General features: G+C 69.6%; 47 protein-coding genes, 1 tRNA gene and 1 pseudogene (1 of these 49 only partly in view). 13 read left to right on the top strand and 36 right to left on the bottom strand.

Features of this window, described 5'->3' with window-relative positions; genetic code table 11:
- Nucleotides 1–114: 114 nt before the first annotated feature.
- The 5 genes and pseudogenes from AKH00_RS18350 to AKH00_RS16490 form a co-directional block, all read right to left on the bottom strand.
- Nucleotides 115–852: a ComEC/Rec2 family competence protein gene (locus AKH00_RS18350; protein WP_235556816.1), complete on the bottom strand. Its 738-nt coding sequence runs from the start codon at nt 850–852 to the stop codon at nt 115–117.
- Nucleotides 853–1,005: 153 nt separating this feature from the next.
- Nucleotides 1,006–1,965 (bottom strand): annotated as a pseudogene (locus tag AKH00_RS18345) (ComEC/Rec2 family competence protein); the annotation flags it as partial.
- A 434-nt stretch (nt 1,966–2,399) separates the two neighbouring features.
- Nucleotides 2,400–3,023: a helix-hairpin-helix domain-containing protein gene (locus AKH00_RS16500; protein ID WP_050723860.1), complete on the bottom strand. Its 624-nt coding sequence runs from the start codon at nt 3,021–3,023 to the stop codon at nt 2,400–2,402.
- A gap of 130 nt (nt 3,024–3,153) precedes the next feature.
- The gene (gene leuS, locus AKH00_RS16495) at nt 3,154–5,727 is read right to left on the bottom strand and encodes a leucine--tRNA ligase (RefSeq protein WP_050723875.1); all 2,574 of its coding nucleotides are present in this window, start codon (nt 5,725–5,727) and stop codon (nt 3,154–3,156) included.
- A 33-nt stretch (nt 5,728–5,760) separates the two neighbouring features.
- Nucleotides 5,761–7,086 carry an anthranilate synthase component I family protein gene (locus AKH00_RS16490; protein WP_050723859.1) on the bottom strand — a complete coding sequence of 442 codons (1,326 nt, stop codon included), beginning with the start codon at nt 7,084–7,086 and terminating at the stop codon, nt 5,761–5,763.
- A gap of 41 nt (nt 7,087–7,127) precedes the next feature.
- Between AKH00_RS16490 and AKH00_RS16485 the strand changes: the two genes are divergently transcribed.
- The 3 genes from AKH00_RS16485 to AKH00_RS16475 are packed head-to-tail and all read left to right on the top strand — an operon-like array spanning nt 7,128 to nt 9,697.
- Nucleotides 7,128–7,805 carry a DedA family protein gene (locus tag AKH00_RS16485; RefSeq protein WP_050723858.1) on the top strand — a complete coding sequence of 226 codons (678 nt, stop codon included), beginning with the start codon at nt 7,128–7,130 and terminating at the stop codon, nt 7,803–7,805.
- A gap of 4 nt (nt 7,806–7,809) precedes the next feature.
- On the top strand, nt 7,810–8,835 hold the full coding sequence (locus AKH00_RS16480) for an App1 family protein (RefSeq protein ID WP_050723857.1): 1,026 nt from the start codon (nt 7,810–7,812) through the stop codon (nt 8,833–8,835).
- Between the two features lies 1 nt (nt 8,836).
- Complete coding sequence (locus AKH00_RS16475; protein ID WP_050723856.1) at nt 8,837–9,697, top strand: hypothetical protein; 861 nt, start codon at nt 8,837–8,839, stop codon at nt 9,695–9,697.
- Nucleotides 9,698–9,704: 7 nt separating this feature from the next.
- Here the strand turns inward: AKH00_RS16475 and AKH00_RS16470 are convergent, their stop codons facing one another.
- From AKH00_RS16470 to AKH00_RS16450, 5 genes are read right to left on the bottom strand one after another with little or no spacing between them, the layout of a single operon-like run.
- Nucleotides 9,705–10,898 (bottom strand): glycoside hydrolase family 3 N-terminal domain-containing protein, encoded by a 1,194-nt coding sequence (locus AKH00_RS16470; protein WP_050723855.1) that lies wholly within the window; start codon nt 10,896–10,898, stop codon nt 9,705–9,707.
- Between the two features lie 4 nt (nt 10,899–10,902).
- Nucleotides 10,903–11,559 (bottom strand): SDR family oxidoreductase, encoded by a 657-nt coding sequence (locus tag AKH00_RS16465; protein ID WP_050723854.1) that lies wholly within the window; start codon nt 11,557–11,559, stop codon nt 10,903–10,905.
- Nucleotides 11,560–11,603: 44 nt separating this feature from the next.
- Complete coding sequence (locus AKH00_RS16460; RefSeq protein ID WP_050723853.1) at nt 11,604–12,134, bottom strand: hypothetical protein; 531 nt, start codon at nt 12,132–12,134, stop codon at nt 11,604–11,606.
- Nucleotides 12,131–12,925 (bottom strand): hypothetical protein, encoded by a 795-nt coding sequence (locus AKH00_RS16455; protein ID WP_050723852.1) that lies wholly within the window; start codon nt 12,923–12,925, stop codon nt 12,131–12,133. Before AKH00_RS16455 ends, AKH00_RS16460 begins: the two co-directional genes overlap by 4 nt.
- A gap of 56 nt (nt 12,926–12,981) precedes the next feature.
- On the bottom strand, nt 12,982–14,046 hold the full coding sequence (locus tag AKH00_RS16450; RefSeq protein ID WP_050723851.1) for a flavin-containing monooxygenase: 1,065 nt from the start codon (nt 14,044–14,046) through the stop codon (nt 12,982–12,984).
- A gap of 134 nt (nt 14,047–14,180) precedes the next feature.
- Between AKH00_RS16450 and AKH00_RS16445 the strand changes: the two genes are divergently transcribed.
- Nucleotides 14,181–14,253, top strand: a tRNA-Ala gene (locus AKH00_RS16445).
- 69 nt (nt 14,254–14,322) lie between these two features.
- Here AKH00_RS16445 and AKH00_RS16440 read toward each other — a convergent pair.
- A complete protein-coding gene (locus tag AKH00_RS16440; RefSeq protein WP_050723850.1) occupies nt 14,323–15,321 on the bottom strand; it encodes a GTP-binding protein in 999 nt (332 codons plus the stop codon).
- A gap of 69 nt (nt 15,322–15,390) precedes the next feature.
- Here AKH00_RS16440 and ykgO point away from each other — a divergent pair, with 69 nt between their 5' ends.
- Nucleotides 15,391–15,513: a type B 50S ribosomal protein L36 gene (ykgO, locus tag AKH00_RS16435; RefSeq protein ID WP_050723849.1), complete on the top strand. Its 123-nt coding sequence runs from the start codon at nt 15,391–15,393 to the stop codon at nt 15,511–15,513.
- Nucleotides 15,514–15,610: 97 nt separating this feature from the next.
- Here the strand turns inward: ykgO and AKH00_RS16430 are convergent, their stop codons facing one another.
- On the bottom strand, nt 15,611–16,252 hold the full coding sequence (locus tag AKH00_RS16430; protein ID WP_050723848.1) for an HAD family hydrolase: 642 nt from the start codon (nt 16,250–16,252) through the stop codon (nt 15,611–15,613).
- Complete coding sequence (locus AKH00_RS16425) at nt 16,249–16,995, bottom strand: GntR family transcriptional regulator (protein WP_050723847.1); 747 nt, start codon at nt 16,993–16,995, stop codon at nt 16,249–16,251. The genes AKH00_RS16430 and AKH00_RS16425 overlap by 4 nt, the downstream gene beginning before the upstream one ends.
- A gap of 88 nt (nt 16,996–17,083) precedes the next feature.
- Between AKH00_RS16425 and AKH00_RS16420 the strand changes: the two genes are divergently transcribed.
- The 5 genes from AKH00_RS16420 (at nt 17,084) to AKH00_RS18200 (ending at nt 22,686) form a co-directional block, all read left to right on the top strand.
- Nucleotides 17,084–18,571: an APC family permease gene (locus AKH00_RS16420; protein ID WP_050723846.1), complete on the top strand. Its 1,488-nt coding sequence runs from the start codon at nt 17,084–17,086 to the stop codon at nt 18,569–18,571.
- A 37-nt stretch (nt 18,572–18,608) separates the two neighbouring features.
- Nucleotides 18,609–19,763: an NAD(P)/FAD-dependent oxidoreductase gene (locus AKH00_RS16415; protein WP_050723845.1), complete on the top strand. Its 1,155-nt coding sequence runs from the start codon at nt 18,609–18,611 to the stop codon at nt 19,761–19,763.
- On the top strand, nt 19,760–21,175 hold the full coding sequence (locus AKH00_RS16410; RefSeq protein WP_050723844.1) for an FGGY family carbohydrate kinase: 1,416 nt from the start codon (nt 19,760–19,762) through the stop codon (nt 21,173–21,175). Before AKH00_RS16415 ends, AKH00_RS16410 begins: the two co-directional genes overlap by 4 nt.
- Before the next feature lie 115 nt (nt 21,176–21,290).
- A complete protein-coding gene (locus AKH00_RS16405; RefSeq protein ID WP_050723843.1) occupies nt 21,291–22,430 on the top strand; it encodes an AI-2E family transporter in 1,140 nt (379 codons plus the stop codon).
- A 91-nt stretch (nt 22,431–22,521) separates the two neighbouring features.
- Nucleotides 22,522–22,686: a hypothetical protein gene (locus AKH00_RS18200; protein WP_200903882.1), complete on the top strand. Its 165-nt coding sequence runs from the start codon at nt 22,522–22,524 to the stop codon at nt 22,684–22,686.
- On the opposite strand, the gene AKH00_RS16400 is transcribed toward AKH00_RS18200, so the two are convergent.
- Genes AKH00_RS16400 through AKH00_RS16370 form a run of 7 tightly spaced genes read right to left on the bottom strand, consistent with a single transcriptional unit; the run spans nt 22,687 to nt 30,565 of the window.
- Nucleotides 22,687–23,709, bottom strand: a complete 1,023-nt coding sequence (locus AKH00_RS16400) for an Lrp/AsnC family transcriptional regulator (protein ID WP_050723874.1) — start codon at nt 23,707–23,709, stop codon at nt 22,687–22,689.
- A complete protein-coding gene (locus AKH00_RS16395; protein WP_050723842.1) occupies nt 23,706–24,605 on the bottom strand; it encodes an alpha/beta fold hydrolase in 900 nt (299 codons plus the stop codon). Before AKH00_RS16395 ends, AKH00_RS16400 begins: the two co-directional genes overlap by 4 nt.
- A 42-nt stretch (nt 24,606–24,647) precedes the next feature.
- Nucleotides 24,648–25,826 carry a M24 family metallopeptidase gene (locus AKH00_RS16390; RefSeq protein ID WP_050723841.1) on the bottom strand — a complete coding sequence of 393 codons (1,179 nt, stop codon included), beginning with the start codon at nt 25,824–25,826 and terminating at the stop codon, nt 24,648–24,650.
- 14 nt (nt 25,827–25,840) lie between these two features.
- The gene (locus AKH00_RS16385) at nt 25,841–26,743 is read right to left on the bottom strand and encodes an ABC transporter permease (RefSeq protein WP_050723840.1); all 903 of its coding nucleotides are present in this window, start codon (nt 26,741–26,743) and stop codon (nt 25,841–25,843) included.
- Nucleotides 26,740–27,702: an ABC transporter permease gene (locus AKH00_RS16380; protein ID WP_050723839.1), complete on the bottom strand. Its 963-nt coding sequence runs from the start codon at nt 27,700–27,702 to the stop codon at nt 26,740–26,742. The genes AKH00_RS16385 and AKH00_RS16380 overlap by 4 nt, the downstream gene beginning before the upstream one ends.
- 35 nt (nt 27,703–27,737) lie before the next feature.
- Nucleotides 27,738–29,357, bottom strand: coding sequence for an ABC transporter substrate-binding protein (locus AKH00_RS16375; protein ID WP_050723838.1), 1,620 nt, complete (start codon nt 29,355–29,357; stop codon nt 27,738–27,740).
- Entirely contained in the window at nt 29,357–30,565 is a 1,209-nt protein-coding gene (locus AKH00_RS16370) for a dipeptidase (RefSeq protein WP_050723837.1), read from the bottom strand. The genes AKH00_RS16375 and AKH00_RS16370 overlap by 1 nt, the downstream gene beginning before the upstream one ends.
- 166 nt (nt 30,566–30,731) lie before the next feature.
- On the opposite strand from AKH00_RS16370, the gene AKH00_RS16365 reads away from it, so the two are divergent.
- Nucleotides 30,732–32,387, top strand: coding sequence for a dipeptide ABC transporter ATP-binding protein (locus AKH00_RS16365; protein WP_050723836.1), 1,656 nt, complete (start codon nt 30,732–30,734; stop codon nt 32,385–32,387).
- A 12-nt stretch (nt 32,388–32,399) separates the two neighbouring features.
- On the opposite strand, the gene AKH00_RS16360 is transcribed toward AKH00_RS16365, so the two are convergent.
- From AKH00_RS16360 to rplU, 11 genes are all read right to left on the bottom strand, one after another.
- The gene (locus AKH00_RS16360; RefSeq protein WP_050723835.1) at nt 32,400–32,684 is read right to left on the bottom strand and encodes a hypothetical protein; all 285 of its coding nucleotides are present in this window, start codon (nt 32,682–32,684) and stop codon (nt 32,400–32,402) included.
- A gap of 101 nt (nt 32,685–32,785) precedes the next feature.
- Nucleotides 32,786–33,475, bottom strand: coding sequence for an SDR family oxidoreductase (locus AKH00_RS16355; RefSeq protein WP_050723834.1), 690 nt, complete (start codon nt 33,473–33,475; stop codon nt 32,786–32,788).
- Nucleotide 33,476: 1 nt separating this feature from the next.
- A complete protein-coding gene (gene rsfS / locus AKH00_RS16350) occupies nt 33,477–33,857 on the bottom strand; it encodes a ribosome silencing factor (protein WP_050723833.1) in 381 nt (126 codons plus the stop codon).
- Nucleotides 33,857–35,128, bottom strand: coding sequence for a hypothetical protein (locus tag AKH00_RS16345; protein WP_050723832.1), 1,272 nt, complete (start codon nt 35,126–35,128; stop codon nt 33,857–33,859). Before AKH00_RS16345 ends, rsfS begins: the two co-directional genes overlap by 1 nt.
- Nucleotides 35,125–35,727, bottom strand: coding sequence for a nicotinate-nucleotide adenylyltransferase (gene nadD / locus AKH00_RS16340; protein ID WP_050723831.1), 603 nt, complete (start codon nt 35,725–35,727; stop codon nt 35,125–35,127). Before nadD ends, AKH00_RS16345 begins: the two co-directional genes overlap by 4 nt.
- A 6-nt stretch (nt 35,728–35,733) precedes the next feature.
- The gene (locus tag AKH00_RS16335) at nt 35,734–35,958 is read right to left on the bottom strand and encodes a hypothetical protein (protein WP_050723830.1); all 225 of its coding nucleotides are present in this window, start codon (nt 35,956–35,958) and stop codon (nt 35,734–35,736) included.
- Nucleotides 35,959–36,023: 65 nt separating this feature from the next.
- The gene (locus tag AKH00_RS16330; RefSeq protein WP_050723829.1) at nt 36,024–37,277 is read right to left on the bottom strand and encodes a glutamate-5-semialdehyde dehydrogenase; all 1,254 of its coding nucleotides are present in this window, start codon (nt 37,275–37,277) and stop codon (nt 36,024–36,026) included.
- A gap of 9 nt (nt 37,278–37,286) precedes the next feature.
- On the bottom strand, nt 37,287–38,072 hold the full coding sequence (proB, locus tag AKH00_RS16325) for a glutamate 5-kinase (RefSeq protein WP_050723828.1): 786 nt from the start codon (nt 38,070–38,072) through the stop codon (nt 37,287–37,289).
- On the bottom strand, nt 38,069–39,571 hold the full coding sequence (gene obgE / locus AKH00_RS16320) for a GTPase ObgE (protein WP_050723827.1): 1,503 nt from the start codon (nt 39,569–39,571) through the stop codon (nt 38,069–38,071). The genes proB and obgE overlap by 4 nt, the downstream gene beginning before the upstream one ends.
- Nucleotides 39,572–39,646: 75 nt before the next feature.
- Nucleotides 39,647–39,904 carry a 50S ribosomal protein L27 gene (rpmA, locus tag AKH00_RS16315; protein WP_017202370.1) on the bottom strand — a complete coding sequence of 86 codons (258 nt, stop codon included), beginning with the start codon at nt 39,902–39,904 and terminating at the stop codon, nt 39,647–39,649.
- An 18-nt stretch (nt 39,905–39,922) separates the two neighbouring features.
- Nucleotides 39,923–40,231: a 50S ribosomal protein L21 gene (gene rplU / locus AKH00_RS16310; protein ID WP_050723826.1), complete on the bottom strand. Its 309-nt coding sequence runs from the start codon at nt 40,229–40,231 to the stop codon at nt 39,923–39,925.
- Nucleotides 40,232–40,443: 212 nt separating this feature from the next.
- Between rplU and AKH00_RS16305 the strand changes: the two genes are divergently transcribed.
- Nucleotides 40,444–40,713, top strand: coding sequence for a DUF4031 domain-containing protein (locus AKH00_RS16305; protein WP_050723825.1), 270 nt, complete (start codon nt 40,444–40,446; stop codon nt 40,711–40,713).
- Here AKH00_RS16305 and AKH00_RS16300 read toward each other — a convergent pair.
- Nucleotides 40,675–43,197, bottom strand: a complete 2,523-nt coding sequence (locus AKH00_RS16300; protein WP_050723824.1) for an Rne/Rng family ribonuclease — start codon at nt 43,195–43,197, stop codon at nt 40,675–40,677. The genes AKH00_RS16305 and AKH00_RS16300 overlap by 39 nt on opposite strands.
- Before the next feature lie 293 nt (nt 43,198–43,490).
- Here AKH00_RS16300 and AKH00_RS16295 point away from each other — a divergent pair, with 293 nt between their 5' ends.
- Nucleotides 43,491–44,102 carry a vitamin K epoxide reductase family protein gene (locus tag AKH00_RS16295; RefSeq protein WP_050723823.1) on the top strand — a complete coding sequence of 204 codons (612 nt, stop codon included), beginning with the start codon at nt 43,491–43,493 and terminating at the stop codon, nt 44,100–44,102.
- Nucleotides 44,103–44,189: 87 nt separating this feature from the next.
- Here the strand turns inward: AKH00_RS16295 and ndk are convergent, their stop codons facing one another.
- The 4 genes in view from ndk to ileS are tightly spaced (at most 1 nt apart) and all read right to left on the bottom strand, a layout consistent with a single transcriptional unit that may run on beyond the window.
- On the bottom strand, nt 44,190–44,606 hold the full coding sequence (ndk, locus tag AKH00_RS16290) for a nucleoside-diphosphate kinase (RefSeq protein WP_050723822.1): 417 nt from the start codon (nt 44,604–44,606) through the stop codon (nt 44,190–44,192).
- Nucleotide 44,607: 1 nt separating this feature from the next.
- A complete protein-coding gene (locus tag AKH00_RS16285; RefSeq protein WP_235556813.1) occupies nt 44,608–45,039 on the bottom strand; it encodes a DUF4233 domain-containing protein in 432 nt (143 codons plus the stop codon).
- Nucleotides 45,036–46,388 carry a bifunctional folylpolyglutamate synthase/dihydrofolate synthase gene (locus AKH00_RS16280; RefSeq protein WP_050723820.1) on the bottom strand — a complete coding sequence of 451 codons (1,353 nt, stop codon included), beginning with the start codon at nt 46,386–46,388 and terminating at the stop codon, nt 45,036–45,038. Before AKH00_RS16280 ends, AKH00_RS16285 begins: the two co-directional genes overlap by 4 nt.
- Nucleotides 46,385–46,581, bottom strand: partial view of an isoleucine--tRNA ligase gene (gene ileS, locus AKH00_RS16275; RefSeq protein ID WP_050723819.1) — the end only. The gene runs 3,166 nt beyond the window's last position; only the last 197 of its 3,363 coding nucleotides appear in the window; its start codon lies beyond the right edge, outside the window — the gene reads right to left on this strand; it ends in the stop codon at nt 46,385–46,387. The genes AKH00_RS16280 and ileS overlap by 4 nt, the downstream gene beginning before the upstream one ends.

Raw genomic sequence — 46,581 nt, 5'->3', positions numbered from 1 at the left:
TCGAGGCGCTGAACGGCCTCCAGAAGGGGGAGAAGATGCGGATTCGACATGCCCCCAGTCTAGAACAAATCTTCGAAACTCGAACGGAATGCCAGCACAGAGCAGCGTCCGATATCAGGGCGATGCACGCTCGGTCCAGACCTCCAACTTCCCCTCCCTCTCTCCGACGAGCACCCGACCTTGCTGATCGGTACGCAACGCTGCCGTCCCGGCTGCAGCGAGCATGGCCAGCGCATCCGCCCGAGGGTGTCCGTAGTCGTTGTCCGCGCCGACCCCGATGAGACCCACCGCCGCCGTGATTCGGGCGTACAGCTCCGGATCCTGATCGCCACTGCCGTGATGCGAGACCTTGACGACCGGGTACGCACCATCGACCCGCCCCGACCGCAGCAGCACGGCCTGAGGCTCCGCCGACAGGTCTCCGAGGAACAGCGAGCGGGGAACCCCGCCGCTCTCGAACTCGACGACCACGCTGAGGTCGTTTCCCGGCGCGAAGGCGCGCTCGTCCCGCGCCGGCCACAGCACTCGCCACTCGGCCTCGCCGAGTGTCCCGCGTACGCCCACCGCGCCCTCCTCGATCTTCGCCCCACCGTCCGCCAACCGCGCGAGGATCTCCTGATCGGCCGACTCTCCCGGCGGCCCATGCAGGACGACGTCGACTCGGCCCTGCACCGCGTCGACCCCGCCCACGTGATCGAGGTCGAAATGGGTGAGCACGAGCAGGTCGATACGGTCGACGCCCAAGGCTCTCAGGCACGAGTCGAGCGGCGCGGGGTCCGGTCCGGTGTCGATCAACGCGATGCGCTGTGTCGAGCGCACCACCACGGCATCCCCCTGCCCGATGTCGCACATCGCGATCGCCCATCCGGACGGCGTCGTCATGGTCGACAGCGGCCCCGAGAGCACGAGGTGCGCCGCCCCGAGAGCGAGCGTCACGGACAGCACGGACGCCGCGGCCGCACGGACGATCGGAAACCGCCGCAGGCCCCCGGCGAGGACGACCGCGACCGCCGCGCTCACCACGGCGACGACGGCGGCCGTCAGCAGACCGGGCGGCACGAGCACCTCGGCGAAGGGAAGGCTCGCCGCCACCTCGGCCGTCGTAGCGATCCAGGCCGCGGGGAGCCAGGCGGATGCCGCCAGAAGATCGGCGAGCGGCGGCACGGGTGCGGCGAGACACGCGAGGAGACCGATCACGGTCGCGATCGGGGCGGCAGGCGCCGCGAGCAGGTTGGCGGCCACGCCCACGAGGGACTGCTGCTCGGCGAAGAGAGCGAGGATCGGCCCGCAGGCCGACTGCGCCGCGACCGGCACGGCCAGAGCGAGGGCCAGAGGTTGCGGCATCCATCGAGCCAGTCCTCGTGCGAGCAGCGGCGCGAGGAGGATGAGAGCGCCCGAGGCCACGACCGAGAGGGCGAAGCCCGGTGTCGCGGCCAGCCACGGGTCCGCGATGAGGATGCCGGTCGCGCTGAGCGCGAGCATCCCCGCACCCGCGCTGGGACGGCCGAGAAGGATCGTGAGCATCGCGACCCCTGCCATCACTCCCGCACGGATCACGCTCGGCTCGGGCGTGACGAGTACGACGAAGCCCCCGAGAGCCAGCGCGGCGAGCACGACTCGAATCCATCGGCTCGCCCCTCACAGCGCGGCGAGCCAGAACACGGCGCCGACGACGATCGCGCAGTTCGCCCCGCTCACCGCGGTGAGGTGGCTGAGACCACTGGTGCGCATCGCATCGTTCAGTTCCGTCGGTACGGCGCGGGTGTCGCCCACGGCGAGCCCGGGCAGCAGCGCCGACCCCGGCGAGGGCAGACGGAGCGAACGCTCGACGAACGCGAGGCGCAGGCCCGCCGCGACCGAGAACACCCCGGAGGCGGGACGCTCGACCGAGGCCGCACTCGCGAACACGATCAGCGCCGACCGCTCTCCCGCGTTCGTCGCCTCAGCCTCCCCTGTGACGCGCATCGACGCCCCGAGATCGAACCCCTCTCCGGGCTCGATGCCGATCCGCGCCGGCGCGGACGCCGCACGCACCTCTCCTGGTGGGCCGATCGCCGTCAGGGCCACCTCCACCCAGAGCCGACCGTCCTGACCGATCGATGCCGACGAGGTGATCTCGGCGGTCGCCTCGACGACCCGCCCACTCCAGGACGCGGCGTCCTCGCGTCCCGGACCCGCGAAAGCCGCGCTGACCGACACTGCGGCGCCGGCCGCGCAGAGCACGAGCAGCACGCCCCACACCGCAGCGCTCGAGGGTCGGCGCGTGAGCGCCCATCCGCAGATGCCCGCCCCCACGATCCCCCCGCCGACGCATCCCCACGCCACCCCCGGAGCGAAGACGCAGATCAGCGCGGCCACCCACGCGCCTCCAGCGATCGGCAGCAGCCGCAGGTCCCGCGTCACACGCGGACCCCGTCGCGGATGCCGGCCAGCAGCTTCTCTCCGATCCCCGGCACCCCGAGGAGATCGTCGACGGCGCGGAAGCCACCGTTCTCCTCCCGCCAGTCGAGAATGCGCTGAGCGAGCGCAGGACCGATGCGCGGAAGCGCCTCGAGGGCGGCCTGGTCAGCCGTGTTGAGGTCGACGAGTCCGTCGTCCACCGTCGCCGCACCTTCTGTCGCGGCACCCGCCGCGCCGATCACCGGCACGACCACCTGCTCGCCGTCGGTCAGGACCCGGGCGAGGTTCACGGCCGCGAGATCGGCGTCGTCGCGCGTGCCACCCGCCGCCCCGACGGCGTCCACGAGACGGGCGTCGGGCGTGAGGACGTACAGCCCGGGACTCTCGACCGCCCCGAGGACGTGCACGTAGAGCTGCCCGGAGCCCTCGACCGTTGCCCCTTGGGTCGACAGCGGGATCGACTCGACCGGTGCCGCCTGCCCGCGCAGAAGACCGAGGCCGACCGCACAGGACAGCACGATCAGCGCCACCACGACGGCGGCGCCGATGCTCAGCCGCAGGCGGCGCGGTGCGTGGGCGGGTGCGTGCGCGGGTACGGGTGGAGAGGCGTCGTCATCCGGCATCCCGCCACGTTAGGAGGGTCTCCGGACGACACCCGCGCCGCGCTCCCCCAGCCGCCATGAGCGGTGCAGAACCCGCGACTCCGGGGCGACTGTGCAGGGGCAGTCGCGCGACCGCCCCTGCACGTCTCGACTACTTGACGACGATGCTGACGATCTTCGGCGCGCGCACGACGACCTTGACGATCTCGCGGTCGCCGATCGATCGGATGACGCGCTCATCGGCGCGGGCCAGGGCCTCGAGCTCCGCTTCGCCGATGCGCGCCGGCACCTCGAGCTGCGCCCGCACCTTGCCGCCCACCTGCACGACCGCGGTGACGGAGTCCTCGACGAGCAGCACCGGGTCGGCCGAACGCCAGGTCACGAGTCCGACCGAGGGCTCGTGACCGAGCACCTCCCACATCTCCTCCGCGGTGTGCGGAGCGATCAGGTCGAGCATGACGGCGACCGTCTCGATGGCCTCACGAACCGCGGGGTCGCCCGTCCCGCCGGCTCCGTCGATCGTCTTGCGGGTCACGTTGACGAGCTCCATCAGGCGCGCGACCAGCACGTTGAACTTCGTCTGCTCGACCAGCCCGGGCGCCTCCGCCAGCAGCTTGTGCGTGGCGCGGCGCAGTGCCGCGTCTCCTCCGTCGAACACCACGTCGACATCGCTCGTGACCTCGTGCGCGATGCGCAGAGCACGCGACAGGAACTTCTGGGCACCGGTGGTCGACACGTCCGCCCAGTCCTTGTCGTCCTCGACCGGACCGGCGAACGCCAGCCCCACGCGCAGCGCGTCGGCGCCGTGCGCGTCGAGCTCCTCCTGGAACAGCACCAGATTGCCCTTGCTCTTCGACATCTTCTGTCCGTCGAGCAGGACCATGCCCTGGTTGATGAGGTTCGAGAACGGCTCGGTGAAGTCGATCAGCCCCATGTCGAACAGGACTTTGGTGATGAACCGCGCGTACAGCAGGTGCAGGATCGCATGCTCGACGCCGCCGATGTACGAGTCCACCGGCGCCCAGCGAGCGGCCTCGGCCGGATCGAACGCCATGGTGTCGCTGTTCGGCGTCAGGAAGCGCAGGAAGTACCACGAGCTGTCGACGAAGGTGTCCATCGTGTCGGGATCGCGCAGCACGGGCTCTCCGGAGCCGGGGTCGACGGTGCGCACCCAGCTCTCGGCACCGCCCAGCGGCGACGTGCCCTTGGGCTTGAGGTCGAGGCCTTCGACGCTCGGCAGCCTCACCGGCAGCTTGTCCTCGGTGACGGGAATGATCGATCCGTCCTCGGCGTGCAGCATCGGGATCGGCGTGCCCCAGAACCGCTGGCGGGAGATCAGCCAGTCGCGCAGGCGGTAGTTCTTCGCGGCGCGACCCGTGCCGGACGCCTGCAGCTGCTCGATCGCACGGGCGATCGCGTTGCGCTTGGACAGTCCGTTCAGCGGACCCGAGTTGATCATGCGCCCGTCTCCCGTGAGGGCGATGCCGGTGGATGCCGGGTTCTGCTCGTCGAGCGCGGCCTCGATGTCGATCGGCACGCCGTCCTCATCGACCTCGATCACGGGCATCGCGCCGGTGATCGGCGCGGTCGTGTCCACGACGACCTTGACCGGCAGGTCAAAGGCCCGGGCGAAGTCGAGGTCGCGCTGGTCATGCGCGGGCACGGCCATGACCGCGCCGTGACCGTAGTCGGCGAGCACGTAGTCGGCGGCCCAGATCGGCAGCTTCTCGCCGTTGACCGGGTTGATCGCGTAGCGCTCCAGGAACACGCCCGTCTTCGGACGGTCGGTCGACTGGCGATCGATGTCGGTGGTCTTCTGCACATCGGCCAGATACGCGGCGAAGCGCTCGCGCACGGCATCCGGAGCGTCGGCGGCGATCTCGGCGGCGAGGTCGCCGTCCGGCGCGACGACGAAGAACGTGGCTCCGTGCAAAGTGTCAGGACGCGTGGAGAACACGGTCACGGGCTCGTCCCGGCCCTCGATGCGGAAGTCCACGTCGGCGCCGACCGAGCGGCCGATCCAGTTGCGCTGCATCTGCAGCACCTTGTGCGGCCAGCGGCCCTCGAGCTGGTTCAGGTCGTCGAGCAGGCGGTCTGCGTAGTCCGTGATGCGGAAGTACCACTGAGTCAGCTTCTTCTTCACGACCTCGGCGCCGCAGCGGTCGCAGCGCCCGTCGACGACCTGCTCGTTCGCGAGCACGGTCTGGTCGTTGGGGCACCAGTTGACCGGGCTCTTCTTGCGGTAGGCCAGGCCGCGCTCGTACAGCTTGAGGAACAGCCACTGGTTCCAGTGGTAGTACTCGGGGTCGGACGTGTGCAACACGCGGCTCCAGTCGAAGGAGACGCCGTACTGCTCGAAGCCGACCTTCTGCTGCGCGATGTTCTGATAGGTCCACTCGCGCGGGTCGGCACCCTGGCGGATCGCCGCGTTCTCGGCGGGCAGTCCGAACGAGTCCCACCCGATGGGGTTGAGGACGTTGTGACCGCGGTGCCGCCAGAAGCGCGCCACGATGTCGGAGTACAGGTAGTTCTCCGCGTGCCCCATGTGCAGATCGCCGGAGGGATACGGGAACATCGCGAGCACGTAGCGCCGCGGCCGCTTGTCCTCGTCGCCGCCCGTGAGGAACGTGCCGTTCTCCGCCCAGTACTTCTGCCACTTGGCCTGGATGGCGTGCGTCGAGGAGGTCTCCTCGTCGACGGGAGAGGTGGACAGGTTCTCAGACAACGAACGCACGACCAATCTGGAGGGAAAAGGGGATCAGTTCAGGATATCGGAAGCCCAGGCCACAGGCGTGTCCGCGCCCAGGGCGGCGAGGGGTGCACGGGCCTTGGTGGCGACTTCCGCGACCTCGGATGCCGCGACCGAGCGCCAGGTGATCCCGCCCCCGGCACCGACCACGGCCCGTGCGTCGTCGACGAGGATGCTGCGGATGACCATCGCGAGGTCGAGTTGGCCCTGGTCGCCGATGAACCCGAAGCATCCCGCGTAGACACCTCGAGGACCGCCTTCGAGCTCGTGCAGACGGGTCATGGCCGAGAGCTTGGGAGCGCCGGTCATGCTGCCGGCGGGGAATGTCGCCGCGAACACCGCTCCGACGTCCGCCCCCGCCGACAGTTCGCCGCTGACCGTGCTGACCAGCTGGTGCACAGCGGGGTACGTCTCGACCGCCCAGAGCGCCTCGACGCGGATCGACCCGGGTTCGCACACGCGGGAGAGGTCGTTGCGCATCAGATCGACGATCATGACGTTCTCGGCGCGCTCCTTCTCGTCGCTCGCCAGCTCGGACGCGAGCGCGGCATCCTGAGCGGGGTCTCCGCCGCGCGGGCGTGTGCCCTTGATGGGGCGCGTGCGGATGATCCCGCCCTCGGCGTGCAGGAACTGCTCGGGGCTGGCGCTGAGCAGCGAGCGGCCGCCGATGCGCACGAAGCCGCCGTGATGAGCGGGCGTGGCAGTGCGGAGTCGCCGGTAGACCGTGACCGCGTCGTGCTCGCCCGGAACCGTGAAGCGCGTCGTGAGGCAGAGCTGGTACGCGATGCCCGCGCGGATCAGCTCGCGACAGCGCTCGATGAGGTCCCGGTACTCCGACGGCGTGTGCCGGGCCTCCGCGACCACCGCCTCGGGAACGCGTGGCGGTGTCCCCGGCGTCCGCGCGTCGACCACGATAGCTCCCCAGGCGGCGAGGTCGTCCGCGGACGCGAGCACCCACGCTGCTCCAGTCGCATGCTCCACCGCGAGCAGACGCGTGACCCGCAGCCACGCTCCGCCGGGCGAGTCCGGCGGTTCATGAGTCGTCGACACGGGAGCGCCTGCCGCACGCGCCCCGCTCTCGTAGTCCTGCCACCCGACCCATCCCCCGCGGAACGGCGGGGTCGTTTCCACGGGCGCATCCGTGCCCGCCGAGTCCAGCCGGGTATCTGCGGGGAACGCCGCGCGCTCCCCCGTGCCCACGTAGCTCCATCCGTCGACGGGCCGTGCTCCGGCATCCAGCCAGAAGACGTCCGGCGCGACCCGTTCGAGGGCGAGGAACACCGCTTCGGGATCGACACCGACCGGGAGGCGGCGGCTGCGGAGACGCTCTGGCACGTTCTCAGCCTAGGCGGCGGGCACTCCCGTAGTCTCGGAGAGTGGACGACCTCCTGCTGTGGCTGTTCGACGTGATCCAGTCGATCGACCCGGTCACGCGCACGCTCATCGCGGGCGTCGCGGTCATGCTCGAGACCAGCGTCCTGATCGGTCTGATCGTCCCCGGGGACACCGTCGTGATCATCGCGTCCATGGGGGTCGCGAATCCGATCGAGGGCATCGCGATGGTGGTCGCCGTCGTGGTGGGTGCCCTGATCGGCGAGAGCATCGGTTTCTGGCTCGGTCGATGGCTCGGCCCGCGCATCCGCCGCTCCTGGGTGGGTCGCCGCGTCGGCGAGACCAACTGGGTGCGCGCGGAGAACTACCTCGCCAGGCGCGGCGGCATCGCTATCTTCCTGTCGCGCTTCCTTCCGGTGCTCCACTCGCTCGTGCCGCTCACGGTCGGAATGAGCCACTACTCGTATCGCCGCTTCCTCGCCTGGACAGCCCCGGCCTGCCTGCTCTGGGCGACCGCGTACGTGAGCATCACCTCGCTCGCAGCCGGGAGCTTCCGCGAACTCGTCGACCGCGTGCACTACGCGGGGTACATCTTCGTCGGCGTGATCGCGCTCTTCCTGCTGCTCGTCTTCCTCGGCAAGAAACTCCTCACGCGACTGGAGTCCCGGCATATCGATGCCCCCGAGGCCGACGCGCAGAGCGGTGCGGACGTGAAAGACTGAAGCAATGGCTTCTGCACCCCTGGCGCCCCGGATCCACTGGTTCGCGCGCCTCGAGCACCGCTTCCACGTGTGGCGGGAGGGCCGCGCGCGCCGTCGCGGACGCGTCGCCACGATCCTGCCCTTCCCCGGATACGGCGGGCCCGGCTGGGTGCGGGTCCTCGGACGCGTCCTGATCGTCCCTCCGCAGCGGAGTACGAAGGACGGCGAGCCCGCGAGCGTGCGCGGCTGGCGGAGCTTCGTCGGCATCCCCGTCAGCTTCGCGAAGGTCACGGTGCAGATCGGGGACTCGGTGCATCACGTGGTCGCCGATCGCGGCGGCGTCGTGGATGCCGTGATCCACACCGACCTCGAATCCGGCTGGCAGACCTTCAGGTTCTCCGTCGAAGGACAGGAGCCGGTCGAGGCGACCGCGTTCGTCGTCTCCGAGTCCACGCGCTTCGGCGTGCTGTCCGACGTGGACGACACCGTCATGGTCACGGCGCTCCCCCGCCCGTTCATCGCGGCCTGGAACTCGTTCGTGGTCGACGAGCACGCTCGCCTGCCCGTACCCGGCATGGCGGTCCTGCTCGATCAGCTCCTGCGCCAGCACCCCGGCGCGCCGATGATCTATCTCTCCACCGGCGCGTGGAACGTGGCCCCCACTCTGCGACGCTTCCTCGGTCGGCACCTGTTCCCCGCCGGATCCATGCTGCTCACCGACTGGGGTCCCACGCACGACCGCTGGTTCCGCAGCGGTCGTGAGCACAAGCTCACCAATCTGCGCCGACTGGCCACCGAGTTCCCGCACGTCAAGTGGCTGCTGATCGGTGACGACGGCCAGCACGACGAGGCGATCTACTCGGAGTTCATGGAGGAGCATCCGGATTCGGTCGCCGGGGTCGCGATCCGCCGACTGCTCCCCGCCGAAGCCGTGCTCGCCGGCGGCCGCGCCGGACGCGAGCCGCACTCCGTCGACGTCGCCCCCTGGGTGAGCGCCGAGGACGGGGCGGGCCTCCGCGATCTGCTCGGCGAAGCCGGCATCCTCGACTGACATGTCCCTCACGCGGTCCGAGTGGCGGGAGCGAGAGCAGGCGCATCAGGAGCGCGCTGACTCCCTCACCGCTGCGCACCGCGACCGCGCGCGCCGCGGCGAGAAGCACCCCGTGTGGGACTTCCTCTTCACCTACTACTCCTACAAGCCGTCCCGGTTGCGGCGGTGGCACCCCGGTGCCGGCATCGAGCTGGAGGATGCGGTCGAGCGGCGCGCCTGGCGCTGGTACTCCCCCGGAACGACCGACGGCGGCGCGGTCCCCGACGCCCAGGTGTTCGCCGATGAGAAGCCCGAGCTCGCGGCCCTCGTCGAGCGGATGCTGCGACGCACCGCCTCCCGCCCCGGACAGTTCGGCTGCTTCGGCCTGCACGAGTGGGCCATGGTGTACCGAGCCGACGAGCTCCGGCATCCCGTCCCCCTGCGTCTCGGGCAGGACGGCACGGATCGCGTGGTGGAGAGTCACGAGCTCCGGTGCACGCATTTCGACGCGTTCCGTTTCTTCACACCCGAGGCGGTGCCCCGCAATCGCAGGGCGCTGAGCCGCGACGACCAGCCGCTCCTCGAGCAGCCCGGGTGTCTGCACGCCGGCATGGACCTGTACAAGTGGGCGCTCAAACTCGGTCCGCTCGTGCCCGGGGAACTCCTGCTCGATGCTTTCGAGTTCGCGCGCGACATCCGCCTGCTCGACATGCAGGCCGCGCCCTACGATCTCGCTGCCTGGGGCGTCGAGCCCGTCGCGATCGAGTCGGTCGAGGGCAAAGCCGAGTACGTGCGGCGTCAGCGCGCTTTCGCCGATCGAGGTGCGGCACTGCGGTGGCGTCTGCTCGACTCCTGGCTCGGGGCCACGGCACCCGTGAGCTGACCCGGAGTCAGGTCGCGGGTTCGCACTCCGCGCACAGCGTCCACTGCGCGGGGGCCGCGGCCTGCTGCAGCCGCAGGGCCAGGACACGGGTCGCGGCATCGGCGAGCCGGTCGGCGGGAATCGTGCCCGCGTCGACCGCTGCGGTGATCCCGTCGACCATGTCGCCCGCGGTGTCGGCGGTCGAGCCGGCGACCATCAGCAGCAGGTCGCTGCCGGCCGCCAGTGCACTCACGGCGTTCGCCACGGGATCGGCGTACTCCGGGATGCCGGAGGACTGGAGCATCCCGAGATCGTCGGTCACGATCACGCCGTCGAAACCGAGCTCATCGCGCGCGATCGCGTGCCACGCCGGCGAGATCGAGGCGGGCGCGGCGTCGACCGCGGTGTAGGCGAGGTGCCCGAACATGAGCAGTGAGGCCCCGGCGTCGATACCGGCGGCGAACGGCACCGCATCGCTCACGCGCCACTGGTCGAGCGTCTCGGCGGTCGTGGGGATCGCGTGGTGTGAGTCGCCCGGCGCCGCACCGTGCCCCGGGAAGTGCTTCAGAGTGGACGCGAGGACCGGCTCCTGCGCCGTCGTCGCCGCGGCGACCCTCTCAGCCGCAGCGGAGGGATCGGTGCCGAGCGCTCGGCCGTAGATGAACGACGACGCGTCGGCGGTCATGTCGGCCACCGTGCCGAAGTTCACGTCGATCCCGGAGCGCACGACGAGCGCTGCCCGCGCCGAGAACGCTGCGGAGGTCGCCTCGACCGGCAGGGACTTCAGAGTGGTGGATGCCGGATACCCGTCGCTCGGGAGACGCGACACGATCCCACCTTCCTGGTCTATCGCGATGAGGGGCGGCAGCGCGGAGTCGACCGTCAGCGCGGTCGTGAGCGCCGTGAGGCCGGACTCGTCGTCGGGGATGTTGGCCCCCATGAGCAGGAAGCCCCCGAGACCCTGCTGCATGTAGGCACTGAGAGCCGCGGCGTCCGTCGTCGGGATGTGTCCCATGACCACGGAGGCGGCCTGCTCCTGCGTCGTCATATCGGCGACGAGATCCGCGGCGTGGGCGCGCAGGGCATCGTGCGCAGGAGCGGCCTCCGCACTGAGCGCGTTCTCCGCGGCGGCTCCGGAGTCGGCGGTCGCCGACCCGGATGCCAGCATGCACACACCGAGCACAGCCGCGGCGAGGAGCGCGCCGACCCGATGTCCGCGCATGGCCTCAGGCGTCGAGTGCGTCCGCGATCGGCGTGGACGTCTCGACAGTGCCGTTCCCGAAGCGGATGGTGCGCCCGAACGTCGACGGGTTGCCGACGGTCTCGGCGATCACCGTTGCGACATCCGCCCGCGCCACCTCGCCGCGACCCTCGGGGTCGATGAGGATGCGTCCGGTGGGGTCGTCGAAAGTGAGAGTGCCCGGGCCGAGGATCGTGCCGTCGAGGTCGACCCCGCGCAGATGCTCGTCGGCAGCCCACTTCGCGTCGGCGTAAGGGAAGAACGAGTCGCCCTCGGGGACTCCGTGGTCGGCGGTCGACCCGATCCACGACACCATGACGTAGCGGCGCACCCCGGCATCCACAGCGGCATCCATGCTGCGGATCGCCGCATCGCGATCGACCGCGTACGTCCGTTCGGGCGAGCCCCCGCCGGCACCGGCGGTCCACACGACCGCGTCGTGACCGGAGATGATCTCCGCCAGGCCCGCGGTGTCGAGCTGCTCGATGTCGGCGACCAGCGCGCGGGCGCCGGTCTGCTCGACGTCGGTGACGTGATCGGGATTGCGGATGACCGCCGTGACCTCGTCGCCGCGGGCGACGAGCAGCGGGGCGAGCAGCAGGGCGATGCGGCCGTGGCCGCCGAAGACGATGATGCGCGACATATCCTTCACCCTACGCGCGTCCACCGACAGGCGCCCCGGGGTGGTCAGCGCGGCCCCTGCGTGCTATCGATCACGAACGCCTGCGGGTGTCCGGGCAGGTAGCGCACGACGACCTGCTCCCCCGAGAGGTACGCGTCGCGGTCGGGGTAGACCGCCGGAGTGAAGAAGTTGCTCTCGATCGTGTACTCCACGCCGCTCGAGGTCGTGAACGTGACCCAGTCCCCGTCCTTCGTGCCCGTCGTCGGCACGCCGTTCTCGTAGATGTACGCGCGGGTGAGCGGCACGCCGGTCAGGCTGAGGATGCCGATCACGAGGTTCGCGAGCATGAGGAACGCCAGCACCCGGAACACGATGCGGAGGATGCGCCCTCCGACCTCCCCGCGCGGCCGTGCCTCCGCGACGGCGAGGCCCTCGCGTTCACGGACGCTCCGCAGCGACGCCGTCCTGCGCACCACGCCCCCGGCCGTCGACATCGCGAAGAGGCCGAGGATCGAGAAGCCCGCGATGAACACCATCGCGTAGCCGTGCGCCGCCGGGAAGTTGAGCAGCCAGAAGACCGTGTCGAGGGGGTTCATCGGCCCGGCTCCTTCTCGATCGTCACGGCCACGGTCTGCGGATCCTCCCGCCGGTAGAACGCCCAGATCGGCGATCCGACCTGGAAGCGCGAGATCGCATCGGGATACGCGAACACCGTGGTATCGGCCTCCCAGGTCGCCTCGCCCTCCGGCGCCATGAGCACCTTGAGCGTCAGCTCGCTCTGCCCCTCCCGTCGGCGGCCCGTCGGCCGGACCTCGAGCACCGATGCCGGGACCTGGATGCCGGTCGTGCGTGCGCGCACGAGTCGAGGATCGATCAGTCCTTTCTCGATGCGCCACTGCAGCATGGCCTCGCGCACCTCGGGCTGTGCGATGTCGGCGAGTTCGACCGTGTCCGGGTCGGCGGGACTGTAACGCACGGGGACCGGACTGCCGACCTGCACCATCGCGAGATCGGTCGGCGGGATGAGTCTGCGCAGCTGTCCGACGAAGTCGCCGCCGGCGCGGGGGGTCACACGGATGAACAGGTCGTACTGCGGGACGTCGTTGACGGACAAGCCGGTGGGCGCGAGCTCGACAATCCGCCCCACGCCGATCTGCGTCTCACCCCGCAGCTTCCTCCCGCGCACGCCGAGTCCGGTGAACGTCATGCCGAACGTGAGGATCACGCCCCAGGCGACGCCGATGAGGATCGGGGCGAGGAGGGTGTCCTCTCCCGAGAACGGGAGGATCGACGTGCGCTGGTCGACTCCGAAGAGCCCTTCCCCCGTCCAGATCACGAGCCAGGCCGAGAGAAGCAGCCAGATCACCCAGAGCACGATACGGACCATGCGCTCAGCGTAGCGAGATCGAACAGCCCGGGAGGAGGACGAGCCCGAGAGAAGGCTCAGGCGCCGGGGACGTTCGCCGTTGAGAGCGCGCGTCGCACCCCGGTCGCGGCGGAGCGGCCGGCCCGATTCGCGCCGATCGTGCTGGCCGAGGGACCGTAGCCGACGAGCTGGATGCGGGGATCGGCCACGGCCGTCGTGCCGCGTCCGTTCCGGTCCAGCTGGATGCCACCCGCGGCGCTGCGCAGGTGCAGCGGGGCCAGGTGGCTGATCGCCGGGCGGAAGCCCGTGGCCCAGAGGATCGCGTCGACGCGTTCGAAAGAGCCGTCGGCCCAGCGCACGCCGTCGGGTTCGATGCGCGCGAACATCGGGCGCCGATCGGCGTAGGCGCCGATGCGTTCGGCCTCCCGCTCCTGCTCGCGCAGCATGAGTCCCGTCACGCTCACGACGCTCTGTGGAGGCAGCCCGCGGGCGACCCGCTGCTCGACGAGCGCGACCGCCGCGGCCCCGGCCTCCGGCGTGAAGTCGTCGGTGCGCCACACGGGTTCAGCGCGCGTGACCCACAGCGTGTCGGTGATCGGGGCGAGAGCACCGAGGAACTGCACCGCAGACGCCCCGCCACCCACCACGAGCACGCGCATGCCACGGAAGTGTTCCGGCCCGGGGTACTCGACCGTGTGGAACTGCTCGCCGAGGAAGGTCTCCATGCCCGGATAGTGCGGCAGGAAGGGATGCGTCCAGGTGCCCGTCGCGTTGACGAGAGTGCGCGTGCGCCACTCCCGGTCACCGGCGCGGACCACGAGGATGCCGTCCTCGTCGTCGACGCGGTCGACGTGCACCGGCCGGATCACCGGGAGGCCGTGCGCGGCCTCGTAGGCGGCGAAGGTGCGCGGCACCGCGATGTTCGCCCGCTCGTCATCGCGCGGTGGTGGGGCGTCGTCGGGCAGCTCGGCCACGCCGTGCACGTCGCGCATCGTCAGCGCATCCCAGCGATGCTGCCACGCGCCGCCCGGTGCCGCATCGGCATCGAGCACGACGTGTCGGATGCCGAGACGACTCAGATGGTACGAGGCCGACAGACCGGCCTGCCCCGCGCCGATCACGACGCTGTCGAGGATGCTCACGCTGTTCTCAACGTCGCTCGTGTGCGCGTTGTTCCGGCGCGCACGACGCGCCCGGCGGGCAGGCCCGGATTGGTGCTGCGCGCGATCCGTGTAGTACGCTGTTCGAGTTGCTCCGAGCGATCGGAAGCAATTCTGGGCCTGTGGCGCAGCTGGTAGCGCACCTGCATGGCATGCAGGGGGTCAGGGGTTCGAGTCCCCTCAGGTCCACCGATGAAATCCCGCGAGAGATCGCGGGATTTCTTGTTTCTCGGCATCCCCTCTCCCCACCGCTGGACCTCAGTGCACCGCGCTCTCCCACGACGGGAACGGATCCGCGTACGTCAGCCACGCCGCGGGGCCCGCGAGCAGCTCCTCGTCGGTGAGCGCCGCGGCGTCCAGCGCGCGACTCAGCGCCACGGCATCCATGTCGATGCCCGTGAACGCGATGTCCTGCCCGAGCGCGAGGGGCTCCTCGTCGTGTCCGTCGAGGGCGAGCGGGTCGAGCGGGTCGAGCGAGATCATCTGCCCCACGTGCTCCCAGGAGCCGGAGAGCCCTGGTCGGGTGGCGATACGGCACATCCCCGCCGAGCGCAGCACCGCGCCGAACGCTCCAGAGCCGATCTGCTCGTCGAGCACGCGGTGGAGGCGGTCAGGGTGGAAGGGGCGCAGCTGCTGGTAGCGGAAGGTCTGCACACGGAGGTCGCGCATGAACGGGTCGTGCTCGTCGTTGAGCACGTGCACCCACCCGGGCTGGTGCACGTGATCGTCGAACCGGGACTGCGGCCCGACCCGCTCCGCGCGCGTGAGACCGATCTGCGCGGCGGGCGCGAGGTGACTGAGGAGCGCGAGCAGCACGGCGAGGTCTCGCGTGGGCACGTCCTCCCACCCCGTCACGATCAGCGCGCTCGCGAGCTCGATCTGCTGCACCATGCGCAAGGCCCGCGCGACGTAGCGGCGCGGTCGGGTACCGGGCACGGTGTAGTACTCGTCGTCGAGGAGGTCGTCGAAGAATCGCGCGGCGTCGACCACGCAGACGACCTCGCGCACCGTGGTGTCGTCGTCGTCGAGGAACGAGCCCAGGGTCTCAAGGAGCGACGCCTCGGCCGGGATCTCCGCGACGAGGCGCTCGGGCCTTCCGTGACGCACGACGTGCAGCGCGTCGGACGAGAAGTCGTGCGCGGCGTCCGTCCGGAGCGCGTGCGAGACGACGCAGCCGCGTTCGACGGCCAGCCGTCGTGCAATATGCGCTCGGGGTCCTGGGCGGTGTCCGCAGACGATGACGGCCTCTGTGTTCACGGTGTTCCGTTTCGATCATGGTGATGCTCTACTCTGTAGATGATAACCATTCTCATTAAAGTGTCACGCATGAAGGTCCGCGCTTCGCTCAAGTCGCTCAAGAACCAGCCCGGTGCGCAGGTCGTGCGCCGTCGTGGCCGCGTCTTCGTCATCAACAAGCTCAACCTGCGCTTCAAGGGCCGCCAGGGCTGAAACGCGAGTCGCCGATAGATGGAAATCGCCGCTTACGGATGCTCTCCGGCGGCGTTTTCCGTCTATCGAGTCGCGCGCCTGACGCGCGAGGAGAGGCTCAGGCGTCCACGATGCGGAACGCGACACCCGCGCGTGCGAACGCACGCAGCGTGCGGGGCGACGGGTGCACCAGCACTGTCTCCGCACTCGTCCGCGCGAGTGGCAGATCGCTCGCGGAATCGGTGTGCAGCACGGCGATCTCCTCGCCGGGGAACGCCGCCCGAAACGCGGCGGCCTTGTTCTCGCCGACGTTGTGAGCCGCGAACCGTGCGCCGTCCGCGAGGAACCGGAGCTGCGAGGCATGGACCTGAACTCCCGTGACGCCGATCTCGGCGAGATAGCGCTGCGCGAGCCAGCGCTCGGTCGCGGTGCTCACCACGACGACGCCCTCGCTCGCCGACCGCCTCAGCGCCGCGAGAACCCCCTCGGGCGCGTTGTCGTCGCGTGCGGCGAGACGCCGGGCGACAGCATCCGCGAGCTGCAGGTACTCCTCCTCCGTCACCCCGGCGAGCGCGAGGTGCACGATGGCACGGTTGCACCGCGGGCGCAGCCGCCCGTTCGGGCCGGCAAGGGCTGCGGCGAGCGCGAGGAGAGCCACGGATCCCGCGAGCCAGGGTCGGCGCCGCAGACGCGCGAAGACGAGGGCGGCCATGGTGTCCGAGCGGCTGAGAACGCCGTCGAGGTCGTAGACGGAGATCACTCGTCGTCGACCGCTCGCTCGATGATCAGCGACACCCGATCCGCGCGGTACACGTCGACCGCGAACTCGAGGCACTCCCCCGTCGCGAGGTAGGTCCTCCGAGTGAGCTGCAGACCTCCCGACTCCGGGCGTCCCCCGAGGTGGGTGCCGGCCTCCCCGTCGAGGACCACGACCTCCAGGGCCGCGGTCGTGCGCGCCAGCGTCAGACCGAAGCGTCGCCGCACCTCCTCCCACAGCGATCCCGAGAGATCGCCGTCGAGGAGACCCGGAACCAGGTCGGCGCGGTAGTAGGTGGTCTCGAGAGCGAGCGGCTCCTCGTCGGAGCGGCGAAGGCGCTGGAGGGCGTAGACGAGCGTCCCGACCGGTACACCGAGCCCGTCGGCGACCGGGTCGTCCGCAGCGCGCTCCTCGGCCCAGAACAGCTCCGCACCGGGATGCCGGCCGGCCCGCGAGACCTCCTGCGAGAACGACCCCAGACGGAGTTCCACACGAGGTTCGGAGACGAAGGTCCCACGGGTCGCCTCGCGGTGGACCCTCCCCTCGCGTTCGAGCACCCCGAGAGCGCGGCGCACGGTCATCCGGCTCACGCCGAACTCCACGCACAGCTCACGCTCGGGTGGGAGCGGGTCTCCGGCGCCGAGCGCGCCATCTCGGATGCGGGTGCGCAGCGCCCCGGCGATGCGGAGGTAGGCAGGTTCCCCCTCAGTGACTGAGGGGTTCTCCTCGGGCGCTTCGATGCTCACCCTTGACACGCTACCGGTCACGTCCCTATCGTACATTGGTATAGACCAAGGCTGGTCTATACCAACACCCGACGATGGAAGTCGAGCCATGGACATCACACCCGCCTCCCCGGCATCCTCCGCCCTCGCCGGCGTGCGCATGAAGCGCGAGCTCGGCCTGTACGCCTCCTTCGCGGTCGCCTTCGGCTTCGTGTCGATCGCCACCGGGATCTTCACGACCTACGGGGCCGTGTTGAACAGCAGCGGTCCCCGCGGCATCTGGGCCTGGCCCATCGCGGTGGTCGGTCAGACGATGGTCGCCCTGATCTTCGGGGCTCTCGCCGCCCGCATCCCCATCAGCGGCTATGCCTACCAGTGGGTGTCGCGCCTCGCCAACCCCGTCCTCGGGTGGCTCACGGGTTGGGTGTCGTTCGCCTTCCTCGTGATCGTGGTGGTCGCCGTCGACTACACGATCGCCGCGACGATCCTCCCCGAACTGTTCGGCTACGCCCCCACCCCCGCGAACTGCTGGGTCATCACCGCCGTCGTGATGCTGCTGCAGGCCGTCCTCGTGGCCCTGAGCACCAAGCTCACGAACCGCGTGAACGAGGTCGCCGTCACGGTACAGATCATCGGCATGATCGGCATCACCCTGCTGCTCTTCGTGGTCGGCGCCGCTCTCGGCCGTCTTGACGTCGCCACGCTCTTCGCCACCGCCCCGGTCGCCGAGGCCGGCTACTGGGACTTCGGCGGCCTGACCGACGCCGGCCCGTTCCCTCTCGCCTTCCTGCTCGGCGCGTTCACGATCGTCGGCTTCGAGTCGGCGGCCAACCTCGCCGAGGAGACCAAGAACCCCGAGCGGGTCATCCCCCGGGCGATGGTGCAGGCCGTGCTCGCACTCGGCGCGCTCGGGATGCTGTTCCTCATCGCCGTCACCGCTCTCGCCGGAGACACCGCAGCTCTCGCGCAGTCCGCGACACCCGTCGCCACCGTGATCACCTCGGTCCTCGGTCCCGTGATCGGCAAGATCCTCCTGGTGCTCGTCGTGATCTCGATCTTCTCGTGCGGGCTGGTCATCACCCTCAGCGGGACCCGTCTCATGTGGGCCATGTCGCGCGACGAGCGGTTCCCGGCCTGGCAGGTCCTGCGTCGTGTGAGCCGCACGCGCCACACGCCGGTCGCCGCGACCGTCGGCTACCTCGTCATCACGCAGGCGATCCTTGCGATCTTCAGCGGCACCAGCGATGCTCTGTTCATCCTGTTCTCGGCAGCCACGCTGCTGCCGGCCATCATCTACGCGGGGACAGTGCTCCTGTACATCGTGAAGCGGAAGTCGCTCCCGGCCAGCACCGGGTTCTCCCTCGGACGCTGGGAGGTGCCGGTGCTGGTGCTGGCGAGCGTGTGGCTCGTGTACGAGCTGCTCATCTTCCGCGACGCCTCGTTCGAGCAGCCGCGGCTGTACGTCGGCATCATGCTCGTGATCGGAATCGTGTACCTCGTGTACCTCCTCGTCACCCGCGGACGCCAGGGCCTCACGATGCCCGACATGGCCGACGTCGACCGCACGTTCGACGACGACGCCGTCCCTGCCTCCTGACTCCCGACCGCTCGTTCTCCCGAAGGAAGATCCACCCGTGAACGTCTCCACCCCTCCCCCCGTCGTCGCCGTCATCGGCGGAGGCGTCGTCGGATCGGCCATCCTCCACACCCTCGCCCACCGCGGCGTCGACACCGTGCTCCTGGAAGCCGAGAGCGACCTCGCGCTCGCCGCGAGCGGCACGAACTCCGGAGTCCTGCACACCGGATTCGACTCGACCCCGGGGCAGCTCGAGACCGCGCTGATCCTGCGGGCCGCGCAGCTCCGCCCCACGATCCTCGCCGCGCTCGACATCCCCGTGCTCTCGTCCGGGGCAGAGCTGGTCCCCCGCAGCGACGAGGACCACGAGACGGTTCGAGCCCTCGCCGCGAACGCCGCAGCGAACGGCGTCGACGTGAGCATCCGCGCCTCCGACGGCGCACTGCTCGTCCCCGGCGAGTCCGTGACCGATCCCGTCGCGTTCACCCAGGCGCTCGCGGCTTCCGCGGTCGCCGCAGGCGCGCGGGTGCAGACGGACGCCCGGGTCACGGCGATCACCCCCACCGCCGGGGGCCTCGTGCTCGACACGACGGGCGGCGGCCGCCATGTGGTCGCCGCGGCGATCAACGCGGCCGGCCTGCGGGCCGACGAGGTCGCCCGCCTGATCGGCGACGACTCGTTCGAGATCTACCCCCGCAAGGGCGAGTTCTTCGTGTTCGAGCTCCCCGACGGCCAGACACTCGACCGGATCATCCTCCCGGTGCCGACGAAGCGCACCAAAGGCGTTCTGGTCTTCCCGACCCTCGACGGCCGGGTCGTGGCCGGCCCCACCGCGATCGATCTCGATGACAAGGACGACTGGAGCGTGCGACCGGAGGCCGAGGAGGAGATCCTCGCGAAAGCGATCGCACAGTTCCCCGCCCTGGAGGGCCTCACCCCCGTCTTCCGCTATGCGGGCCTGCGCCCGGCCGGGCGCGACAGCAACTACGTGATCGGTCCGTCCGCGAGCGACGATCGTCTGATCAACGTCGCGGCGATCCGCTCGACCGGGCTCACCGCCTCACTGGGCATCGCAGACCACGTCATCGGGATGCTGCCTGCCCTCGGCATCCCGGTCGGCGAGCTGCGTCCGCCCACCCGGGTCGTGCCACGTAGCGCTGACGGCCCCTGGTGGCGCCGCACCGCCGCCCACCGCGGGATCGAGGCGTCGTGACCACCGTCCTCGCGATCGACCAGGGCACCTCGGGCACCAAAGCCGTCGTGGTCGGCGGCGACGGCGAGATCCTCGCCCTCAGCGAGGTCACGGTGCGTCCGACCTATCTTCCCGGCGGCGGCGTCGAGCACGACCCCGAGGCGGTGCTCGACTCGGTGCTCCGCGCCGGGCGGGTCGCCGTGAACACGGCGAACGTCGACGTCGACGTCGTGACGCTCGCCAACCAGGGCGAGACCGTGCTCGCCTGGGACCCGGACTCCGGTCGTCCGCTCTCGAACATGATCGTGTGGCAGGACCGTCGTTCCGAGTCGATCTGCGCCGAGCTGCGCGAGCATGCGGACGACATCGCCGCGCGCACCGGCCTCGTGCTCGACCCCTACTTCTCCGCCCCGAAGCAGGCCTGGGTGCGCCGCGAGGTCACCACGGAGGGTGTCGTGACGACCTCCGACAGCTGGTTGCTGCACCGGCTCACCGGGGAGTTCGTGACGGATGCCTCGACTGCGAGCCGTTCGCTCGTGGTCGACCTCGACGACGTCGCCTGGGCCCCCGACCTCCTCGACCTGTTCGGACTCGCCGACGAGCAGATGCCCAGCATCCTCGCGTGCGACGAGGTCGCCGGGTCCACTTCCGCCTTCGGAGGGTCAGCCGTGGTCGGCGGGCTCGTGGTCGACCAGCAGGCCGCGCTCGTCGCACAGGCGTGCCTGCAGCCGGGCGAGGCGAAGTGCACGTTCGGCACCGGGGCGTTCCTGCTCGCGAACACCGGCCACGAGGCCGTGCGCTCCTCCGCCGGGCTCTCCTCGTCGGTCGCCTGGCAGCAGGGCGGGAGCACGACCTACTGCCTGGACGGCCAGGTGTACACGGCCGCCTCCGCCGTGCAGTGGCTCGAACGGCTCACGTTCATCGATACGGCCGCCGACCTCGACAGGGTCGCGGCCGACGACGCCGGCGGAGTGCTCTGCGTCCCCGCGCTCGCGGGTCTCGCAGCTCCCTGGTGGCGCCCCGACGCGACGGCCACCTTCACCGGCATGACCCTGTCGACCGGGAGCGAGCACCTCGTGCGCGCCGTGCTCGAAGGCATCGCCGCTCAGGTGGCCGAGCTCGCCACGGCCATGAACGCGGATCTCGAGCGACCGTTGCAGCGCCTGCGGGTGGACGGTGGTCTCACGCAGAGCCGCGTGCTCATGCAGGCGGTCGCCGACCTCATGCGCATCCCCGTCGACGTGTACCCCTCGTCGCACGCCACTCCACTCGGCGCTGCGGCCCTCGCCCGCTGCGCCGTGACACCCGGGCTCGCACTCGAGGACGCGATCATCCCCTGGACGCCGGTGCATACCTACGAACCGCAGTGGTCCGACGACCGGGCCGAGGAGTTCTCCGCGCGCTGGCGCGCCGTCGCCGACGCGCAGGTCTGACGCCGCTAACGGTCCGAGCCCGCGGCGCGCGGCGGATCACCAGGGTCTTGCCGTCCGGTGATGGTCTGATAGACGCAAGGACGCGCCGATCGGCGCCTGGCGGGAGGCACACGTGATGGGACTGTTCCGACGACCCGAGCCGATGAGCGACGAGGCGGCCGCACGCGTGACGGGCGAGACCGGCCGCCTGTGGTCCCGCGGATGGGGGCTCGCCGCCACCCGCAGCCTTCAGACCCTCGCGGTCCTCGCGCTGGTCGCCGTGGGCGTCCTCGTCATCACGCAGCTGTCGCTGGTGTTCATCCCCGTCACGATCGCGCTGATCCTCGCGTGCGCCATCCACCCGCTCGTCGCACTGATGCGCCGCAAGGGAGTGCCCTCGATCCTCGCCACGTGGATCGCCCTCATCGGCATCCTCGCGGTGCTCGGCGGCATCGTGTGGGTCATCGTGCTCACGGTCCGCTCCCAATGGGACGACCTCGTCGATTCCGCGACCGACGGCATCTCCCAGGTCACCGCCTGGCTCGACACCCTGCCGTTCGACTTCGCCTCGATCGACCTCGACGACGTGTGGGCGAGCGCGGGCGACTTCCTCACGAGCGCCTCCTTCGGCCAGGGCGCGCTCGCCGGAGTGTCCGCGACGGCGAGCTTCTTCACGGGCCTCGCGCTCATGATCGTGGTGCTGTTCTTCTTCCTCAAGGACGGCCCGCGCATCTGGGAGTTCCTGCTCCGCCCCTTCACCGGTGCGAGCTATGAGCGCGCTCGCCGCATCGGCGACAAGACGGTCGACGTCTTCGGCGGCTACATCCGCGGCACGTCGATCGTCGCGGCGGTCGACGCCATCGGCATCGGCATCGGTCTCGCTATCCTGCAGATCCCGCTGGCCGTGCCTCTCGCCGTGATCGTCTTCCTCACGGCGTTCATCCCGCTCGTCGGGGCCACAGCCGCCGGCATCCTCGCGGCTCTCGTCGCGCTCGTGACGCACGGGCCGATCGCGGCGCTGATCGTCGTGGGCATCGTGGTGCTCGTCAACCAGCTGGAGGGCAACTTCCTGCAGCCGGTCGTGATGGCGCGCTCGCTCAAGCTGCACGCGCTCGTCATCCTGCTCGCCCTGACCGCGGGCACGATCCTCGGCGGCATCGTCGGAGCGGTGCTGTCGGTGCCGCTCGCCGCGGTCGCCTGGGGCATCATCACCGTCTGGGACGGACCGCACACCCCCGCCCGGCCCTTCCGCAAGAAGCGCCAGGAGACGGTCTGAGCACTACTCCCCGACCGCGAGCGCGTCAACGGACTCCTCGGCGCCCCGCTCATGACCTAGCGTGATCGGACCATCACGAGAGGAGCACGACATGAGCAATCCCCTGATCCCTCCGGTCCCGCCGCTGGACGGAGACGACGAGGACGTCGAGTCGGCGACCCGCGAGGTCGACGGAGAGCGCGAGCTCGACCCTGACGCGAACCCGGAGAGCATCGACAGCGCCGAGGCGGACCGTCTGGCGGCCGAGGGCGACTGATCAGCTCCCGCCCGCGGACGCGACCTGCGCGCGCCACCACGGCGTCTCGATGAAGCCGCGCTTCATGAACACGAGCTCCATGGCAGCGTTCCATCCCTTGACACCCTTGAGCTGGGCGATCGTCCCGGTGAGGAAGTCGTGCAGGGTCTCGGTGCTCGGCAGGATGATCTCGCAGTAGAGCGAGTTCTCCTCCAGCGCCGCCGCGAGGAACCGCACCGACACATGCTGCGACAGCGTCTGGGCTACCGACGCGAGCCGCGAGGGCTCGACGCGCAGCATGAGAAGGGTCTCCGCGCTCATGCCGAGAGCGGATGCCGGCACCATCGTCACGGTCGTGAGGCATCCCGCCGACCGCATCCGCTCGTATCGCCGTCGCACACTGCTCTCGTTCATGTCGAGCTTCGCCGCGATCGACAGGAACGAGGCACGCCCGTTGTCGCTGAGTTCGCGGACGATCGCGCGATCCGCGTCGTCGAAGTGCGAGGGGTCGCAGGTGTTGGGTGCCGGCATGTACGACGTCGGGTCGCTCGCCGCCTCGGCATGCGAGTCGTACAGCTGCCGCCCCCAGTCGAAACTCACCTTGTAGGTGTGCACCACGAGGTCGCTGCGCCACCGCTCGACGCCGGGGATCGCCTGCAGGTCTGTGAGCACGTGCGCATAGTTCGCCGAGTCACCGGGGATCACGACCTCGGCGAACACGTCGAACTTGCCGGTCACGAGCGTCACGAACCGCACGTACGGTGAGCCGATCAGCGCTTCCGCCACGGTCAGCTGCGAGCCGGGCGTGCAGTTGATGCGCACGAAGAACGTCTCGACGTGCCCCTCGCTGCCGAGGGTCGGGACGATGCCGACGCGCACGATGCCCTCCGTGAGGAGCTGCTGTCCCCGTCGCGTCACGGTCGACACCGACGCTCCGGCGAACTCGGCGATCGAGGTCCAGCTCGCTCGGCCGTCCTGCTGCAGGGCGACGACGATGCGTCGGTCGAGGTCGCTGACGTCCCTCACCAGTGGTACGGAGCTCATGCCGTCGGCGGCTGCACCCGGTGCAGGAACGTGCGCACGGTCTCGGTCCACGCCTCTGCCTCCTCGATCTGCGGGGAGTGCCCCGACTTCTCGAACACCACCATCTCGGAGTCCGGGATGAGATCGGCGATCGTCTGGCTACACGATACTGGCGTGATCCAGTCGGTCCGCCCCACCGTGATGAGTGTCGGCACCGCGATCTCGTGCAGCCGCGGCTTGAGGTCGTAGTTCGGGAGGTTCACCGAGAACGCGTAGTTGTGGGCGCGGTAGCGGTACGGCGTCGCCTCGACCTTGCGCTCGACGGCTTCCGGGTCGTACACGAAGTCGTACAGCGGCAGGATCTCGCGCCAGCAGTCCTTGAGGTCCTCGTCGTCGCGCACCTGACCGACGTCGATGCGGTCGAACTTCTCCATGTCGATCGTGACGCGGTCGGAGGCGAGGGCGTTCTCCCTGGCGAGGTGCGCGTTCGAGTTGTCGGGCGACGTGTCTCGGAGCACGATCGCGGACACGCGGTCGGGGTACCGCAGCGCATACTCCATCGCCATGAATCCGCCGTAGGAGCCGCCGGCCATGACGATGCGCTCGGCGCCGACCCACTCCCGCAGGCCGTCGATGTCGGCCGCCCACTGCTCGTGGCTGTAGGTGCCCTCGCCCTCGCTCTGCCCGCTGCCGCGCGCATCGAACACGACCACGCGGTACTCGTCGGCCAGGCGGCCGAAGCTCGCGCGCGGCTCGGCTCTCGACCCCAGTCCGGGCGCGCCGTGGTGCGTGATGATGACGGGTGCGCCCTCCGGTCCGAGCACCTCGACCGCGAGATGGTTGCCGTTGATCTCGACCCACTGGTGATCGCTGGTCGCCGCGGCGAACTCCGGGGAGACCTCCGGTGTGCTGCTCATCTTCTTCCTCTTCCTGTCCAGATCTCTGTGGTGTGCCCGCGCTCAGAGCGGGATGATGCAGTCGTCGAGCGCCCGCGGGAACGTCGTGAGCGCCTCCGCGCCGTCCGCCGTCACGAGCATGCTGTCGCTGATGCGGTAGCCGGCGTGGCCGGGCACGTAGATTCCCGGCTCGTTCGACACGACCATGCCGGCGACGAGAAGCGTGTCGTCGCCGTCCTCGAGCCACGGCGCCTCGTGCATCCCCAGGCCGATGCCGTGCCCCTGCCGGTGGCGGATGAACTCGCCCAGCCCCGCCTCGCGGATCACGTCGAGGCACAGCCGATTGGCCTCACGGCATTCCAGCCCTTCTCGGATCGTCTCACGTCCGAGCTGCTGAGCGGCGTGGATCGTGTCGTGGTAGCGACGCTGCTCGGCCGTGGGCTCACCGAGCACGAAGGTCCTCTCCCCCTCGATGAAGCGTCCGCCGACCGCGCAACCCAGCGACAGCATGAACGTGTCGCCGGCGCGCAGTCTGTTCACCGATGGCAGGCCGTGGGGGAAGGCGGAGTTCGCCCCCGAGTACACCAGGCCCCCGGCCAGCAGCGACGCCACCACCACGTTGCGGTGCTCGCCGTACATGATGCCGGCACCCGTGGCCGTGACGTGGCGCTCGAGCTCGGCTTCCGTGGGCAGGTCTCCGCCGGCGGCCACGGCGTCGGTCACCAGGCGGACTCCGGCCTCCAGCATCCGATCGGTGATCCTGGCCGCCTCGCGGTGCAGCGCGACCTCCTCGGGGAGCTTCACATGGCGGGCGCGGGCGAGCAGATCGGTGCCGACCAACTCGGCCTCGGGCATCGCAGACCGCGCCGAGGCGAGCCGGGCGTACGGCATGGTCGAGGCGAAGCCGATCCGGCCGCGCGGTCGCACGGCATCCGCGAGCACCGAGAACGGTGCGACGATCCCGGGGAACTCGAAGAACGCCACGAGTTCGGCGCGCGCCGACTGCGACTGCGCGTACTCCCGTTCGAGCTCCGGCAGCAGCATCACGACGCGGCCGGACGCCTCGAGCCACACCGCGACCGGACGCTCAGAGGGGTGGTGGAAGAAGCCCGTGAGGTACGCGATGTCCTCGGGGTGCTCGGTGAGGATCGCGGCGAACCCCTCCTCCGCCATCATCGCGCGAACCCGCTCCTGGGCACGGTCGAAGAACTCCGGTGCCAGTCGCTGGTCGAACGGTTCCATTTCGGTGGTTCCCTTCATCGCTTGAGGTGCCGCGGGTTGCGGGCATCGTTGTAGGCGATCGAGAGCAGTGTGGCCGACAGCACGAGGATGAGGATCGCGATCGACGGGAAGAGTGTGAGCCACCAGGCGCTCACCATCGCCCCCGCCTGCTGGGCCTCGTACAGGATGCGGCCCCACGACCAGGTGGTCGGGTCACCGAGTCCGAGGAACGCGAGGCCGGCGGCCGACAGCACCGCGCGGGAGGCTGTGACCACGACCGAGACCACCACGACCGGCGTGACCGCGGGCAGCACATGACGCGTGATGATCCAGAACGGCGAGGTCGTCATGAGCCGCGAGGCGTCGACGTACGGCAGGCCGACCACGGTGAGAGCCTGCGACCGCACGAGCCTGGTGACCTCGGGCCACGAGAACGCCGCGACCACGAAGATGATGGTGCTCGTGCTCGGCCCCACGAGCGCCGCGATGAGGATCATGAGCGGCAGCACGGGCAGCGACAGCGTCATATCGACGATCACGCTGATGATGCTGTCGAGCCGGCGGAAGTAGGCGCCGATCACCGCGATGATCGTGCCGAACACGATGGCGATGACGGATGCCGCGACGGCGACCAGCACGCTCTGCTGCGTGCCCCAGATCACCTCCGAGAACACGTCGCGGCCGAGTGCGTCGGTGCCGAACCAGTGCTCACCCCCGGGCGGACGCAGGACGTCAGGGCCGTAGCTCGCGGGGTACGGGGCGATGAGCGGCGCCGCGAGCGCGATCACCACGAGCAGGATGAGCAGACCCAGGGAGATCATGCCGAGCGGGTCGCGGCGGAATGCCCGCCAGGTGTGCGCGCTCGCGCGCTCGCTGCCGACGGCGGCGGGTTCTGTGAGGGGTGCTCCCTCGGCGGAGGGCAGGAGAGGTGCGGTCATGACGTCTTCACTCTCGGGTCGAGGTAGCCGTAGACGATGTCAGTGAGGGTGTTCGCGACCACGACCGTGAGGGCGAGCATCAGGAACGCGCCCTGCAGGACGGGGAAGTCGAGCTGCGTCACGGCTTCGTAGATGCCGCGTCCGATTCCGGGATAGGCGAACACGGTCTCGGTGAGCACCGCGCCGCCGACCAGGAAGCCCAGCTGCAGGCCGATCAGGGTCGTGGTGGGAAGGAGGGCGTTGCGCAGCGCGTGCTTCCAGAGGATGCGCCGGCCGCGGAGCCCGTTGGCCTTGGCGAGCAGGATGTAGTCCTCGCTGAGGGTCTCGATGAGGGTCGAGCGCATCGTGAGCACGTACGAGCCCACCTGGATGAGCATGAGCGACACGGCCGGCAGCACGAGATGCTGGGCGACGCTGAGGTACCACTCCATGCCGTAGGTGTTGTTCGTGTACGCCCCGCCGATCGGGAACCAGCCCAGGTTGAGGCCGAACACGAACAGCAGCAGGATCGCGACGCTCGGCACGAACAGCGATTGACCGGTGACGCCGAGGATCTGCACGGCGCGGTCGATGAACCGTCCCTTGTGCGAGGCCGCGGCCACACCGAGGGGGATGCCGATCAGGACCGTCAGCACGAGCGCGGTGACCGTGAGCAGCAGCGTCCACGGGAGGCGCTGCAGCAGCACGTCCATCACGGGGATCGACTGCGTGAACGAGATGCCGAGGTTGCCCTGCACGAGCTGCCACATGTACAGCCCGTACTGGACGATCAGGGGCTGATCCAGCCCGTACTGTTCGAGGATGGTCGCCCGGATGGCGTCGGTCATGTTCGGACTCGCCAACGCGAGAGCGGGGTCTCCGGGGAGCAGGCGGAGGAGCAGGAACGTCACGGTCACGGCGAACCAGATCGTGAGCAGGCCTCGCCCTGCGCGACGGAGAATGAACGATGCTCGGGACACCCGGGCGACCTTCCTCGAGATTTCCTACGGCGGGTTTACTCGACCGGGTGCGCGCTCGCGAGCGAGAGCGGGTTCACGATCGAGAGCAGCTCGCTCGGCTTCGAGATGAAGCCGGCCCATTCATCGCTGGCGGCGAAGAACAGGTTCTGCGTGTACATGATGTTGTCGTAGACCTGCTCGTGCACGATCTTGTTCGCCTCGCGCATGATCGAGATCTTGTCGTCCTCGTCGAACGTGACCATGCCCTCCTCGATCAGGGCGTTCAGCTCGGGGTCGTCGACGTGGGTGTAGTTGATCGCTCCCCCGGGCAGGTACGACAGGGCGAAGTTCGTCACGGGGTCGTCCATGATCGCGAAGTTGCCGGCGTAGATGTCGTAGTCGCCCGCGTTGGTCATCGACAGGTACGTGTTGCGCTCGGTGCCCTGCAGCTCGATCGTGATGCCCGCCTCGGCGGCGCTGTCCTTGACGAGCTGCGCCCATTGGCTGGTCACGCTGTCCTGCAGCGAGTAGATCAGTCGGAAGGAGATCGGGAACATCCCGTCGGCGCCTGCCGTGTACCCGGCTTCCTCCATGAGCTCGCGCGCCTTGTCGGTGTCGAACTCGTACTCCGTGACCGAGTCGTCGTAATATTTGGCCAGCACCGGCATGAGAGCGCTCGAACCGGTCGAGACGGCCTGTCCCTGCAGCACGACCGTGCGGATCGCCTCATAGTCGACCGCGTGGGCGAGCGCCTGCCGCACCTCGGTCTTCGCGAGGTCGGGCTTCTCCATGTTATAGACGAGGTGCGCGTAGCCGAGCCCGGCGGCCTCGATGACCTGCAGGCCGGAGGCGTTGCTGAGCTGGTCGACCTGCGCGGGCGGCAGGGCGTTCGCGATCACGTCGATCTCGCCGCTCTGCAGCGCGAGGATCTCGGTGTTCACGTCGGGGTACACGCGGTAGACGACCTCGGCGGGACCGGGGACGCCTCCCTCGACGAGCGGGTAGTCCTCCACGCGCTTCAGCGTGTAGTGCTGCCCGACCTGGAAGTCCTCGAGGATGAACGGGCCCATCCCGACCCATCCGCCCGCGCTGCCGTCGTTCGCGAACTCGGCGATGGAGCCCTGCGGCTCGAAGACGTGCTGCGGGACCACGACTCCCCAGAAGCCGATCTCGTCGATGATCGACGAGTCCGGCTGCGTCAGCGTGAGCTCGACGCGGGTGTCCGAGACCGCTGTCGCGGTGTCGAGGTTGCCGAGCTGCCCGTAGAAGGTGCCGGGCGCCTGGTCGCGCTTGACCGCGTTGAGCGTCCAGGCCACGTCCTCGGCGGTGAGCGGCTCGCCGTCGCTCCAGGTCAGGTCGTCGCGGATCTCGTAGAACCCCGTGGTGTCGTCAACGTAGCCCCAGTCGGTGGCGACGTGCTCCTCCTTGGTCCCGTCGTCGCTGATGCTCAGCAGGTGCGGGTACATGAGGTTCGTGATCCAGGAGTCGGTGCGGCTGTTGCCGAGCACCGGGTTGAAGTTCACGACGTCGGTCGTCGTGCCGATGCTGAGAGTCTCGTCGCTCGGGCCGGTCGTCCCGGAGGACTCTCCCGGTTCCGGCGCCGTCGGTGCGCACGCGGCGAGACCGACGGCGAGAGCCGCGGCCGCGCCGAGCGCGAGGAACTTGCTGTGCTTCATCAGACCCAAACCTCCTCGAGGACGCGCATGGTGTTGCCGCCGACGACCGCGCGGATCTCGTCGTCGGAGTAGTCGTGCTTCACGAGCCAGCCGATGATGTTGTAGAACGCCTCGGCGGGGTTCTCGATCCCGTCGACGTACGGCTGCTTCTCGTACTCGACGTTGGCGTGCGCCTGCCCGAGCGACAGGTTCGACGAGAACGCGTCGTGCAGGCCCACGTGGTCGCCGAACAGGGTGTCCGGGCCGAAGCTGACGTGCTCGAGTCCGACGAGGTCGACGCAGTACTGGAAGTGGTCCATGACCGATTCCAGCGAGTGCTTCGGATGCTGGGGCGAGATGGTCGTGTGCGGGGCAGCCTCGATGCCGATGACGCCGCCGCGCTTCGCGCACTGGATGATCGTCTCGTCCGTCTTCATGCGGTTCGTGGGCCACAGGCCCCGAGCGCCGGCGTGCGTGATGAACACGGGCACCTTCGAGTGCGCGATGACGTCGAGGCATGTCTGGTCGCCGGAGTGCGAGATGTCGATCGCGATGCCCAGCTTGTTCATGCGCTCGACCGCGCGCTCGCCGAAGTAGGTGAGGCCGCCATCGCCCCGCTCCTTGAGTCCGCCGCCGAGCATGTTGGCCTCGGAGTAGGCGATGCCCATCTGGCGGACGCCGAACCCGTAGAGCACGTCGAGCCGGTCGACCTCGTTCTCGATCATGGTCGACGCCTCGAGTGCGAAGATGTGGGCGACGCGGCCCGTCTCGGCGGCGTGACGGATGTCCTTGATGGACTCCGCCTTGATCACGAAGTCCTGGTGGGCGAGGTCGGCCATGCGGACGCCGAGGTCGAAGAGCACATCCTGATACTTCCAGCCCGCGTCGCTCGAGATGCAGCAGGTGCCGTCCATGCCGTTGTCGAACACGGCGGTGAGGCCCGAGCGCGCGAGGCCCTGGTAGCCGGTGGGTTCGCGGCCCTGGCGGATGTGGTCGCGCAGCTCGCCCATGTCCTCGGGGAAGACCTGGACGTGCTCGTGCAGGGAGATCACGGTCTCCTCGCGCAGCAGGCGTTCGGTGCGCTCCTTCTGCGTGTCGCTGAGGTCGAGCCCTTCGTAGGCGGGGACGCGGCCGATCTGCGCCGCGTAGCGGAACTCCCGGTAGTCCTTGCCCGCTTCGAGGTAGTCGTAGGCGGTGTAGCCGGTATAGCGGTCTGCTGGTTCGAGCACGGATGCGCTCCTTCGGTTCGGTGTGCGGGTGCCTCTCCCATCCATCCCGGGGAGATTTCTCGAATCTCGACGATTTCGGCGCTCATGTCAACTACTTTGCGAAAATTCGGCAGAGATGTTTCCTGTTCGAAACATTTCAGAGCGAAAGTGCTGGCATGATGGCTCCATGGAGAACACGAACGGATCAGAAAGCGGCCCCGTCCTCGACGTCCGCGGCCTCACCGTCACCCTGAACGGCGACGCCGGCTCGACGCGCGTGGTCGACGACATCGACCTCTCGGTGCGCCGCGGCGAGGTCTTCGCGCTGCTCGGCGAGTCGGGCTCGGGCAAGTCCATGACCGCGCGGGCGATCATGGGCCTCATCGAGGACGGAGAGGTCGCGGCGACGACGCTCCGCCTCGGCGACGCCGATCTCCTCTCCCTCACCCCCGAACAGCACCGACGGCTGCGGGGAGTCACCGTGAGCCTCGTCATGCAGGATGCGCTCTCGGCGCTCAACCCCGTGCTCAGCATCGGCGACCAGATCATCGACCTCCTGCGCGCACATCGCCGCATCGCCCGGCGCGATGCGCGGGCTCGCGCCGTGGAGCTGCTGACGCTCGTGGGCATCCCGTCTCCCGAGAAGCGCGTGCACGACTATCCGCATCAGTTCTCGGGCGGCCAGCGGCAGCGCATCCTCATCGCCATGGCGATCGCGCTCGACCCCGACCTCATCATCGCCGACGAGCCCACCACGGCGCTCGACGTCACCGTGCAGGCGCAGATCCTCGACCTGCTGCTCTCCCTCCGCGACCGGCTGGGGATGGGTATCCTCCTCATCACCCACGACCTCGGCGTCGTGATGGAGGTCGCCGACCGCGTCGCCGTGATGCGCACGGGGCGGATCGTGGAGTCCGGCAGCGCCGACGAGGTGCTGACCGCGCCGCAGCATCCGTACACGCAGCAGCTCCTGCACTCCATGCCGAAGGACGTGAGCGCGGCCGTCGCCGACGACAGTGCCGCGCCGATTCTGCAGGCAGCGGACGTCGAGCGCACGTTCCGCTCCGGCAGCGGACGTCGTGCGCATCGCGTGGCCGCGGTGGCCGGCGTCGACCTCAGCCTCCGCCCGGGCGAGATCCTCGCGATCGTCGGAGAATCCGGCAGCGGCAAGTCGACTCTCGCGCGGATGCTGGTGGGGCTGGACTCCCCCGACGCCGGAACGCTCACGTATCGCGACCAGGACGTGACACGCGGACGCCTCGCAGACCGCAAGGTCCTGCGTCGCGGAGTGCAGATGGTCTTCCAAGACCCCTACATGTCACTCAACCCGCGCATGACCGTCCAGCAGATCATCTCGGAGCCGCTCGCCGCGACGCGTTCCGGATCGCCGTCGAGCCGACGCGATCGCGTCGCCGAGCTGCTGGAACTCGTCGGGCTCTCCCCCGACATGGCCTCCCGGTTCCCCCACCAGTTCTCCGGGGGTCAGCGGCAGCGCATCGGAATCGCCCGCGCCCTCGCGCTCGACCCTGACGTCCTGGTGTGCGACGAGCCGGTCTCGGCGCTCGACGTGTCGATCCGTGCACAGATCATCGACCTGCTGTGCGATCTGCGCGAGCGGCTCGGCATGTCCATCGTGTTCATCGCGCACGATCTGTCGCTCGTCCGGCACATCGCGGACCGCGTGGCGGTCATGTACCTCGGCGACATGGTCGAGGTCGGCGACACCGAGGCCGTGTACCGCACGCCCGAGCATCCGTACACCAAGTCGCTGCTGTCGGCGATCCCTCCGCAGACGCGCGCTGACCGGGGCATGCTGGCTCGGCGCACGCGTCTCAGCGCCTGAGCGAGGGCGCGCTCAGGTCGCGAGCAGCGGCGGAAGGTGCGGGATCGCGATCGGACGCGTCGCCCGACTCGAGTCCTGCATGCGCGCGACGTCCTCCAGCACCTGGTACGCGTCGGAGTAGCGGATGGCGAGCGGGAGGTCCCGCAGCCACACCACCTCGACCTCGGTCTCCGCATACTCGTACACGCACGCGACGAGATGCCGTGGGTCGTTCTCGGGGTACCGCTGGTCGTTGATCACCCACTCGGTCGGAGTGATGCGGTTGAGTACGTATCGTGGCTCCGGATCTCCGGGCATGTGACGGTCCTCCAAGACTTTCTCCCCTGGGAGAGATCATCTCGGGATCGCGGGCGTCGGCACAGCCCCTTGACACTGCGGTCGGCCTGTGCGGCCTCGACTCAGCGCGCGGGACGGATCGTGAGATCGGTCAGCGCGGCGTCGTCCGGAAGGTCGAGCGCGGTGAGGACCGTGGTCGCGACGGACTCCGGCGCGATGAAGCGGGACGGGTCGTAGTCGCGTCCCTCCTGTTGGTGCACGCGCTCCTGCATGGGGGTCGCGGTGCGTCCCGGGTACACCGAGGTGACGCGCACGCCGTACTCCGCCTCCTCGGCCCGCAGCGAGTCGGCCAGGGCGCGCAGCCCGTGCTTCGATGCCGCGTAGGCCGACCAGCCGGCGTGCGCGTGCAGGCCGGCGCCCGAGTTCACGAACACGATGCGGCCGCGAGCGACGCGCAGCAGCGGCAGCAGGAGTCGGGTCAGCTCGGCGGGACCGACGAGGTTGACCGCGAGCTGCTGCTCCCAGAGGGTCGCAGGCAGGTCCGCGACGGCCCCGAGGTCGACGACACCGGCCGCGTGCACGATCGAGTCGATGCGCTCAGGGAGAGCCTGCTTCGACAGCGCCCACGACAGGCGACCGGGCTGGGCGAGGTCGCCCACCAGGGTCGTCGCGCCGGGATGCTGGGCCGCGATCTCCCGAGCCCGCCCCGCGTCGCGCGCGAGCAGCACGACGCTGTCGCCGCGCTCCTGCAGACGGCGTGCGACGACGGCGCCGATCCCGGAGCCTGCGCCCGTGATCAGATGCGTGCGCATATCAGGCGCGGTCGGCGGTGGGCTCGGCGACCTCGAACGGGACCACAGGGCAGTCCTTCCAGAGGCGCTCCAGGCCGTAGTAGACCCGCTCCTCCTGGTGGAACACGTGCACGATCAGGTCGCCGAAGTCCAGGAGCACCCAGCGCGCCTCCGCGCGGCCCTCGCGGCGCACGCGCTTGTGTCCGGCCTCGATCAGCCTGTCCTCGACCTCGTCGGCGATCGCGGCGACGTTGCGCTCGCTGTTCCCGGTGACGAGGAGGAAGATGTCGACGAGCGGCAGCGGCTCGGAGACGTTCAGGGCGACGAGATCCTCGCCGCCCTTCGAGACGGCGGCGTCGGCTGCGAGCTGCAGCATCTGGACGGCGGTTTCAGGTGATTGCATCAGAAGACATTCGTGGTGATGGCGATCACGACGGCGACCCCGACCGCGAGGGCGAGACCACCCGCCACGATCGCGAGGATGATCATGAGCCGGTTGCCCTTCTCAGGGGCGGGAGGACGGATGACCTCGCCGGCGGGCTTGATGGTGCTGATCGCCGAGCTGGCGGCGATCGGCGTGGGAGACGATGCCGGGGGCAGTTCGCCGTCGATGAGCACGGCGTCCACCTCCTTGCCGTCGGTCGTGCCGTCGGCGTGGCCGCGCGAGCCCAGCCCCTTCGGCAGTTCGTACGAGCCCGTGACGAGGATCTCGCCGGTCGAGGCCACGGGGCCCGACAGGGATCCCTCGCCGGGACCCGGCGTGAAGATCAGGGTGTTGCCCGCACGGTGCGAGCCCGTCGAGTCGCCGACGGTGAGCAGCTCGTCGAAGGACGGGGCGAAGGGCTTCTGGGGCTCCGGTGCGGCATCCGCGAGCACGCCCTGTCCGAAGGCGGAGTTCACGGTCGGGCGCTCGCCCTCGTCGAGGTCGACGTCCTCGGCGTCCGCGACGTCGGCGAGCACGTCGTCCGCGTCGTCGGGTTCCGGGTCGGCCGGAGTCTCGACCTCGATGCCCAGAGCCGCGACCGCCGCGACCGGATCCTCGTCGTCGTCCGCCTGAGCCTGGTCCGCCGGAGCCTCGTCGGGTTCCTGAGCTTCGCGGGATTCGTCCACGAACGGTGCGATCGGCACCTCGCCGACCGAGTCGACGCTCGACGCTGCACTGACCGGGGCGAGCACGATCTCCTGGTCCGCCTCGGAGTCGTCGTCCGCCGCAGGCTCCTGCGCGTCGACGACAGGGGCATCGGGAGCGCTGTCCTCTGCGGGCGCCGGCTGCGAGACCGGGGGCGCGAACGCCGGGATGCCGGTGACGAGCGCCGAGCCCTGGGCGGGAGCCTGCTCCTCGGTGGGCACCGGCCCGGACGTCTCCGCGGGGGCCTGGTCCTCAGCGGACGCGTCCTCCCCGACGACAGGGACGGATGCCGTGGCGGCACGTTCACGCTCACGCATCTGTCGACGCGTGAGTCGCCCGTCAGCGGAGTTCTCCTCGACGGGAGCGGGAGGGACGTCCGCGGGCGCGGCAGGACGCGGTGCGGGCGGGGCGGGTGTGGTCGCAGCGGCGGCTGCGGCCTCGGCGGCCTCGTCGGGTGTGATGACCGGCGTCGATCCGGTCAGCCGGATCTCCCGCAGCTGCTTGCGTGTCAGCGGACCCTGCTCGTTCTGATCCGATGTACTCATGCCTTGCTCCGATACAGATGATGCTTCGCGATGTATTGAACGACTCCGTCGGGGACGAGGTACCACACCGGTTGATCTTCGTGAACCCGCTCACGGCAGGCCGTCGACGAGATCGACAGCGCAGGCACCTCCAGCTGACTGACGTCGTCACTCGGGAGGCCGTCAGTGCTCAGGACGTGTCCTGGACGTGAGACCGCGACGAAGTGGGCCAACTCCCACAACTCATCATGGTCCCTCCAACTGAGAATTTGCGCCACGGCATCGGCACCCGTGATGAAGAAGAGCTCCGCGTCGGGCCGAGCTCGCTTCAGATCGCGGAGCGTGTCGATCGTGTAGGTCGGGCCTTCACGATCGATGTCGACCCGGCTGACCGTGAACTGGGGGTTGGATGCCGTGGCGATCACCGTCATGAGGTAGCGGTGCTCGCTGGGGGTGACGTCGGACTTCTGCCACGGGTGTCCGGTGGGGACGAAGACGACCTCGTCGAGATCGAAGGAGTGCGCGACCTCGCTCGCGGCGACCAGGTGGCCGTGGTGGATGGGGTCGAACGTGCCGCCCATCACACCGATGCGCGCGGGGCGCGAGGTCGTGTCGTTCATACGGGCCTAGTGGCCGTGTCCCGCCTCGTGTCCGTGCTTGCCGTGCTTCTCGGCCCAGGCCTCGGCCTTGGCCGAGTGACGGTTCGCGACGTTCTTGTACGACAGGGTCACGAGCGCGAGGAAGGCGAACACGATCGCGGCGACGGCACCGAAGATCAGCGTCTCGAGCTGGACGTTGCCGTGGTGCTCGGTCTCTGCGGCGGCCATCGCGATCTGTGCGACGAGATTCATCCTTGCTCCGTTTCGTGGCTGGCGGGCGTGGCGCTCGGGCGCCTCAGCGCCCCCTAGTCTAGCCCTCAGCCGCGGGTCTGCCCCGCTCCACGCGCGAGCCACTTCGTGCTGGTCAGCTCGGAAAGCCCCATCGGGCCCCGGGTGTGGAGCTTCTGGGTCGAGATGCCGACCTCCGCACCGAAGCCGAACTCGCCGCCGTCGGTGAACCGCGTCGACGCGTTCGCCATGACGACGGCGGAGTCGACCTCGGCCAGGAACCGCTCCGCGTTGCGGGAATCGGTCGTCACGATCGACTCGGTGTGTCCCGTGCTGTAGCGACGGATGTGGTCGAGGGCGTCGTCGAGCGTGTCGACGACCTTCATGGCGATGTCGAGGCTCAGGTACTCGGTGGCCCAGTCCTCCTCGGTGGCGGGGATCACGTTCGAGACCAGCCCGGCGGTGATGTCGTCGCCGTGGATCGCCACGCCCTCGCTCTGCAGCGCGCTGGCGACCGACGGGATGAGGCGCGGTGCCGCCTGGCGCAGCACGAGCACGGTCTCGACCGCGTTGCAGACGCTGGGGCGCTGCACCTTCGCGTTCACGACGATGTCGCGAGCCCAGTCGTCGGGCGCGCTCTCGTCGAGCACGATGTGCACGTTGCCGGCGCCGGTCTCGATGACGGGCACGGTCGATTCCGTCACGACCGTCTCGATCAGTCCGGCGCTGCCGCGCGGCACGAGCACGTCGATCAGACCGCGTCCGTGCATGAGCGCCTTGGCGCCGTCGCGTCCGAAGTCGTCGACCGTCTGGATCGCCTCGGGCGTGATGCCGGCTCCGGCGAGGGCGTCGCGCATGACTTCCACGAGCACGGTGTTCGAGTCGCGCGCCGCACTCCCGCCGCGCAGAACGACGGCGTTGCCGGACCGCAGGGCCAGAGCCGCGATGTCGACCGTGACGTTCGGACGGGCCTCGTAGATCGCGCCGACCACCCCGAACGGGACACGCACCTGCTCGAGAGCGACGCCGTTCGGCATCCGATGCCCGCCGACCACGCGACCCACCGGGTCGGGCAGCTCCGCGACCTCGCGCACCGCGGCGGCCAGAGCGGCGACGCGCTTCTCGTCGAGGCGCAGACGGTCGATGAGCGAGTCGCCGATCCCCTCGGCGCGTCCGCGCTCGATGTCGCGGGCGTTCGCCTCGATGATCCGGGCTGCACTCTGCTCGAGGGCCGTGGCGATGGCCTCGAGCGCGCGTTCCTTGTCGTCGCTGGTGAGCGCGGCGGTGGCACGGGAGGCCTCCTTGGCGCGCTCCAGGCGCACCTGCGGGGTCTGGTCGGTCATCCGCCCAGTCTAGGAGTGCGCGGGAGCGAACCAGGTCCCTATTTCCTCGCCCGCGAGGGCCCGACCGACGAGGTCGGCGCTCGTGACGAGCACGCCGATCCCGGATGCGGCGGCGAGACGCGCGGCCGAGACCTTGGTGGCCGCTCCCCCGGTGCCGACGCTGTTCACGACGGTCGAGCCGAACTCGAGCCCGGAGAGATCGGCGTCGGGCTCGATCACGTCGAGGGGCTCGGCGGCGGGGTCGGACGGAGGCCGCGTGTAGAGCGACTCGATGTCGCTGAGCAGCACCAGGGCATCCGCGTTCGTGAGCTGCGCGACGAACGCGCCGAGTCGGTCGTTGTCGCCGAACCGGATCTCCTGCGTGGCGACCGTGTCGTTCTCGTTGACGATGGGCAGCACGCGCAGACCGAGCAGGCGCTCCATGGCGCGCCGCGCGTTGCTGCGTGACGTCGGGTTCTCCAGGTCCCCGGTCGTGAGCAGTACCTGACCCGCCACGATCCCGAACGGGCGGAGCGCCTCCTGGTAGCGGAAGACGAGGATGTTCTGGCCGACGGCCGCCGCCGCCTGCTGCGTCGCGAGATCCGTGGGGCGCGCGTCGAGCTGAAGGAACGGGATGCCCGTCGCGATCGCCCCGGAGGACACCAGGATCACCTCGGTGCCACGGCCGTGAGCCGTCGCGAGGGCGTGCACGATCATCGGGATCCGCCACGAGGACTCTCCGCTGATCGACGACGACCCCACCTTGACGACGATGCGCGAGGCGGTCGCGAGGTCCGCGCGCGTGCGGGCGGTCACTCCCCGTCCTCGCCGCGGGTGGCCAGGCGGCGCTCCTCGGCTGCGGCGCGCGCCTCGGCCTTGGCGTCCATGCGCTCGTAGTACTGCTCGCGACGCTCCGAGGTGGTGCGGCGCGAGTTCGGGGCGAGGCGCGGGTCGGTGCCGCGCGGCGCGGTCATGAGCTCGGCGGCCGACGACATGGTCGGCTCCCAGTCGAAGACGATGCTGTCGCCCTCGCCGATCACGACGGTCGATCCCTGCACCGCGCCGAGGCGGAAGAGCTCGTCCTCGACGCCGAGCTTCTCGAGGCGGTCGGCCAGGAACCCGACGGCCTCCTCGTTCTGGAAGTCGGTCTGCTGCACCCACCGCACCGGCTTCTCGCCGATGATGCGGTAGACGTTGCCGTAGGTGCCGCCCTCGACGCGGATCGTGAAGTCCTTCTTCGATCCCTTCGGACGGATGACGACGCGCTCACGCACGGGCTCGGCCGCGGCCTGCTCCGCACGGTGCTTCTCGACGATCTCGCCGAGCGCGAAGGTCAGCGGACGGAGGCCCTCGTGCGACACCGTGGAGATGTCGAAGACGCGGAATCCGCGGGCTTCCAGATCGGGCCGCACGAGATCTGCGAGGTCGCGTGCCTCCGGCACGTCGACCTTGTTGAGCGCGACGAGCTGCGGACGCTCCAGGAGCGGTGTCTGCCCCTCGGGCACCTCGTAGGCGGCGAGCTCCGCGAGGATCACATCGAGGTCGGAGATCGGGTCCCGTCCCGGTTCGAGCGTCGCGCAGTCGAGCACGTGCAGCAGTGCGGAGCAGCGCTCGACGTGGCGAAGGAACTCGAGTCCGAGCCCCCGACCCTCGCTCGCACCCTCGATGAGGCCGGGAACGTCAGCGACGGTGTAGCGGAAGTCACCCTGCTGCACGACCCCGAGGTTGGGGTGCAGCGTCGTGAACGGGTAGTCGGCGATCTTGGGCCGAGCGGCCGAGATCGCACCGATCAGGCTCGACTTCCCGGCGGATGGGTACCCGACGAGTGCGACGTCGGCGACCGTCTTGAGCTCGAGCACGACGTCGCCCTCGGCGCCGGGCGTGCCGAGAAGGGCGAAGCCGGGGGCCTTGCGCTTCGGCGTCGCGAGCGCGGCGTTGCCGAGACCGCCCTGACCGCCCTGAGCGACGACGAAGCGCTCACCGGGCTCGATCATGTCGATCAGCACCTCGCCCGCGGGGTTCTTCACCACGGTGCCGACGGGGACGGGCAGCACGAGGTCCTCGCCCATGAAACCGGCGCGGTGGTCGCCCATGCCCGGTCCGCCGTTGCCGGAGCTGCGGTGGGGCGAGTGGTGGTACGACAGGAGCGTGCCGGTCTGGGAGTCGGCGACCAGAACGATGTCGCCGCCGTCGCCGCCGTTGCCGCCGTCAGGACCGCCGAGGGGCTTGAACTTCTCGCGGTGGACCGAGACACAGCCGTTGCCGCCCTTGCCCGCCCGCAGATGCAGCGTCACGGTGTCGACGAAGGTGACCATGTCTCTCTCCTTGCAAAAGAGAATCGGGGCGGGCCGAAGCCCGCCCCGATTCGGATGTCTAGCGTCGCGCTGTGATCACTCGGCAGCGGCGACGATGTTGACGACCTTGCGGCCGCCCTTCGCGCCGAACTCGACCGCACCGGCGGCCAGAGCGAAAAGCGTGTCGTCGCCACCGCGGCCGACGTTCACGCCGGGGTGGAAGTGCGTGCCGCGCTGACGGACGATGATCTCGCCGGCGAGGACCTGCTGACCGCCGAAGCGCTTGACGCCCAGTCTCTGTGCGTTGGAGTCACGACCGTTGCGGGTGGAGCTTGCGCCCTTTTTGTGTGCCATGTCCTGGTCTCCTCGGTCTTACTTGATGCCGGTGATCTTGACGCGCGTGAGCTCCTGACGGTGGCCCTGGCGCTTCTTGTAGCCGGTCTTGTTCTTGTACTTCTGGATGACGATCTTCGGGCCGCGGAGGTTGCCGAGCACCTCTGCCGTGACCTTGACCTTCGCGAGCTTGTCAGCGTCGGTGGTCACCGTGGCGCCGTCGACGAGCAGCACCGCGGCCAGCTCGATCTTCTCGCCCTGAGCAGCCTGAACACGGTCGAGCTGAACGATCGTGCCGACCTCGACCTTCTCCTGCCGCCCACCGGCGCGCACTACTGCGTAAACCACTTCATACCTGTTTCGTTGGGGAGCGCGGAGCTCCGAGAATCTCACGGGAAGACTGTTGCTTGCATGCGTCGCGGGGCGACGGGTGCGAACGCAAGACTCTCCGCACCGACCGTCAGGGACGACGCGGCATGCGCACCAAGGGACTACTTTACCGGATGCCGAGCGGTGTCGCAAAACGCCTCAAGGGGTGTGTCCGGTCGTAGGCTGACGGGATGACCGTTCTCGTCGACGACCCCCTCTGGCCCGCGCACGGACGGCTGTGGGCACACCTGGTCAGCGACGAGAGCCTGGACGAGCTGCACGCCTTCGCACGCGCACAGGACCTGCCGGCGCGCGCTTTCGATCTCGACCACTACGACGTCCCGGAGGACGCCGTACCGCGGCTCATCGCCGCCGGCGCACTGCACGTCGAGGGCAAGGAGCTGGTGCGGAGGCTGATCGCCTCAGGACTCCGCGTCCGCGGCCGCGACCGGCGCCGCTGACGGACCGTCCGAGTTCACGGACACCGGGGTACCGGTGAGCGCCGCAGTCGTCACGCGACGACGTCCTCGCCCCTGCCCCGGCGCCTTCGGCTCGGGAAGAGCGTCGAGCACCGAGTCGAGCAGCTGCTCGGCCGGGGACTTCGGACCCTTGCGGTCGGATCCGCGCTTCTTGCGCGGCTTCTTCGCGCGCTCCTGGGCGGCCGGAGCCTCGGACTCGTCGACGGCCGTCGCCGCGGCATCCGCAGTTCCCTGCGCCGCCGCTGACGGCCGCGAGGACGCCGCGATCTGCGCGAGAGCCGACTTGGCCCCCTCGGGGATGCTGTGCGTCGTGCCGGTGGCGGGCGCCGCGTTCTGGTTCTGACCGTTTCCGTTGCCGCCGCGCTGACGACGGTTCGAGGACGAGCCGCCGTTGCCGTTGCCGTTACCGCCGCCGTTCGAGCGGTGCTTGACCACGGGGTCGTGATGCACGATGACGCCGCGACCCGCGCACACCTCGCACGCCTCGCTGAACGTCTCGAGCAGGCCGAGACCGAGCTTCTTGCGGGTCATCTGCACGAGACCGAGGGAGGTGACCTCGGCGACCTGGTGCTTCGTGCGATCGCGGCTCAGGCACTCGATGAGGCGCCGCAGCACGAGGTCGCGGTTCGACTCGAGCACCATGTCGATGAAGTCGACGACGATGATGCCGCCGATGTCACGCAGGCGCAGCTGACGGACGATCTCCTCAGCGGCTTCGAGGTTGTTCTTGGTGACGGTCTCCTCGAGGTTCCCGCCGGATCCGACGAACTTCCCGGTGTTGACGTCGACGACCGTCATGGCCTCGGTCCGGTCGATCACGAGGGACCCTCCGGACGGCAGCCACACCTTGCGGTCGAGGGCCTTCTCGATCTGCTCCGTGATGCGGAACGCGTCGAAGGGGTCGACCTCGTCCTCGTAGGACTCGACGCGCTCGAGCAGATCGGGGGCGACGCTCTCGAGGTAGGCGCGGATCTTGCGCTGCGCGTCCTCGCCCTGGATGAGCATCTTCGTGAAGTCCTCGTTGAAGACATCACGGACGATCTTCACCAGCAGGTCGGGCTCGGCGTGCAGGAGCGCGGGCGCCTGCTGGTTCTCCACCGTCTTGCGGATGTGCTCCCACTGCGAGGTGAGACGCTGCACGTCGCGGGTGAGCTGCTCCTCGGTCGCGCCCTCGGCCGCGGTGCGGACGATCACACCGGAGGACTCGGGCAGGACCTCCTTGAGGATGCGCTTGAGACGGGCGCGCTCGTTGTCGGGCAGCTTCCGGCTGATGCCGTTCATGGAACCGCCGGGCACGTACACGAGGTAGCGGCCGGGGAGCGAGATCTGACTGGTCAGACGTGCGCCCTTGTGACCGACCGGGTCCTTGGTGACCTGCACGAGCACACGGTCGCCGGCCTTGAGCGCCAGTTCGATGCGACGCGGCTGGTTGCCGATCTCGACGCCGTCCCAGTCGACCTCGCCGGAGTACAGCACGGCGTTTCGCCCACGGCCGATGTCGACGAACGCGGCCTCCATGCTCGGGAGCACGTTCTGCACCCGGCCGAGGTAGACGTTGCCGATGAGCGACGCGTCCTGGTTGCGGGCGACGTAGTGCTCGACCAGCACGCCGTCCTCGAGCACGCCGATCTGCGTGCGGCCGTTCTTCGCGCGCACGACCATCTTGCGGTCCACGGACTCGCGGCGCGCGAGGAACTCGGCCTCGGTCACGACGGGACGACGACGCCCCGCATCCCGTCCGTCGCGACGACGCTGCTTCTTGGCCTCGAGGCGGGTCGACCCCTTGATCGCCTTGGGCTCGGTGATGTACTCGACGACGCGCTGACGCGGCTGGCGCGGCTCGTCGCGCTGATCGCCGTCGTCGGATCCGCCACGACGACGACGCCCGCGGCGACCGCTGCTCGGCTCGTCGGAGTCGCGGTCGAGGTCGCGCTCGTCGCGACGGTCACGACCGGGGCGGGCCGGGATCGGCACGATCTCGGGCGCGTAGAACGCGAGACGGGTCGACACCTGCGAGACGAAGACCTCGGGCAGCAGGCCGAGCGACACCGCGGTCACGGGCTCGGGCTTCGCCGGCGCGTCGGCCTTCGTCTCCCCCTCGGGTGCCTCGGGCTTCGTCTCCGCGGGCTCCGCCGGCTCGGAGGGCTCCGCCTGCTCGGAGGGATCCGCCTGCTCGGAGGGCTCTGCCTGCTCGGCGGCTGCCCCAGCATCGGCAGGTGCCTCAGACTCAGCATCGGCAGATGCCTCAGCCTCAGCCTCAGCGGGTGCCTCCACGGTCGCTTCGGCGTCAGCGGAGGCAGAAGGCTCCTCGCTCGGGCCCGCGTCGATCGCGACCACGGTGTCCTCGGCGGGGGTCTCCTCGGCGGCAGGCTCCTCGGGAGCCTCCGCGATCACGGGCGCCGGGGCGTCCGCGTCCGCGGGGATGTCGAGGGTAGGGGCGTCGTAGTCATTGTTCTCATCGGCCATCTCTGGCGTACTCCTCGCGCGGTGCACCTGGTGCTCCGCGAATTCTCATGCAGCTCCCGAAGGTGCCGCGAACTCATTCGGCGTGCGACCGGCCCACGGCTCTGGTCGCGAGGGGCATACGGCCCCGAAGTCTTCGTCGATGCGTGCTGCGACGGGGTCGAGCTGTGCATCACAGGCCATTATCGCACCAAGTGCACGAGTTCGCGGCATCCGCTGCCTCTCGCGAGCCGCGGAGCCGATATACACGGCTCGCCTCACGCCCGATCCATAGTGATCGCTGTGATAATCCACATATGAGCGAGCAGCGCACCCGCCCCACCGTCTACGCCGTCTGGTTGATCGTCGCGGGGGTCGTCGGCCTGATCGCGGCCTTCGCGCTCACCGTCGAGAAGTTCGTGTTGCTGCAGAACCCGCAGGATGCTCTGTCATGCGACATCAGCCCGTTCATCCAGTGCAGCAAGAACCTGAACTCACCCCAGGGCGAGGTCTTCGGATTCCCGAACCCGCTGCTCGGTCTCATGGGCTGGATGGCGCCGCTCATCGTCGGCGTCGCGATCCTCGCCGGTGCGCGCTTCCCGCGGTGGTTCTGGGCCGTCTTCGGCGCCGGCATCACGTTCGCGTTCGGCTTCGTGTGCTGGCTGATCGGCCAGAGCCTCTACGACCTGTTCGTGCTGTGCCCCTGGTGCATGATCACCTGGGCCGTGACGATCCCGACGTTCTTCGCCACCATGCTGCATCTCACACGCAACGGCACGTTCACGAGAAGCGAGAAGGTCCAGGAGCGTGCGAACAGCCTCATGGTCTGGGTGCCGCTCGCGACGGTCCTCGCCTACGCCGTCATCATCATGATGGCCCAGCTGCAGGGCCTCGACTTCCTCGGCGAGATGGCCCGCATCATCTTCTGATCCGCGCTGAGCCGCCACCGACACCAAGCCGCGGACACGACGAAGCCCGCCGCACAGCACGTGCGGCGGGCTTCGTCGTGAAACCGATCAGTCGAACCAGATACCGAGCTCCCGGGCGGCGGACTCGGGGCTGTCGGAGCCGTGCACGAGGTTCTGCTGCACCTTGAGGCCCCAGTCGCGGCCGAAGTCGCCGCGGATCGTGCCGGGCGCGGCGGTCGTCGGGTCGGTCGTGCCGGCGAGCGAGCGGAAGCCCTCGATCACGCGGTTGCCCGCGAGGCGGATCGCCACGGACGGGCCGGAGAGCATGAACTCGAGCAGCGGCTCGTAGAACGGCTTGCCCTCGTGCTCGGCGTAGTGGGCGGCGAGGCGGTCGCGATCGGGCTCGACGAGGCGGATGTCGACGAGGGCGTAGCCCTTCGCCTCGATCCGGGCGAGGATCGCGCCGGTGAGGCCGCGCGCGACGCCGTCGGGCTTGACGAGGACGAGGGTTTCTTCGGTGGCCATGTCATTCACTCTCTGTCTGAGTCGTGGTCTCTGTCTGAGCCTCGGTCACGGGCGCATCCGGACGTCGTGCGTCCAGACGAGCCCCCATGATCGTCGCATACGCCCACATGCCCCCGAAAATCACGACCACGAGGAGGATCGCCGGGACGAGGATCGCCGACAGCGCGATGACCACCTGGATCACCCAGCCCGCCGTGATCGCCCAGGGCTTCGTGATCATGCCCGCGACGGCGATGCACGCGAGGCCGACGACGCCGCCGGCGACGATGCCCCACCACTGCGGGATGCCGGCGGGCAGCGTCTTCAGGCCGAAGATCGTGAGCCCGGCGAGGAACACCACGATCGATTCGAAGCCCAGCACGATGGGCGCGAGCTTCTGCACGAGGGTCCTCGGCGGCCGGGGGCGGCGTGCGGGCGTGGGGTCGGCGCTCATGCGCGCCACCCCGACTTCCAGTCCTCCTCCTCGGAGAGCGTGATGGCCTCGCCCGCGAGCACGACCGAGCCCGCGATGACCACGGCGCGACGGTCGGACGACGCGGCCCACTCGCGGGCGGCGTCCGCGGCCTCCGCCAGGGTCGGATGCACGGTCGCACGGTTGCCGGTCGCCTCGACGAGGTCAGCGATCGCGTCCGCGTCGCTCGCCCGGTCGGAGTCCGGCGCCGTCGCGAACACGTGTGCGGCGGCCGGCGCGAGACGGGCGACGATGCCCGCGGCATCCTTGTCAGCGAGGATTCCGAGGACCACACCCCACTCGTCGAAATCGAAGCTGTCGTCCATGGCCTGCACGAGTGCGGCAGCGCCGTGCGGGTTGTGCGCGGCATCCACGATGACCGTCGGTGCGACGCCGAGCAGCTGCAGACGCCCCGGAGAGGTCGCGCCCTGCAGGCCCTCCGACACGATGTCGTCGGCGATGCGCTGCTGCGCGCCTCCGATCAGCGACTCCACGGCCGCGATCGCGAGAGCCGCGTTGTGTCCCTGGTGGGCGCCGTACTGCGGCAGGTACTCCTCGACGTACTCCCCCGCGAGCCCGCGGACCGTGAGCAGCTGTCCTCCCACCGCGAGCTTCTGGTCGGCGAGACCGAAGTCCGTGCCCTCGAACGCGATGGTCGCGTTCCGCTCGGCAGCGACGCGACGCAGCACCTCGGCGGCGGCCTCGGGCTGCTGCGCCGAGACGACGGCGGCACCGTCCTTGATGATGCCTGCCTTGACCTGGGCGATCTCCGCGATCGTGTTCCCGAGACGGTCGGCGTGGTCGATGTCGATCGGCGCGAACACCGCGACGTCGCCGTCGGCCGTGTTCGTCGAGTCCCACTCGCCGCCCATTCCGACCTCGAGCACCAGGACGTCGACCGGCGCATCGGCCACCGCGACGAACGCGAGCACCGTGAGCAGCTCGAAGAACGTCAGCGGCTCCTCGCCCTTCGATTCGAGCTCGGCGTCGACGATGCCGACGAAGGGCTCGATCTCGTCCCAGGCATCCGCCACCGCGTCGTCGTCGATCGGCTCGCCGTCGACCATGATCCGCTCGGTGAAACGCTCGAGATGCGGGCTGGTGAACAGTCCGGTCCGCAGGCCGTGCGACCCTAGCAGGCTCTCGATCATGCGCGCGGTCGACGTCTTGCCGTTCGTCCCGGTGATGTGCACGACGCGGTACGTGCGCTGCGGGTCGTCGAGCAGCTCGAGGATGCGCGCCGTGCGCTCCTTCCGCGGCTGCACCCAGCGCTCGCCGGCCCGTCCCAGGAGGGTCTCGTAGACGGCATCCGCCCTGTCGCGCGCGCTCATGCGGAAGCTCCGATCCTGCTGACGCCGATCGTGAAGTCGTCGGCGTTGGCGTACGTGCCCTTGTCGATCACGGCCGTGAACTCCGCATCGAGAGCGACGTCGGAGCGGTGCAGACCGTGCTCGACAGCCAGGGTCTCCCCCGCGATGTCCGCGATGTGGAACGCCGCTTCGACGGCATCCGCGTCTGCGCCGC

The organism is Microbacterium sp. GCS4 (assembly GCF_001262495.1).
In the GTDB taxonomy this organism is placed as follows: Bacteria; Actinomycetota; Actinomycetes; order Actinomycetales; family Microbacteriaceae; genus Microbacterium.
This window is presented reverse-complemented; position numbering and strand designations above follow the sequence as displayed.

Coding starts and splice junctions, on each gene's coding strand:
- AKH00_RS16375 (WP_050723838.1), bottom strand. CDS start 29,357: ATGAAGCACAGCAAGTTCCTCGCGCTCGGCGCGGCCGCGGCTCTCGCC.
- AKH00_RS16420 (WP_050723846.1), top strand. CDS start 17,084: ATGGACATCACACCCGCCTCCCCGGCATCCTCCGCCCTCGCCGGCGTG.
- AKH00_RS16500 (WP_050723860.1), bottom strand. CDS start 3,023: ATGCCGGATGACGACGCCTCTCCACCCGTACCCGCGCACGCACCCGCC.
- AKH00_RS16390 (WP_050723841.1), bottom strand. CDS start 25,826: ATGGAACCGTTCGACCAGCGACTGGCACCGGAGTTCTTCGACCGTGCC.
- ykgO (WP_050723849.1), top strand. CDS start 15,391: ATGAAGGTCCGCGCTTCGCTCAAGTCGCTCAAGAACCAGCCCGGTGCG.
- AKH00_RS16300 (WP_050723824.1), bottom strand. CDS start 43,197: ATGGCCGATGAGAACAATGACTACGACGCCCCTACCCTCGACATCCCC.
- AKH00_RS16365 (WP_050723836.1), top strand. CDS start 30,732: ATGGAGAACACGAACGGATCAGAAAGCGGCCCCGTCCTCGACGTCCGC.
- AKH00_RS16295 (WP_050723823.1), top strand. CDS start 43,491: ATGAGCGAGCAGCGCACCCGCCCCACCGTCTACGCCGTCTGGTTGATC.
- AKH00_RS16345 (WP_050723832.1), bottom strand. CDS start 35,128: ATGAGTACATCGGATCAGAACGAGCAGGGTCCGCTGACACGCAAGCAG.
- AKH00_RS16285 (WP_235556813.1), bottom strand. CDS start 45,039: ATGAGCGCCGACCCCACGCCCGCACGCCGCCCCCGGCCGCCGAGGACC.
- AKH00_RS16455 (WP_050723852.1), bottom strand. CDS start 12,925: ATGGTCCGTATCGTGCTCTGGGTGATCTGGCTGCTTCTCTCGGCCTGG.
- AKH00_RS16470 (WP_050723855.1), bottom strand. CDS start 10,898: ATGCGCGGACATCGGGTCGGCGCGCTCCTCGCCGCGGCTGTGCTCGGT.
- AKH00_RS18200 (WP_200903882.1), top strand. CDS start 22,522: ATGAGCAATCCCCTGATCCCTCCGGTCCCGCCGCTGGACGGAGACGAC.
- rsfS (WP_050723833.1), bottom strand. CDS start 33,857: ATGCAATCACCTGAAACCGCCGTCCAGATGCTGCAGCTCGCAGCCGAC.
- AKH00_RS16305 (WP_050723825.1), top strand. CDS start 40,444: ATGACCGTTCTCGTCGACGACCCCCTCTGGCCCGCGCACGGACGGCTG.
- AKH00_RS18350 (WP_235556816.1), bottom strand. CDS start 852: ATGTGCGACATCGGGCAGGGGGATGCCGTGGTGGTGCGCTCGACACAG.
- nadD (WP_050723831.1), bottom strand. CDS start 35,727: ATGAACGACACGACCTCGCGCCCCGCGCGCATCGGTGTGATGGGCGGC.
- AKH00_RS16335 (WP_050723830.1), bottom strand. CDS start 35,958: ATGAATCTCGTCGCACAGATCGCGATGGCCGCCGCAGAGACCGAGCAC.
- AKH00_RS16400 (WP_050723874.1), bottom strand. CDS start 23,709: ATGAGCTCCGTACCACTGGTGAGGGACGTCAGCGACCTCGACCGACGC.
- AKH00_RS16280 (WP_050723820.1), bottom strand. CDS start 46,388: ATGAGCGCGCGCGACAGGGCGGATGCCGTCTACGAGACCCTCCTGGGA.
- AKH00_RS16330 (WP_050723829.1), bottom strand. CDS start 37,277: ATGACCGACCAGACCCCGCAGGTGCGCCTGGAGCGCGCCAAGGAGGCC.
- rpmA (WP_017202370.1), bottom strand. CDS start 39,904: ATGGCACACAAAAAGGGCGCAAGCTCCACCCGCAACGGTCGTGACTCC.
- AKH00_RS16385 (WP_050723840.1), bottom strand. CDS start 26,743: ATGACCGCACCTCTCCTGCCCTCCGCCGAGGGAGCACCCCTCACAGAA.
- AKH00_RS16355 (WP_050723834.1), bottom strand. CDS start 33,475: ATGCGCACGCATCTGATCACGGGCGCAGGCTCCGGGATCGGCGCCGTC.
- AKH00_RS16465 (WP_050723854.1), bottom strand. CDS start 11,559: ATGTCGCGCATCATCGTCTTCGGCGGCCACGGCCGCATCGCCCTGCTG.
- AKH00_RS16460 (WP_050723853.1), bottom strand. CDS start 12,134: ATGAACCCCCTCGACACGGTCTTCTGGCTGCTCAACTTCCCGGCGGCG.
- AKH00_RS16405 (WP_050723843.1), top strand. CDS start 21,291: ATGGGACTGTTCCGACGACCCGAGCCGATGAGCGACGAGGCGGCCGCA.
- AKH00_RS16475 (WP_050723856.1), top strand. CDS start 8,837: ATGTCCCTCACGCGGTCCGAGTGGCGGGAGCGAGAGCAGGCGCATCAG.
- AKH00_RS16360 (WP_050723835.1), bottom strand. CDS start 32,684: ATGCCCGGAGATCCGGAGCCACGATACGTACTCAACCGCATCACTCCG.
- obgE (WP_050723827.1), bottom strand. CDS start 39,571: ATGGTCACCTTCGTCGACACCGTGACGCTGCATCTGCGGGCGGGCAAG.
- ndk (WP_050723822.1), bottom strand. CDS start 44,606: ATGGCCACCGAAGAAACCCTCGTCCTCGTCAAGCCCGACGGCGTCGCG.
- AKH00_RS16480 (WP_050723857.1), top strand. CDS start 7,810: ATGGCTTCTGCACCCCTGGCGCCCCGGATCCACTGGTTCGCGCGCCTC.
- AKH00_RS16395 (WP_050723842.1), bottom strand. CDS start 24,605: ATGAGCAGCACACCGGAGGTCTCCCCGGAGTTCGCCGCGGCGACCAGC.